Genomic DNA, 56624 nt, shown 5'->3' with positions numbered 1-56624 from the left:
TCATAGGCGTCTTTCAACGCGCCGCAGGACACAGTCATGTGCAGGCCGCCATCGTTAAACAGCGATATCAGTCCGTCAGGGTGCGTGAAGTCGGACGCAATCTGCGCCATGAGGACGAGCTTGCTCTCCAGCTTCGCACGCAAGCTGCCTGGCGCCATCAGCCGCCAACAATCCAGAAGGTCTGCCAGGACCTGACAATGATAGGCGGGCGAAAGCTCGAAATGGAACCCATCGGGCAGGATCTGCCGGTCCAGCTCGCGCGCAAGCAGCCTGTTCGCCGTGCGGGTGGCCTTGCAGCCGGTCTCGCCGGCAAAGAACCGGCCGCACCAGTAGAGCGCGCGGATGTTCTTGATGAGGTGATTGCCGCCAATGTCTTCTTCGAGATTGGCCTGGAGAAAGCGGGCCTGCTCGGCGATCGAGGCGATCATCCGTTCGGCAAATGCGTAGCCCAGATGTGCCTGCCTCCGCTGATACTCGCCCATCCACGCGACCAGCCTGATCGACATGGCGTAGCTGTTCCAGCTATCGAGCCAGTATCCCGGTTTGAAGGGGCGGTTTTGCGCAATCCAGTCTGAAACCAGCGCCTCAAAGTCCGCATTCTCGAGCTGATGCAGATAGTCGAAATAGTGGAGATTGAGCTTCCACAGCCGGGTGCCTGTGTTGAGGTCTTCGCGATGCCAGTCGACGGGCAGGGTGAACCGCCGGGGTGAATTGAGGAAATTGAATGTGTACTGCCCGTTCTTGACGCTGACCGTGCCGTGCGCGCCTGACAGGAAGGGGGCCGGCAGGTCGCCAGCGAGGGGCGGTGCTTTCTTGTGAGGCGGCGTTTTGAGGGCGGGGATGTTCCTGGCAAGCGCGCTGAGCGCGCGCCTCTTTGTCATTAGCATGGCGCGGTGCGCCAGCTGTCTTGCCGGCGTATACCGGATCGTTCGCGGGAAGCGGCCGGAGATCATGCCTGTTGCGCCATCTTTTGCTGTCTTGTGATCAGCGCTGGCAGGCGTTGTTCCAGAAGCTCGCGCAAGGCCGGGGCCATCACGAAGCACTGACGGCCAGACGGTCCGGGCCTGGAGTATGGCGTTGCAGCTGCGCCGGTGGCGGCAGCATGGAGATGGCGGACCATGGCATCAATGCCCGCCACGACGCAGCGCTCCCTCAATGCGTCGACTGTGTCGCCGGTCCGCGCCTCAACGGCGATGCGCTCCAGTTCAGGGCCGGTATCAATACCTTCATCGATATGGTGAAGTGTGACCGAGACCGGTTGTTCGAGGAGGAGACTCCATTCGCAGGCATTCATGCCGCGAATTGCGGGCAGCGGGCCGGAGTGCGCATTCAGGACGTAGTGTCCGGCAGCGTCCAGAAAGCGGCGCCGGAGAATGCCGCCGCCGGTGTACCCCGTTATGCAGGGGCCCAGCCGCGAAACGATCCTCGCCGCAGCGTGAGAATTGATGTCGCCCACGCTGGTACAGCGCACATTCCATTGCGTGGCCCAGCGTTTCAGCGAGCTTTGCTCCGCCAGCCCTGTACCGGTGAGATATTCGCGCAAAGGGGAAGAGTGCGGGTCCTTGCCTGGGCTTTTCGCGCCTTTCCCGCTTGTGTAATTCAAAACCGTGCCAAGTCCCCGGCTGCGGATGATCGCGCGTATCCGCGTCAGCGAAAACGGATAGGCGATAAGTATCAGGTCTGGCGGCGTGCCTAGCCGGCGCAGCCCCTCTGCGATGGCCACAGAGTGCGGAGCCCTGTCATAGCCGGCTGTCAGGACGATGGGTTTCACCGGTCTGCCTCGCCTTGCAGCCGCGCTGCGAGCATCATCAGGGCGTCGGCATGGTACTTGGCGGCCCAGTTCGGATACCGCATGAACATGTAGCGGCCCCATGGCGGCGATGACCCGGCGACCGCGCCGCGCGTTGCGGCCGGCCTGGAACCTGTTTGCTGATGCGAGCAGACATGATCAACCAACCGGGCAGCGCTGTTGACCAGCCTGAGATCGCGTTCACGCTGTTCCACCCTCAGAAGGCAAAGTGCTGTCTGCACATTGCCTGTCAGGCAGGAGTACCAGGAGACAGCGCTCCAGTCCTCCCGGTACGCGCCCGGCAGTCTTCCATCAGCGATCTGGCTCTTACGGCTCAGCTTTTCCAGCGCTGCCATGCATGGCTCCCCATAAGTGTCCCATCTGTCCAGCAGCAGGGCGCTTTCGATCAAGCCGCGCAGGGTATAGGCGATAGTATGGGTGGGTGCGGGCCTGTCTTCGTCAAAGCCCCAGCCTGCGATCACGCCGTTTGATACACGCCGGGCGATGATCCGGTCCAGAACCCGGATTGCAGCTTCGTGTACAAGGTCATCGCCGGAGAGTTGCCATACCTGCAGCATGGGCCAGGCAACCTGCGCATAATAGCTGGGGTTTACGCCTTCGCGGTAATTGCCGATCTGCCAGCACCCGTCGGCGCCGAGGTTTCGGGCCAGCCAGCTCGCCCCGCGTGCGGCAGCATCCCGCCAGCGTGCCTCGCCTGTATTGCGCGCCAGCGCGGTCATCCCGTCCAGTATCTGCGCAGTGTTGAATACGCTGGGTTGCCGTGCGCTGCCCGGCTTCAGCAGCCCGCCCGGCCACCAGCCGGCTGCATCCTGGAGGTCCAGCAGCCATTCGCCCAGCGTGATGGCGCTGGTGTGCAGGGACGGGTCGTCCAGTGGCGCCGAGGCGTCGATAAGGGTGGGAATGATGTAGCCGGTTGTTTCCGGGTAGGGCGCAGACCATCCGCGAAGATGGGAGTAATGCGCCGAAGAACCGCCCTTTCCATGCTGTATGGACTGCAAGAGCCAGTCTGCGGTGATCCGCAAATGGGCGTTGTAACGCGCGATGCTGGGCAGTGTTTCAGGCATGATGATCAAGGACTTTCAGGCTGAACCGGGAGCGTTGTCTTTAACGTGAGGATGCCCCTTAGCCTCAGGAGACCCGGCGGGTTGCTGCTGTGGTGTTTTCCAGAACCGTCACAGATTAGCCCGGCTGCGCTTTTAAAAGGGTGGCAATTAGAAGAATTCGAAATCGCGAGAACAATGCCGTGGCATTGACCAGACGTTCATACAGGGTGCCAGCCGCATAGGTCAGCGGGAACATTCGCAGATATTCAGGCCTGCCTTCGACAAGTTCTATACGTTCAACCCGAAATCCAGTGGCCTGCGCCAGACGCTGGATTTGCGCGCGCGAATTTGCCCGGTAGCGGGTCGGGAAGGTGTCCTCCTCTGCGCGGCCCCGCCTTCGATTGACCCACTGATGAAAGGCGTGAGGCGTCGCGCGGGCGATTAACGGCATGTAGTGATTGCGGTTAGGAGTCTTGAACAGCAATTGTCCGCCCGGCTTGAGGACACGGCAAATCTCCCGGAACACCTCCTCCGGGTGTTCCAAGTGTTCCATGACATTGTCGGCGAACACCAGGTCAAAGCGGTTCTCGGGGTAGGGGATGTTACCGGCGTCCGCTTGACGCCCCTCATCAAGGTAAGGATTCTGCTCGACACGGGGGTCGAGATCCACACCGCATACGTGTCTGGCGATGCCCTTGAAATTCATCATCTCGACGATCCCGGCCCCCGCGCCGACGTCGAGAATTTCAGCGCTTTCAGGCATGGCGGCCAGGATACGTTCTCGAAACAGAGCGTCATCCCAGTTGCGGGCATAGCCGGGATAAAAGGTCCGGTCCATCCACGCCACGACGCTCATTCCGGCAAGCTCCCCGCGAGTTCGATCGAGACGCGGCTGCTCTCAAACAGTTCGGCAGCGGGAATGGCGGCTGCCGAGTCATGTGATATCTGCCGCAGGAATGTTTCGATAGCGCCCGAGACGCCCTTGTCCTGCCGCGTGCTGCCCAGCCTGGAGAAGCCGTTCCAGCCCCAGCCTCTGAGTGTCCGGAAATTGTCGAGCTGCAGGACGCGCCCGGCGGCGAAGGCTTCGATACGCTCCTTGGGGAAGCTCTTGTGGCCGTTGGCCAGATAGTGGATCGCGGCAACCGAACCGTCGGCAAATTGAAGCGTGATGCTGGTCTTGTCGCTACTGACCGGCTGGCCGGGGTGGGCGCCAAGGCTGATCGCACTGGACGAGACGATCGGGTGGCCGGCGAGGTGGCGTGCCAGATCGATGAAGTGGCAGGCCTCGCCGAGAATGCGTCCGCCGCCCACAGCGGGATCCTGGATCCAGTGATCTGGCGGGATGTCGCCCGCATTCACCGTGATGATGAAGCTTTTCGGCTCGGTGATCGTGTCCAGAAGCGCCTTCATCTTTACCGTATGCGGCGCAAACCGGCGGTTGAAGCCGACCATGAAGTGCTGGCCGGGCCGGGCGGCGGCCTCCGCCTCGATCTCTGCCAGTTCGTCCAGCGTCAGACAGAGCGGCTTCTCGCAGAAGACATGCTTGCCCGCGCGCAAGGCGGCCAGCACCTGCCGGGCGTGAGCGTCATGGCGTGTGGCGATCACGACCGTACCGATCTGCGGGTCGCCGAATATCTCGTCCGCGTCCGTGACCGCATTGCGGAAGCCGAACTTGCGGCCGAAATGCACGGCGCTGACGCCGCCGGCGCTGGCGAGCGAGTGGAGCTCTGCGCCGGCCGCCTTGAAGGCAGGGATCAGGACGCGGCTGGCATAATTGCCCGCACCCAGCACGCCGATGCGTCCGCCCGATCCGGGGCGCGGTCCGGCAGGCATTGCCGGGGACAGTTCTACCCGGCGCGCAGCGCGCGCATCGGCCTTGTCCGCCGGAACCGGATAGTGAAGCAAAATGCCCAGCGACGGCTCATCAGAGGTCAGAAGGCTCATCGCCTTCGCGCCGTCATCAATATCAAAGCGGTGCGAGATTAGCGGAGCCGTATCGATGCTGCCTGCGGCCATCATGTCCAGAACGGCTTCGAAATTGCGTTGCTCGGTCCAGCGCACGAAGCCGACAGGATAATCCTGGCCGCCTTCCTCATAGGCCGGATCGTAGCGGCCGGGCCCATAGGAGCAGGAGACCTGGAAGCTCAGTTCCTTCTCGTAGAAATCGGCCCGGCTGAGCTCCAGCCCGGTCACGCCGACAAGCACGATCCGTCCGCGCTTGCGGCACATGCGGGCGGCCTGGGATACCGGCTCATTGCTTTTGGTGGACGCGGTGATCAGAACTGCATCGACGCCGCGCCCGCGCGAAAAGGCTGCCGCGCGCGCCAGCACGTCTTCGCCGGCTCCCGGGTTGACGGTCTCCGCACCGAACTGGCGGGCGAGTTCAAGACGGGCCGGATCGAAATCAATGCCCATGACACGGCAGCCCTGGGCGCGAAGCATTTGCACCGTGAGAAGGCCGATCAGGCCGAGGCCTGTGACCACCACGCATTCGCCCAGCGTCGGCGCAGCCAGGCGTATGCCCTGCAGGCCGATTGCGGCCAGCACGGTGAAGGCGGCACTGTCGTCGGTGACACTGGCGGGGATGCGCGCGCACAGATTCTGCGGTACGGCGACGATGCCGGCGTGCTGACCGTTGGAGACTACCCGGTCGCCGGTCGCAAAACCCTCAGCCCGGCTTTCCATCACCCTGCCGACATTGCAGTAGCCCAGCGCCAGAGGCTGATCGAGCTTGGAGCGAACGGCGTCGAGCGTGGCCGCGAGGCCGTCCGTGCGCACCTTCTCCAGCACCATTTTCACCTTGTCCGGCTGCTGGCGGGCCTTGTCGATCAGATTGCTCTTGCCGAATTCGACCAGCATGCGTTCGGTCCCGGCGGAGACCAGCGTGCGCGAGGTTTCCACCAGCACCTGGCCCTGTCCGGGACGTGGTGCAGGCACGTCGGCAACCTCGGTGGCGCCGGTTTTCAGGGACTGGAGTAGCTGCTTCACGGGGGTGTCCTGACGGGGGCTGTCTCGGCGCGGATCGGGATATGAACAGGGGCGTTCGAGGGCATGAACAGGGGTGATTTGTGGTAAGCGAAGGGCCAATTGTTAGCATTCGGGCCTGAATGACGCCGTATCCGGTGCGAAACCGGCCCCTTGCCAGCGTTCTTGCGGACAGAATGCCACCTGTCCAGTGTCTGGAGGGCGAAAATCGCCCGCAGATTCAAAAAATCCGCCAAATCAATCCGGCAGGGGCGCATTTGCGGCGAAAATGACGGCTTGTCGAACCACAGACAGGGACCGCCCCGCCCGTGACCTCCACTTCCAATCTGAGCCTGCCCTTCATCATGCCTGCCCAGGCGCAAAAGCATGTGACGCACAATGACGCGCTTCTGGTGCTCGATGCGCTGGTGCAGCTGAGTGTCGCCAGCCGCCAGCTTTCAGTGCCCCCGGATGACCCGCAGCCCGGAGAGCGCCATATCGTGGCAGAGGGCGCAGGTGGACTGTGGACCGGCGTGCCCGCCGGCCATGTGGCCGCGTTCCAGGACGGGGCGTGGAGGATTTTCGCCCCGCAGGCAGGCTGGATTGCCTGGATCGCTGATGAAGGCGCGGCGCTGGTCTTTGACGGCGAAGGCTGGAGCCCTTTTACCGGCACCGCCATCAATCCGGCCGCAATGGTAGGGGTGAATACCAGCGCCGACGGGACCAACCGGCTGGCGGTGAAATCCGATGCCGTGCTGCTGAGCCATGACGATGTGACACCGGGCAATGGCGGCATCCAGCTGAAGCTGAACAAGAGCGCGCCGGGCGATACCGCGAGCGTGCTCTACCAGACCGAATGGTCGGGACGGGCCGAGTTTGGCACCACGGGCGATGATGATTTCCATATCAAGGTGAGTGCCGACGGTGCAGACTGGCATGAGGCGCTGGTGATCGAGGCGGGCAGCGGCGCGGTATCGTTGCCGAACACCCCGCCGCTGGCCAACAGCTTCAACCTGCTGAAAGATGCCGGCCGGTTTGCCGGCAGCCCGGAGCCGCAAAGCGCGCTTGCGACCAGTTTCGAGACGCCTGACTATATCGTGCCCACCAACGGGGCGGGCATCGCGGCTGCGGCGAAATTCATCTATAATAACAGCACCTATGGCGGCCCGGGCGATCCGCTCCATGCGGATATGGATGCTCTGGTCTCGCGCATGCGCGAAGAGGGGTTCCGGCGCTATGGCGTGGAATTCTTTGCCATGGAGATCACCGCAGGCAGCGGCACGAATACCGCCCGCACGATTGGCGGCGTTTTGCACTATCTGCCCTTTGCCACGCCGCAACTGCCCCTGCCGCCGGAGCTGACGCTGAATTTCCACGTTCTGGTCAAGTCCGGCAGCCTGGGATGCGGCATTCCCGGCGGCCATAACACGCTGTATCTGGACGGGGTGCGCCATGGCACTCCGGCGCAGATCCTGCCGGCCGATGGCTGGCGGCAGGTGACGCGCCATTACCGCGTCAGCCCGAGCCGCTATCTCGGCTATGACAATATCGTGCACCAGATATTCGTTACGCCCGGCACCGTGTTCTGGCTCGCGGCATTCACGGTCACACCCGGCCTCCTGCCCATCACGCCAGAGCGCTATTACGGCGTGATCCCTAGCCTTGAGGCCTGGCGGTAGGGGGAGCGTGAAGATCCAAAAGCTTCTGTTCGAATGCGTCCCATGAATATTGATCCAATAGCGACGGATTCATTTCGAATTTGCCCTTATAAGACTTCAGAAGTTTTCCAAATTCCTTATAGTTTAAATCTCCCGGCGAGCCCACCAGAAGGCCAAGATTATTTTCTCGGACGAACTCAGAAAGCTTTATGTGGTCCGAGCATATTAACGGTGTTCTTGTATGTATTGCATCAAAAATCTTATTTGGACTAGCAAACCTATTATTATAATTATCAGACGGATAGATGGCCAAGATGTAATCCGCCTCCTTCGCGATAATTCTATTTGCCTCACGCTGAGGAATCACACCGAGCCAGCGAACCCGCGGATGACGTTGAAGTTCTTGGGACGGTTCATCGACTGACCAGCCTGCGCAGAGGGCAGTGATATCAGGGTGATGCTCAAGAAGTTCTCTGATTACGGACGTGCCCCTATGCTCCAAGAGGGTGCCAAAATAAGCAATTGTGACGCCATCATTAGAAAACGTCTTGGCTGGCATATGCTTATCTTTAAATGGGGCGTTGGGTATTACATGGGTCTTCGAAATAGAGAATGCCGGCATCAACTGGCGACGAAGCTCATCAGTTATGATAATATATGTGGATGCCCCATATAAAAGCCTTTTAAGCAACCATAGCTTTTCTCCGATTGCATTAATTTTAAGAAATAGCGAATCAAATAAATCTAAGACAACTCGACTTCCAACAATTGATGGGAGTATAGCTAAAAGAACTTGCTCATTTACGACATGTATGCTTGAGATATTTTTTTTGAAGCGTAATTTAACAACATTGAAAGCGAGTTGGAGCAACGCCAGCATCGAGCGATGCGATCCTGCAATAAGAACAAAGGTAGCTACGAGATCCCGTGCAAACGAATTGTCGCCGCTTCCGATCCCTAGAAAATGTACATCATAACATCGGGAAAGTGAGGTCACTTCTTTAACAACTCTGGTGTCCGATCCATCATTGTTGCAGACGTATATGATATTCGGGCGCATACCGTCTTCCTTTGACTCTTGCATTTAGTGCCTGCGCTTTGTGATGAGCGAAATGGACAGGGCGATAACTATCCCGACCACTAATGCTGAAAACGAATTGTAAAAACTTCCGCGAGCGAAAAACAAGCAATACGGCCCGAAAAAGCCGATCACGTAGGGGGCATACCGAGGCGAACGTAATGCCCGGAAGGCTGTATGTAATGCTGCGAGCGAAGCTGCAAATATCATGCCTCCTATTAGCCCAAAATCACCATAGGCAATCCCGTAGAAGGTCGGGTGTATTGAGCCTCCTATCCCTTGAATGTTGTACTGATCAAACAGATAGTATTCCAAGCGTGCCTGATCGAGCCTAGTTAATCCAAGTATTTCAAAAACACGCATCGATGTGGTGGCATTAAAACAATTTATATGCGCTCCGCAATCTCGTACGATATATAAAAAGTACTTATACGACGATAGGTCTCCTGTTTCGAAAGTATCAGAGATTATTTTTGCGAAAGTTTGCGTGAGATTTCCATTGGACACTACGTTGTCCAAACGGCCCTGAAACCGAATTGCTCTGACCATGCTGGCGCTTAAAAACAGGGCGAAGGCGAAAGTAACTATTGAAAGAAAATGATTTCTACGGCTTTCTATCAAAATCATGAGCAGTGGAAACAAGGCAATAATTAGTATTGCTCTTGTTCTAAAGAATATCAGTATAATGATAAATGTTATTAAGGCGCTTAAGAATAATAAATATTCTTTATGTTTGAGTGCAGCCGCCATTGGGCCGGACAGAAGACTAAGGCTCCACAAGATTATTACGGCTCCAAATCCAAGCTGAGTTTGATCGCGCCATGTGGAGATAAATATGGTGTTAAATCCTATGTTGTTGATTGCCAGTATAATAAAAACAACAGCAATGCATATATATGGAATTGGTTTATATATATTAGATATATTCAATTTGTTTGTGCGGGGTGTTCTCAGATTTTGATAGTTCAGAAGAAAGAATGTAATTGAGTAGGGGGTGGTGATGCATATCGCAATTAATACGGCGTTACTTAGTATGTGCGCGTCCACGATATCAATTATATGCATGGATGCAAGAAGTAGCGGTATTATAGTGTATATAGCTATAAATGGCCAAATTAGTAATGTAAATGTTCGCAGCTTCCATTCCATCGCAAATGTAAAACCTGCGATTATTGATAGGGCTATTGTTAGCATTATATTGGTCATTGGTATTCCGGGATCTAGAGATGCTTATTTTGTTGTTCCGTCTGCAAACGGCCCGAAAGCTAACCTGGTGACTCGCGAAAGAAGTATTTTGGTGCCCACTGTCCACAAAATGCATGCCGTGGACGCTGCGATAGCGATGCCTGCGCTTCCAAGCTGTCCGCCCAGAACCGAGCCCAGTACGACCAGTATAACAACGCTTCCCCCCTGCATAAGGGCCAGCAATGTCGTGCGTCCGGTGAGGTTGGCAATGTTCGTGACCGAGCCGAACCAGGCATTGACGAACCTGCCGGCACACAGGATCAGCGCCAGCCCCCATGCCTCGCGGCCTACCGCGCCAAAGGCAAGTTCGAACAGGAACGGGCCTGTCAGCAGCGGCGCGAAGGCAATCGCGTAAAACCCCAGCGCCAGCCGCGAGGAGGACCGGGCCAGGCGCTGCAGAGCGGGCAGGTCGCCTTGTGCGTGGGCTATCGCAATCTGCGGGCCGTAGATCAGATTGGCGAATATCACACCGGTAGTCAGCAGCATCGCATACTGGATGGCGGCCTTGTAGGCGGGTACGGCTTCGATCGACACGGCGCCGGAGACGATGAGTATGTCAAACGTGGTCAGCGCGGTTGATACCAGCCCGTAGGCCGCCAGCGGCCCGTAGGCGCGCAAGTAGGGCCGGTATTTGTCAAAGCCCCCACGCGGAAGGCCCGCCGCCCGCCAGGGCGCCATCAGCGCGAGCACAGCGCCGACCGCAAGCAGCACAATGCAATACGCTGCGCTGAGTGCCGGAAATGTCGCCGCGCCTGCTACCCATAACAGGGTAGCGGCTAGTGCCAGCGCTGCGGGCCGTAGCACATTGTCCGGCAGTACCGCGCCGATGACCTTGTCATTCACGCGCGCCAGTGCGCCGAGAAAAATCACGGCGCCGCCCAACCCCGCCACGGCGGCGAAGACCCATGCCTCGCCGGGAACAAGCGCGCCATTTTGCGTCACCAGCGGGTGGGCCAGAAATACGAGGCCGGTCACGAGGACAATCGCACCGCCGCCAAACAGGATGAGCCGACCCAGCGCCTCGCGGTCGCCATCGGCCTTGTGAACTGCTCCGAACCGGATCGATAGCATCAGAAGCGGGCCTAGGGTGGCTCCGGCCACGAATTGCGCAGCTGTCAGGAAAACGAAGAACTCGCCTGCCGCGTCCGCCGGGAACAGACGCACAATCGCCATGACCGAGATCAGGCTGGCCAGCGCTGCCAGGACGCGCAGCATTGTCAGGCCGGCGACCTTTGCGGTTTTTGGCCCCGAAGCCAGCCGCGTCACGCGGGCGCGCAGGCTCGTCCGGTGCGGGGTTTGCGGGCCGGGCATGTTGTCAGAACTGTCCATCACTCCCCGCGTGGCCGCAATGCCTGCCAGCCATGCCGATGCACGCTGTGTGCCAGACGCTGCCCGGGCCGGACCGTTTGTCCGGAACGGCGCAATGTCAAGGCATTAGTCGCCCGCTTTTAGCGTTTTTCCGGCCGGTGGCGCGTGCGTGCTGCGCGCGGGCGTGCCGGCCGGCCGGGCGCGTTGCGGTGACAGGCTGTGCGGCCTATACATCCGCTCATGTTTGACCGGCTCAAATCCCTGTTCACGCCGCGTCCGCGTGCCACAGCCCGGCCGGGCCTTGCGCCGGGCGTGCGGCTCTATGCCGTTGGCGATGTTCACGGGCAGGACGATCTTCTCGACACGATGCTGGCGCGGATCCGAGATGATGCGCTCACTGCCGGCGATGGCACGCAATGTACCCTGATCATGCTGGGTGATTATATCGACCGCGGGCTTGGCTCGGCGCGGGTCATCGAGCGGCTGTCCACCCTGGCGGACATGCCGTTCGCGGTACGCTTCCTGAAAGGCAACCATGAAGAGGCCATGCTGGATTTCCTGGCTGACCCGGCGGCCGGGCCGGTCTGGGCGCAGTATGGCGGCGGCGAGACGATGGCCGGCTACGGGGTGAAGCTGCCGTCCGCGCAGGCCGGGGGCCAGGCCTGGCAGGAGGCGCAGCAGGCGCTGATTGCGGCAATGCCGCCCCATCACCGGGCCTTTCTGGACGGGCTGGAACCGTATGTTGTCGAGGCGCCCTACATTTTCGTCCATGCCGGCGTGGATCCGGCCAAGCCGCTGTCAGAGCAGAGCGAGCAGGATTTCTACTGGATCCGGGAGAAATTCATCAATTCGCCGCGGCATTTTGAATACCAGGTTGTCCACGGACACACGCCTGAGCAGGATTATCATCATGATGCGCGGCGCATCGGGATCGACACCGGAGCCTATCTCACAGGTGTTCTGACGGCGGTCCGGCTGGAAGGCGGTAGCGTAACTTTCTTGCAATCGCGGCGTGGGGAACGCTAAATCAGCGGGCTAGCTGTTGGCATGGCCACCAAAACGGTCATGCTGGACACTTCGGACGTATCGAGGGGATACCTGATGTACCGCCTTCTGCTTGTGCTCGTTCTCGCCTTCTCCAACGTTGCCTGTGCGACATCGGGGTCATCGGCGGAGTTTGTCGACGCCGCTACGGGGGCCGGGGTCGTTCTTGCCGACCCGTCCGAGGAGCAGCGCGAGCAGAGCGAGTACCGTCTGGGATCGGGTGACCGCCTGCGTGTAATCGTTTTCGGCGAGGACACGCTGTCCGGCGAGTATACCGTGGATGGCAGCGGCGCGGTCTCGCTTCCGCTTATCGGCGAGGTAACAGCAGGCGGCCTGACCCTGCGGGAGTTTCAGCGCGCGGTCGAAGCCTCTCTCAGCGACGGCTATCTCAATGATCCGCGTGTCAGCGCCGAGGTCATGAATTTCCGCCCCTTCTACATCATGGGCGAGGTGCGCGAGCCGGGCGAATACCCGTTTACCTCCGGCCTGACCGTCGTCAATGCGGTGGCCACGGCGGGCGGTTTTACCTACCGCGCCAATACGCGGCGTGTCTTCATCAAGCGGGCCGGCTCGGCTCTGGAGGTCGAGTACCCGCTGACCGTGAACACACCGGTGCAGCCGGGTGACACGATCCGGGTGGCCGAACGCTTCTTCTAAATCGACCGGCCCGGGCGCGAGAATGCCAGAATCCCTTTCGGCATATGCGCGGCTGGCCTTTCCTGCCGGTCTTTGTCTGTCATTACTGGCTGGCGCAGCGGTGTATTTCGGCGCGGACATCCCCGCGGCGAAGGCCATTTTCTCTAGTGCAGTGATCGCGCTTGCCGCGCTGGCAGCCCTTATCAGCCACACCTTCCGGCCCGTCATGGCGGTGTGGGTCGGGCTGACTGCACTGTGCGCCTTTGCGATTTTTCAGGCCTCCATGGGCTGGATGGATACCGCCGCCCCGGAATTTGCCGCCCTGGCCGCGGCCGGCTGCATCTGGCTGATCGCCTTTCGCAGCGCCAGCCAGCCAGATGCCGGTGCACGCCTGTGGCGCGCCAGCCTGACCGCCGGCGTGCTGATCGGCATCTGGGCGTTTGCCGATTTCACGCTCGGTCCGCGCACCGGCAGCATGCCGCGCCTGTCTGCCGGCTTCCTGTCGGCCAACACGGCGGCAACCTTCTTTGGCGTGATCGCTCTCATGGGGCTTTGCGAGTTGCTGGGCCAGATCAGGCGCAGTGTTGGAAGCTGGGCGGCCTTCAATCGTCACGTGACCGGTCTGGCCCTGTCACTGGTCGCGGTACTGGTGCCGGTAACCTGTCTGGTGCTGACGGCTTCCAGGGGCGGGATACTGTTCGGCGCGCTGAGCGCGTTCGCGCTGGCAGGCTGGCATGTTCTGGCGTGGACCCGTCAGGGCGGTGTCAGCCAGCGCAGTGCGGGGCTGGGCGTTGCCGGGCTTGTCGCGGTTCTGGTCATTGCCGGCCTGGTATGGACCGTGTCGGGGGAGCTTGCCGCCACGCGCTTCGGCCAGAGTATCGACAACAACGCCAGAGCCGAGATGTTTGCTGTCTACTGGAACGCCGTGGCGCTTGCCCCGCTGGCCGGTCACGGTCTTGGCAGTTTTGCCTTTACCAATGACCTCCTCACGACCAGCCAGACGGTCCGCTCGCTTGGCACAACCAATGCCGCTCACAATGTCTTCCTGCAATGGCTGCTGCAGGCTGGCTGGACAGGTGCGCTGGTCATGTGGGCGGCGGTGGTATGGCTGATATCGCGTGTCGCTCAGGGCTTCAGCGTGCGGCGGCGCCAACGTGGCTATCTGCGGGCAGTCATCTGTATATCGGCGTTCGTGATCCTGCATGGGCTGACGGACTTCGCCCTGGAAGTGCCCGGTGTGATGTGGTGGTGGGCATGGGTTCTCGGCATTGGTGCCGGGGTCGCCGCCGCCGGGCGCAGCAGACACGCGCCCTCTCAAACGGCCGGCGGCGCCGGGCCAGTATTTTCCAGATTTGCTTTCGTGCTGGCCGCGGCCTGTGTGGCCGGACTTGCCGGCTGGCAGGGCCAGATGCGTGTTGAAGCCAATCTCGCCCACACGCTGACGCCGGAAGCGATGCATGCGGTTGCACAGCAGGGCAGCCTGCCGCCATCGGCCTATCTGCGGGACGCCTATGCGGCGCGTGCCATTGAGCCGGACATCGCCGATCTGGAGTTTGCCGGGCGTGCCACGCGAGCCGCCATCGAGCGCGAGCCGCGGCTGGTGGCGGCCTGGAACAGGCTGGTCTGGCTCGATCTGGCAGAACATGGCCAGCTGACCGATGCCGGGCAGGCCGCACTGGCCCAAAGTTTCTACCTTGCGCCCTATGGCGAGCGGAACATGCTGCGATGGCGCCTGCAGATTGCCGCTTCAGCGTGGGATCAGCTTACCGAACTCAACCGCCGCGGCATCCGGCTGCAGCTGGGTGCCCAGGCCATCAGGGACAGGCGCTGGCTGCACCGCTTCTCATCAGAGACCTCTGGCGGACTGCGCACCGAGATCGAGACTGTGCTGGCGCGCGGCTCCTGAGGCAGCGGCTTGCGTGAGGGCGCTTCCCCGAAGGTTCCGCGTCCCGGCGGAGGCATGGCCGCGCCAGACGGGGAGCCGGATCCGGCAGAAATCATGGTAAACAAAATTTCAACAATGCTTACAGATGTAAATCCAGCATTATTGTTAATCGCAGTTAACTATAAAAAATGCTACAATAAATAATATCTTAACTATAATAAATAGCGTGACCTTAAATCCCATTATTCAAGATCACTCTCCGATAACAGGACGGAGGGGTGGTCATGATCGGGTTGGATCCCAAATCACTGACGCGCATCGTGCGCGGCCTTGCGGTTTCATGTCTTGCCGGATTGGCTGTGACCGCGTGCGCAACCACGCCGCAGGCCTCATCGCACATGCCGGTAGCGGGCGTGGCCATGCCCCCGGCAGGCCTGATCGATCTGTGCCGGCGCGCGCCGGAGATATGCGGGCTGGCGCAGGCTGCAACTCCCCATGGGGAGCCGGCGCTGGCACTTGCCAGTGCGGACACCAGCGAGGCCGACGCTACAGGTGCCACGCTGCCAACAGTATCCGGGGACGGGGCCAAGGTGCGCCGCGCGGCGCCCGATATCACCCTTCTGGAAGCCGGCAGTGTCACCCGCGACGAAGAGTGGGACGATGCGGATACGGGCGCGGTTGAGGAAGCGCAAAAGCACACCGGACAACAGCCGGAGCAGGCCCAGGAAGACGGCGCTGGCGTGGATGCCGAAGGACGGCTGGTGATGGCGCCGGAGCTATTCGGGCTTCTGAACCGCGTCAACCAGAGCGTAAACATGCAGATCCGGCCCCGTGACGACCAGGAGATCTACGGGGTTGGCGAATACTGGACCTTGCCACTGACGCTGGAAGGTACAGGGGAAGGGGATTGCGAGGATTATGCGCTGGAGAAGCGCCAGGCCCTCATCGCCGCTGGCGTGCCGGAGAGCGCCCTGTTTCTGGCAGTTGGTTACTCGCTGGCGACAGGCCGCCACGCCGTGCTGGTCGTGAGCACCGATGAGGGGGATTATGTGCTCGACAACATGACCCCCTATATCCTGCCGTGGAGCGAGACGCCCTATCAGTGGACTGTCCGCCAGATGCCCGGTGACTTGCTGTCATGGCGGCACATGGCTGCACTGTCATCGTGATAATCTTGGTGTCTTCCGCCTGATCTTTGCTGTCAGATTGGCAAAAAAATCAAAGTCCCGGCGTATTTTAGCTTTACCATGTCATGACCTCATTATAGCGTCTGCTTCGCAAGAGGGACGCATCATGGCCGGGGCGGAGAGCCGAGCCGGTCGCATTTGGAGATCACGACCATGCTTCGTACTGTCGCAACCGCCGCTATCGGCGTCGCAATGCTCGCTGCCGCGGGCATGGCGCAGGATTATCGCCTCAATCCGATTTACGGCACCGTGTCGCTGCGCGGCGGCTTTACGCCTGATCCGTATGTCATCAACCTGCAATCGGGCGGTCAGAACAATGCTTCGCAAACGCTGGGCGGCAGCTGCCGCGGCTATGTTGCCACCGCGCCGGACGTCCGCCTCAACTTCCAGGCCGGCAGCCTGCCGCTGATCATCTCGGTGAATTCCGGCACGGATACCACGCTGGTCATCAACGGCCCGGACGGGCGCTGGTACTGCAATGACGATGGTGGCAACGGCCTGAACCCGTCACTGCGCTGGAACAGCCCTATGTCCGGCCAGTACGATATCTGGGTGGGCACCTATGCTTCAGCGCGTAATGCGAACGCGCAGCTCCACATCTCCGAGCTTTACAGCCAGTAGGCCGGAACCGGAGAGTGCATGTGAAGGCCCGGCGGGAAACCGCCGGGCTTTTTTACAAGTACAGGCCCTATATCAGCGCGTGGATCAGCAGGAACTGCACGGGACGGTAAATCACAAGGTGGATTACCAGAACCGCCAGCAGCAACACCGCCGTCGCCACGACCCTCACCGGCAGATACCTCCTGGCTACATCCCCTTGCCGGGATTGGGCAGGGCGTATTTGCACAGCTCGTCCACGATATAGTCGAAGGCATCGTCCACACTGTCGGTGCGGTAGATCAGGTCCAGGTCTTCCTGGTTGATCGAGCCGAAATCGGCCAGTGCCTGCAGGTTCAACACCTTGTCCCAGTATTCCGATCCGAAGAGCACCACCGGCAGGCGCTTTTTCATCTTGCGCGTCTGCAGGAGGGTGAGGGTTTCAAACAGCTCATCGAGCGTGCCGAACCCGCCCGGCATCAGGACGAGCGCCTTGGCCGGGTAGAGAAACCAGAACTTACGCGTGAAGAAGTAGTGGAACTCGAAATTGAGCTCCGGAGAGACATAAGGGTTGTTGGTTTCTTCCTTGGGCAGGGTGATGCCAAGGCCGATCGTCTCGCCGCCCGCTTCGCTGGCGCCGCGATTGGCCGCTTCCATGATGCCGGGGCCGGCGCCGGTACAGACCACGAAGCGGCGCTCCTGGCAGTCCTCCAGATTGAGGGACCATTCGGTCAGCCGCCGGGCCAACTCGCGCGTTGCCTCGTAATATTGCGACATGAACACCGCGCGCTCTGCGGCCTTGAGGTCCGCGCTGGTCTTGCGCGCGGTTTCCAGCGCCGCCTCGGCATCCTGCCGGCAAGGGATGCGGGCTGATCCGAAGAACAGGATCGTGTCGTCCACCTTGTGGGTTTCGAACTGTTTCTTCGGGTAAAGATACTCGGCCAGAATGCGCAATGGGCGCGCATCCGGTGACCCCATGAAATCGGGGTTCACATAGGCCTCTACCGGGTCGCCGGGCAGGGTTTCACTGACAAATTCGGTCTTTTTCATCGCTATCTCACTGCTTATGGAGTGAGATACCAGCACAGGCCGCGAGGGTCGCAAACCGCTTTGTCAGCCCTTCACGCGCTCCAGCGATGCCATGATGAGTTCCTGCGCGCGTTTTGAATCCGCCCAGCCGATGATCTTCACCCATTTATTGGGCTCGAGATCCTTGTAGTGCTCGAAGAAGTGGGTGATGCGCATGATCTGCGCCTTGGTGACATCGGTGTATTCCACGATGTCGTCATAGAGCGGGGTCAGCTTGGGGTGCGGGCAGGCGAGGATTTTCTCGTCCATGCCGCTTTCGTCTTCCATCATCAGCACGCCGATGGGCCGCGCGCGCACCACGCAGCCCGGAACCAGCGTGGTCTGGCCCAGCACCATGACGTCAATCGGATCGCCGTCCTCTGACAGCGTGTGCGGCATGAAGCCGTAATTGCACGGATAGCGCATGGGCGTGTGCAGGAAGCGGTCGACAAAAACCGTGCCGGAGGCCTTGTCCATTTCGTATTTCACCGGTTCGCCGCCTACCGGCACCTCGATGATGACATTGATGTCCTCTGGGGGATTAACACCGGCGGAGATCTGGTCGATGCGCATGACGGGGAGCCTTCCTGGATCGTTTTTGCCCGGCCGGCCGGGCCGGTTTTGCCGGTGTGATAACGGCTTGAGCGCGTGAGGCAAGCCGCATTTTGCACTGCACAATGGCCGCAAGGCCGGCTGCAAGAGCGATTGCGCGAGGCCACCGGCTTGGCTAGCGTGCGCTCATGACAATACAGCGCTTCATCCTCTCCGCCGCCGCGCCGTTCCTGGCGCTTGTCCTGTTCGCTGCGGCTCATGCCCAGACCGATCCAACCGCGCCGGACGCGGTGGTGGAGTATGGCGGGCCGGACCCGGTCATCGTTGAAACAGCCGAAGGCCCGGTGGAGTTCGTTGCCGAGATTGCGGCAACCGACGCCGCCCGCGCGCGTGGCATGATGTACCGCGAGTCCATGGGCCCCAACGAGGCGATGCTGTTCGACTTTGAAGTCGTGCAGCCGGTCGCCATCTGGATGGCCAACACGCTGATCCCGCTGGACATCATTTTCATCCGCGAGGACGGCACCATTGCCAAGATCGTCGCCAATGCGCAGCCGCTCTCGCGCCGCTCCCTGCCGTCGGACTTCCCGGTTCTGGCCGTGCTGGAAATCGCTGGCGGGCGCTCTGCCGAGACCGGTATTGCGCCCGGTGATCTGGTGCGTCACGCCCTTTTCGGCACCGATATGGCCGATGAGCCGATGGTGGACGCCGACGACGCGGATGCTGGCGAGCAAGCCGCAGAGGACGCCGTTGAACCGGACGCAGAAGACGCTGACGGCGGCACGGAAGAGGCCGCTGAGGAGTAGGGCGCGTCCCGGCCTTGCGCGTGCGCACGGCTTTGCCTAAACGATGCACACGAAATTCGGGGCGTAGCGCAGCCTGGTAGCGCATCTGCTTTGGGAGCAGAGGGTCGCAAGTTCGAATCTTGCCGCCCCGACCAGCATTGTTGACGGCCGGGCCTTTGGCCCGGACGAGCGAGGAAAGAGGCAGGGATGTTCGCACGTATCTATCAGCCTTCGCGAAATGCCATGCAATCGGGCCGCGCCCGGACCAAAGCCTGGGTGCTGGAGTTTGAACCCGCGCAGGCCAAGCGCCCTGATCCGCTGATGGGCTGGGCGGGCTCGGGCGATACCCGCCGTCAGGTGCATCTCTCCTTTGATACGCGCGACGAGGCGGTGGCCTATGCCAAGCGCTATGGCATACCTTTCCAGATCCGCGAGGCGCGCGAGACCACGCGGCGCATCAAATCCTACGCGTCCAACTTTGCTGCCGACCGTAAAGAGCCCTGGTCGCACTGACCTTGGCTTTGCTGGCGGTCCGGCAGGCGTGATTGACCCCGTAGCTCAGCTGGATAGAGCGCTCGCCTTCTAAGCGAATGGTCGCAGGTTCGAATCCTGCCGGGGTCGCCATTTTCAGCCCGCCACTTGCCCCACACCCCGCTCTCTCAAATCGCGCGCCATGACGCCCGACGCCAGCATCAGGCTGAGCGCGCTGGCGGCGAAGAACCACAGGCCCGGCTGGCTGGCGGCGGTGGAGAGCGCCTCGTTCGACCAGATCACGATAGCTAGCGCCACAACCACCACATCGGTGAAGGACCATTTGCCCAATAGCTCTATCCAGCGCATGGCCACCGGGCTGACGCGCGAAGGGGGCAGGCGGTGGATGGCGATCAGCATGGACACTTTCAAAAGCGGCGTGCCGAGCGAGAAGGTCGCAATGAGCAGGGCCAGCACCGGCTCGCGCGCGCCGATGAGAGCGGCGATGGTGTCCAGAATGGAATAGCTGACCTTGAAGACGATCAGGCTCTGCGCCTCGAACAGGGGTAGCATCACGCCCGGCGGAAACAGGATAATACCCAGGATCAGCAGGGCGCGGGCCATCGCCCCGCCCGTGCCGTGTGGGTTGTCTTTGGTGTCAGCTTGCTCCCGCCCGTCCATGGTTAACACCGTCCGGCGCGATTGTGGCGGAACGGGGGCGGGAGCCCTCCCAGGCGTTTCCCCGACGCAAGTCGGGGCCCAGAAAGCTGGACACCGGCGTTCGCCGGTGAAACGCGGAGAAGACGGCGGTGCCGGAAGAAAAAAAGCTGGACCCCGGGTTCCCCGTTTCCACGGGGACAGGCAAGCCCGGGAACCCGGTTGAGAGGTGAGTGGCATAAACCACCGGGGTCCCTGCCCCCGAGCGGGGACCCAGAAATCATAAGGGTTCCAGGTTCCAGATAAGCCGTGACGCGCTTTCTGGAATGACGAAAAGGAGGAAGGGCCGTCGTCTAATACCCCGAAAGCTTCGCCACCTGGCCTGCGCCCCAGGCATCATCGCCGAGGAATTCACCAGCGGCCTGTGCGCGCTTGTAGTAGAGGCCGATATCGTACTCGTCGGTCATGCCGACACCGCCGAACATCTGGATGCCTTCAGACGTCGCAAGACGCGACACGGCGGTTGCCTTGGCCTTGGCCGCCGCCGCCCAGATCGGCGCCTGCGAGGGCGTTTCGTCGAGCGTGCGCAGCGCCTTCATGACGATGGAGCGGGCCATCTCGATTTCCGAGAGCAGGTGTGCGGCGCGGTGTTGCAAGCCTTGGAAGCTCGCAATCGGCACGCCGAACTGCTCGCGGTTCTTGATGTAGTCGATCGTGACATCGAAGGCCTGTTCGGCAACGCCGAGGCTTTCGGCGGCCACGCAGGCCCGGCCCACATCGAGAATGTGTTTCAGCGCGCCTTCAGTGTCCTCTGCGCCGTCCAGCAGGGCATCACCGTCGAGCGCGACGTCCTCGAAGGTGAAGTCTGCGGGAAGATGGCTGTCGACCGTGCGGCGGGCCTTGCGGGTCACGCCTTTCTGGTTGCAGTCGACGAGCACGAGGCAGGGCGCGCCGTCCTCATTGCGGGCCACGACGATGACGGCATCGGCCGCCGCGCCATTGGCGACAAAGCGCTTGGTGCCGTTCAGCACCAGCCCATTGCCCTGTTTCTTGGCGGTGGTGTTGATGTGTTCGGGGTTGTGCCGGGCGCGCTCATCCACCGCAAAGCCGATCACGGTGCCGCCGGAGACGATTTTCGGCAACCACTTGGCCTTTTGCGCATCGCTGCCCGCCACGCGCAGCGCCGTTGCCGCCAGCACGGCGGTGGAGAGGAAGGGGGAGGGGGTGAGCGTGCGGCCCATCTCCTGCAGCAGGAGGCCGGCGGCAAATACGCCAAGTTCCACTCCGCCATGGCCTTCCTCGACCAGAATGCCGGTCCAGCCCATCTCGGCCATGGATGACCACAGATCACGCGAGAAGCCGTCCGGATTATTGTCGTCGCGCAGCTTGCGGAACGCGGTAACCGGCGCGGTTTCGGAAAGGAAGCTGCGCGCGCTGTCACGCAGCATCTGCTCTTCGTCGTTCAATACAAAACTCATGGGATCAATGCCTTATTGGAAAATCAGCTGCCGGGAAGCTCGAGGACGCGCTTGGCGACGATATTGAGCTGGATCTCGCTGGTGCCGCCCTCGATGGAGTTGGCGCGGCTGCGCAGCCAGGAGCGGGCAGCCTCGCCATCCTCTTCTTTCTCGCCTTCCCACAAGAGGCCGTCAGAGCCGAGCGCGGACATGTTGAGCTCGTGGCGGCGCTTGTTCAGCTCGGTACCGACATATTTCAGGATGGAGGCCTTGGCGCCCACGCCTTCGCCCTTGTCGGCCTCATCCTTCACCCGGCGCAGCGTGGATTCAAAGGCCAGCGCATCAATGGTCAGGCGCGCGACATCGCCGCGCAGGATCGGGTCGGCAATCTGGCCGTTTTCGTCCACCTCGCCGGCCAGATGGGCTGCGCCCACCGGATTGAGCCCGCCGGAGACGGCGTCGGACACGATACCGGCGCGCTCATGGCTGAGGAGGTATTTGGCGATGTCCCAGCCCTGACCCGGCTTGCCGACGACGTTCGACACGGGCGCGCGCGCATCATCAAAAAAGGTCTCGCAGAAGGGCGATTTGCCGGAGATCAGCTTGATCGGCTTGGTGGAGACGCCGGGCGTTTCCATGTCGATCAGGATGAAGGAAATGCCCAGATGCTTGGGCGCGTCGGCCTCGGTGCGCACCAGCGCGAAAATCCAGTCCGACTTGTCGGCGTAGGAGGTCCACACCTTCTGCCCGTTGATGACGTACTCATCGCCGTCCAGCACGCCCTTGGTGCGAAGGCTGGCAAGGTCGGAGCCCGCGCCGGGCTCCGAATAGCCCTGACACCAGCGGATCTCGCCGCGTGCGATTTTCGGCAGGTGCTCGCGTTTTTGTTCCTCGCTGCCGTATTTGAGAAGGGCCGGGCCGAGCATCCAGATACCGAAACTGTCCAGCGGGGAACGGGCCTTCATGGCCTTCATCTCTTCCTTCAGGACGAAGGCTTCTTCCTTGCTGAGGCCGCCTCCGCCGTATTCCTTGGGCCAGGTCGGCACGGTCCAGCCGCGTTCCGCCATGCGCTCCAGCCAGATGCGCTGGTCATCGCTGGCGAAGGTCCAGTTGCGCCCGCCCCAGCAGATGTCGGCTTCGCCCTTGGCGGGCACGCGCATGCCGGGCGGGCAATTCGCCTCCAGCCAGTCGCGGGTCTCTTTGCGGAATGTTTCAAGGGACATGCGAGGTCTCCTCCCGTTTACGTTTACGTCAAGGTTAGGCGGAGGCTGCGCGCGACGCCAGCCCCGATTTGCGTCTCGTTCTGTGCCGGCGGCGCGGCGAAAGCGCGCGCATCGCTTGCACGGCGTGGTCAAAGCGATAAGTAGCTGCGCAATGCTGACCGACCAGAGGCTGCCCATGTCCGCTCAAACCGCCTTGCCCCGCCCCTTCACGCAGGACGGCACCAGCCGCGCCATGTTCTGGTGGCTGGTGGTGATTGCGGTTCTGGTCATCGCGATGATCGTGGTCGGCGGGGCCACGCGCCTGACAGGCTCCGGCCTCTCCATCACCGAATGGCGCCCTGTTACAGGCGCCATCCCGCCGATGACGCAGGCTGGCTGGGAAGCCGAACTGGAGAAATACCGCCAGATCCCGCAATACCAGCTGCAAAACCGCGGGATGAGCATGGAAGAGTTCCAGTTCATCTATTGGTGGGAGTGGGGCCATCGCCAGCTTGGCCGCTTCCTCGGGTTTGCCTTCGCGCTGCCTTTCGCCTTCTTCCTGTTCACGCGGCGCGTGCCAAAACGGCTGCAGACCCGCCTGTGGGTGCTGTTTGCGCTGGGCGGGCTGCAGGGCGCCATTGGCTGGTGGATGGTCGCCTCCGGGCTGACAGAGCGCGTCTCGGTCAGCCAGTACCGGCTCGCCACCCATCTCATCATGGCGTTCGCCATTCTGGGGCTGACGCTATGGACGGCGCTGGAGCTGCGTTACGGCAAGACGCCTGTCCTCCAGCGCGGAAAGCTGTTCACGCTCGCGGGCGTGTTCTGGGGCGCGGTGCTGTTCCAGATTGCGCTTGGCGCGCTGGTGGCAGGTACCGGGGCAGGGCGGATCTTCACGACCTGGCCGGGCTTTGAGGGACAAGTGGTGCCGGAAGGTTATCTCTCTGGCCTGCCGGTCTGGCGGGCCGTGTTCGAAAGCCTGCCAGCGGTGCAGTTCCAGCATCGCTGGGTGGGTTATGCGCTTGCCGCGCTCGGCGGCGCGCTGGCCTTCCGGCTCTGGCAGTCAGGGCAGACGGACCTGAAGCGGGCAGGAGTGGTCCTGCCCGTGCTGATCGCCGGGCAAGTGGTGCTTGGCATCTGGACGCTGGTCTCCGCCTCGCCGCTCAACCTGTCGCTCGCGCACCAGGGCGGCGCGATAGCGCTCTTTCTGATGGCGGGCTTCACGGCCTGGCTGGCGGCAAGAACGGCGACGGCCGCTATTCCGGCGCGGTAACCGCCCGCCCGAGCACGTCGCGCGTTACCAGCTTGATGCGTCCGTCTTCGCCGTCGTGGATTGCTGCCAGGCCATTGGAAAAGCCCATGCCGCTGAAGGGCAGGTCCGTGACCGTAATGGCGCCTGGACGTTCCAGACCGGCAATCGACATCTCGCTTTGCACCTCGATCGCGGAGATTTCCTCCAGCGTGCGGGCATCGAACACGCCGATCACACCTTCTGCTGCCAGCGGTACCAGCACGACCGGGCGGCCATAAAGCTCGGCATAAGCCAGGTGCGAGACCGATATGCCTTGCGCATCAGCGCGGACCGACCCGCTGGCCTCGACCCGGGCAAGCCCGCCGGTCGAACTGCCGATCACGATATCGCCATCCGCTCCGGCACACCGTTCTGCGGTGAAGGGCAGGGCGATCTCGGCGGTGCGGCTAAGGGACAGACGTTCGCCTCCGGTATCCATCATCCGCCAGACTGTGGCGCGCCGGTTGGCATGCAGCAGGGCGAGCTCGATAAAGCCGGTGCCCTGCCGGTAGAGGCACACCCCCTCCACCGGATCGCTGACGCTCGCGACGTCGAGTGGCAGCGGCTCGATAGCCTGCATGCCCGGCAGCACGATGAAGCCCCGGACCAGCCGGTCGGCATCACTGCCGAACAGCAGGGAAAGCGTAGTGCCACGCATGTCGAATGTCGGCACGGCGACCATGCTGGTGAGGACAGGGCCGGCGGTCTGGAAAATGCGTTCGCCGAAGTCATTGAAGGCGTCGAAACCGCCGCCGCGTATCGCGGTGATGATCAGGCCGGCATCGCGGGCCTCACCATTGGGAAGCAGCGCGATGTGTTCTGCCGCGCTGGCCTCGCGCGTCATGCCGGTGACCGGCACGGTGCGTACATTGGACGGGCTTTCGGCGCGTTCAGTGTCTTCGCTTGCCGGTGGTTCCCCGCACCCCGTCAGGGCGGCGGCTAGACAGATGCCAGCGAGCGCCGCTCCCAGGGTCCGCGTACGGCGAAACTTCGCCCCGGCCCGTTCTGCACGTTGAAGAAAAGCGTCGTTCCGTCGGGTGAAAAGCATGGGCCTGTTATCTCGCTATATTCGCCATCTGCATCGGGAGCCGCATTGCGGCCGATCGTGTAGAGCTGTCCGGCGGGTGTCACCCCGCGGATGAATTGTTCGCCGTCGCCGTCCTCGACAACTATCAGGTCGCCCCAGGGCGCGATGGTGATGTTGTCGCACTTCTCGAGCAGGCGCGCATCGGTGGATTCCACAAAGAGGGTCAGCTGGCCCGGCGCTTCGCGTTCACGCGGTGTACCTTCATATGGGCTGGGCCGGTAGCGCCAGATCTGTCCGATCTGGGCCGGGCCGCCATCCGTGCAACAAAAGTAAAGCTCGCCATCGCCGAACCAAGCGCCTTCGCCACGCGTGAAATTGGCGGCGCCCGCCGCAATCGAGCGCGCCGCGAGATCATTTTCAGGGTTGTGAATGGCTTCGAGGTCGACCCAGATCACATCGAGTGTCTCGCCGACCGGGATCGGATCGGCGCTGCCTTCCCAGTTGCGGGTGTCTGCGCCGGGGCGGCCGCGAATGGCCAGTGCCTGCAGCCTGCCGCCGCGCCAGAACTCGCCCCTGCGGTCGGGGATGAAGCGGGTGAACAGGCCAGGCTGAGCATCTTCGGTCTGGTAGGCGATGCCGGTGGCCGGGTCGACCGCCACCGCTTCATGGCGGAACCGGCCCATGGCGCGCAGCGCAACCGGTTCGACCAGACCGGTGGCAGCCGCGGGAACTTCAAAATTCCAGCCATGATCGAGCCGGGCCGTACTGCCCTGCTGCAGCAGCGTTTCCTCGCAGCTGATCCAGCTGCCCCACGGTGTTGGTCCGCCCGCGCAATTATTCACGGTGCCGGCCAGAGACAGGAATTCGCGCTCCACCCGGCGGCGGCGCAGATTGTAGTGAATGGTTGTCGTGCCGCCGAGATGCGGCTCGCCACCGGGCAGGGTGTCGTAGAGAAAAGACGGGTCGATGCGGTCCAGCAGGGCGTGGTCGGCACCGAAGGCAGATTTCTCTACCTCGCCAGGATTGAGTTCGTGATTGCGCACCAGGATAACAGTGTCGCTGCCAGCGCCGCCAAAACAGGCCATGCCGTCGTGTTCGCCAGGCACCAGCAGGCCGTCACTCATCTCCTGCCCGGTTTCAGAAAAGCTGGTGTAGGAAAAGCCCGATGGAAGGTCGAACAGGCCGCGCCCGTCGCGGCGCAACGGCCCGAAGCCACGCACCTGGCTGAGATAGCTGGGTGGCGGAGCTCCGTTGCACCCGGTGAGTGCCGCCAGTCCGGAAAAGGCCGTTGCCGTGGCAGCAGCGGTACCCAGAAACCGGCGGCGGGAAAGTGGCATGTCATATCTCCAGGCTGGCCAGGGTGAGACTGCGTTCGCCATCATCTATAGGTGATTTGACAGGGCTGCGACAGTGCGCGGCTTCCAAATGCTGCGCTTGCTCAATAAAATGCGGTATCTAAATACCGCATTGCTATCATGCTGAATTACAGTGTTTTTCATGGGCAGTGTTGACAGTAACGGCCAGCAGGCGTAACAGCCCGCATCCCATGAGAGGCCGGGCGGTTCCGGCTTCGCTGTCCAGTTTCAAGGCCCAAGCGATGAAGACCTTCTCCGCCAAGCCCGCAGATGTTGAACACAAATGGGTTGTGATCGATGCCGAAGGCGCCGTTGTCGGCCGTCTCGCGGCCTATATCGCGACCCGTCTGCGCGGCAAGCACCGTCCTGATTTCACCCCGCACACCGATTGCGGCGACCATGTCGTGGTCATCAATGCCGACAAGGTAATTTTCACGGGTAACAAGTTCGAGGACAAGCGCTATTACCGTCACACGGGCCATCCGGGCGGTATCAAGGAAACGAGCCCGCGCAAGCTGATCGAGGGCAAGTTCCCCGAGCGTGTGCTGGAAAACGCCGTGAAGCGCATGCTGCCGAAAGAAAGCCCGCTGGCACGCACCCAGTTCTCAAAGCTGCGCGTCTATGCCGGTGCAGAGCACAAGCATGAGGCCCAGCAGCCGGAAGTCGTCGACTTCAAGTCCCTCAACACCAAAAACGTGCGGAGCGCATAATGGCCGAACAAGCACGCTCTCTTGAAGACCTGAAATCGGCGATGAAGCAGGCCGATGCTCCGGTTGTAACCGCAACCGAAGACAAGGTTATTGCTGAACCGAAAATCGACGAGCATGGCCGCGCCTATGCCACTGGCAAGCGCAAGAATGCCATTGCCCGCGTCTGGATCAAGCCGGGTGCCGGCAAGATCGTGGTCAATGGCCGCGAACAGGAAGTGTATTTCGCGCGTCCGGTGCTGCGCATGATGCTGGCCCAGCCGTTCGAGACGGCTGAACGCATGGACCAGTACGATGTGTATGCCACGGTGACGGGCGGTGGCCTGTCCGGTCAGGCCGGTGCGGTGCGTCATGGCATTTCCAAGGCCCTGACCTATTACGAACCGGCCCTGCGCGGCGTGCTGAAAGCCGGTGGCTTCCTCACCCGTGACAGCCGCGTCGTCGAACGCAAGAAGTACGGCAAGAAGAAAGCCCGCCGCAGCTTCCAGTTCTCGAAGCGCTAAGGCTTATTCTGCGCACTTGCGCGCAGCCATGCCGATTATACGAAACGGGCGGTGCCGGATGGTGCCGCCCGTTTTGGTTGCTAGGGTGACGGGCGGCATATCGTGCCTCCCCATGCCGGAGGGGTCATGCTATTGACCGTCGCCAGGGCGGAAGGACAATTTCCGCGTAATTACCGGGACTGCTTGCGCTGATGACTGTTTCTGCTGACCGCCCCCGCCTGACGACCCTCATCCCGGCCCTGAACGAGGCGGAGAGTATCGAGTCGGTAGTACGCGAAGCGCGCGATGTCATTACGGCCGCAATTCCCGAAACAGAATTTCTTGTGATTGACGATGGCAGCACGGACGGTACTGCCGAGGCGCTGGCTGGCCTGATGGCGGAGGACAGCCGTATCCGCCTGATCCGTCATCCGAAGCGCTCGGGCAAGAGCGCGGCCCTGCGCACCGGTATGATCGCCGCCCGCTCGATCTGGGTCGCCACGATGGACGGGGACGGGCAGGACGATCCACGTTCCATCCTCGACATGGTGGCCGAGATTGACCTGGACGTGACGGGCGAACGCGCGCTGGTGGCGGGCTGGCGCCAGAACCGCACTGACGGAAACAGCCGCAAGTTCGCCTCGCGCTTTGCCAATGGCCTGCGGTCCAGCCTGCTGAACGATTCCTGCCCCGATACCGCCTGCGGGCTGAAGCTGGTGGTGCGCGACCTGTTCCTTGCCATGCCGTTCTTTGACGCGCTGCACCGCTATATTCCGGCCTTCACGGTGCATCTGGGGTTCAGCTATGTCAGCGTGCCGGTGGTGAACCGCGCGCGGTCGGCAGGCCAGTCCAAATACACCAATATCGGGCGTGCGGCGGCGGGCCTGTTCGATCTGATGGGCGTGGTCTGGCTGATGCGGCGCACCCATGTGCCCGCGTCCGAACTGCTGCTGGGCCGCAAGGGCGGAGATGGCGCATAGCATGAATGACTGGCTTGAAACGCTCCAGAAACCGGGCGCGCGCGGCGGGCTGAACCGCTATGCCTATCTGCTTCTGGTGCTGGTAGCGCTGGCGGCGATGCTGCCCGGCTTTTTCACCATTCCGGCCATGGACCGTGACGAGTCCCGCTACATGCAGGCCAGCCGGCAGATGATGGAAACCGGCGACTTCATCGATATCCGCTTTCAGGACGAAGCGCGCCACAAGCAGCCTGTCGGCACTTACTGGGCGCAGGTGATCACCACGACGCCGTTCGGTGGGGCGGAGGCTCCGGTCTGGGCGCACCGTCTGACCAGCCTGTTCGGGATTCTGGCCGCGATCATCATGACAGGCTGGCTGGGCAGCCGGCTTTTCTCTCCGCAAGTGGGTATCGCCGCAGGGCTGGTGCTCGCCATCGCGCTGTCGCTGCAGGTGGAGGCGCGCACCGCCAAGACCGACGCGCTTCTGCTCGGCTTTGGCATGCTTGCGCAGATTTCGCTGGCCATGCTGGCCCTGAAAATCACCGAAAAGCGCCCCGCCTTTATCGGCTGGCCACTCGCGCTGTGGGCGGCGACGGCGGTGTGCATCCTTATCAAGGGCCCGATCTTCACCATGGTGACGGGCCTGACGCTGGTGGGCTTCATCGCGCTGACACGCGATTTTGACCTGCTCAGGCGCATCCGGCCCGGCTTTGGCCTGCTGGTCGTCATCGCTATTGCCGCGCCCTGGCTGGTGGCCGTGACGATTGTGACCGATGGCGCCTTCCTGGCCGAAGCCGTTGGCTGGTCTATGCTGCGCAAGGTGTCCGAAGCGGCCGAGAACCATACGGGCCCGCTCGGCTTCCATCTCATGCTCTCGCCGGTCACGCTGTGGCCTGCGGCCGCTCTGCTGGCGCTGGCGGTGCTGGCGGCGTGGAAGAACCGCTCCGACCGGACGATCCGCTTCCTCGTGGCGTGGATCGTGCCGACCTGGATCGTCTTCGAACTCATCACGACCAAGCTGCCGCACTATGTGGTGCCGACCTTTCCGGCCATTGCCATCCTGATGGGGCTGGCGCTCAAAGACGTGCCAGGGGTGCTCTCCGGCCTGAAACAGCGCATTTTCCACTGGGTGGTGGCAGCGGCGGTGATCGTCGTTTCCGGCGTGCTCATCGCGCTGCCGATTGCGGCCCATATCGAGTTCAATGGCGAAATCGGGCTGGATGCGTGGATTGCCGCGATTGCCGGTGTGATTGGCCTGATCACCGTCGCGGCGCTGGCCTATGCGCCGTCCCTGCGCACGCTGGGCGTGGCGGGCGTCGGCGCGATTTCCGTCTATGGCGCGATGTTTGGTGTGGTCATCCCCAATATTGACGCCATGTGGCCCTCAGAGCGGGTAGGGCGTGTGGTCGACCGGCTGGAAGGGTGCGAGACCCTCTCCATTGCCACGCTCGGTTATCGCGAGCCCTCCAACGCCTTCTATCTCGGCACCGATGCCCTGTTGGCGGACAATGCCGATGCCGCCGCCGATGTGCTAGTGAGCGACCCTGCCTGCGGCCTCGCCATCGTGGATGTGGCCGAGCGCGAGGGCTTTGATGCCGCGCTCGCGGCGCGCGGGATCAGTGTCCGCCCGCTGGCGACGGTCTCCGGCTACAACCTCGTCAAAGGCGATGCGCTGGAGCTGGCCCTGCTGGTGACGGAGGGGTCTGAGGTGCGGCTGGGGGAGTAGGGCTTGGCTCTAATTCCAAACTCGCGTTTCCCCGGCGGACGCCGGGGTCCAGTTTTGAAGCTTCCCGTGATGTCATGGGTCCCCGCTCGGGGGGCGGGAACGCGGAAGTGGAGCCACCTGAAATTCTGCCAGCATTTAGGCTGACCCTTCCACCGGGTTCCCGGGCTTGCCTGTCTCCGTGAAAACGGGGAACCCGGGATCCAGAAAGACTGGGCACCGGCTTTCGCCGGTGAAACGCACTCAGGCGGAAGCGCTCTCAACTCCTCACCTTCACATACTCTCCCGGTGCCGGGCACAAAGGCTTGAGCTTGCCGCCGCCGGGTTTGCGGGCTGGCACTTGCGCGTCGTTCATTGAGAGCAGCCAGGCCTTCCAGTGCGGCCACCAGGAGCCGGGATGCTCCTTGGCACCTTTCAGCCATTCCTCGCGGCTTTCGGGCAGGGCCTCATTGATCCAGTGCTGGTATTTGTTGGCGTCCGGGTGATTGACCACGCCGGCGATATGACCTGACCCGGCCATCATGTATTGCGTCTTGCCGCCGAACAGGCGCGCGGAGCGGTAGACGGAGTCCGCCGGGGCGATGTGGTCTTCCTTGCTGGCCTGCATGAAGACCGGGATTTTCACCTTCTTCAGGTCGAGCCTGTGGCCGCCCAGCTCCATCTCGCCCTTGGACAATGCATTGTTCTTGTAGAACTTCTCCAGATAATAGAGGTGGAGCGTCTTGGGCATGCGCGTCTGGTCGGCATTCCAGTAGAGCAGGTCAAAGGCCTGCGGCGTCTTGCCGAGCAGATAGTTGTTGATGACAAACGACCAGACCAGATCGTTGGCGCGCAGCATGTTGAACGTGTCGGCCATGGTGCGCCCGTCCAGCACGCCGCCTTGCGCATCCATCAGCCGGCCGATTTCCTTGAACCATTCCTCGTCGATGAAGACGAGAAGCTCACCCGCCAGCGAAAAATCGAGCTGGGCGGCGAAGAAGGTGGCCGAGGCGATGCGGTCATCGTTTTCTGCCGCCATCAGGGCCAGCGCACTGCCGAGCATGGTGCCGCCAATGCAATAGCCGATGGCGTCCACCTGCCGCTCGCCAGTGGCTTGCTCCACGCATTCCAGCGCCTCAAACAGGCCCTGGCGGATATAGTCCTCGAACGTTGCGTCCTTCATGGACTGGTCGGGATTGACCCAGGAGATCAGGAAGACGGTGAAGCCCTGCTGTGTCAGCCAGCGGATCAGCGAGCCCTGCGGGCGCATGTCCATGATGTAGAATTTGTTGATCCAGGGCGGGGCGATGAGGATCGGGCGCTGGCGCACCGTGTCCGTCGCGGGCGCATACTGGATCAGCTCCATCACCGCATTGCGGTAGATGACATCGCCGGGCGTGGCGGCAAGGTCCTTGCCTACCTCGAAGCCTTCCATGTCGGTCTGGGTGAGGGCGAGGCGGCCATTGCCGCGTTCGAGATCGTTGACGAGATTCATCAGCCCGCGTGACAAATTCTCGCCCTTGCTCTCGAAGGTGGCTTTCAGCACGTCCGGGTTGGTCAGCGCGAAATTGGTCGGCGACATGGCGTCGATCATCTGGCGGGTGACGAAGTTCACCTTGCGCCGCGTCTCCTCGTCTATGCCCTTGGCATTGTTGACGAGATTCAGCAGGAAGCGCTGATTGAGCAGGTAGGACTGGCGCATGGCGTCGAACATCGGGTGCTCGGTCCATTCGGCCGAACGCCAGCGCTTGTCGCCTTTTTCCGGCTCGATGACGGGCGGCGCGTCCTCGCCCATCATCTTCTTGGTCGCGCCCGCCCACAGATCGAGATAGCCGCGATAGAGATCGGACTGCGCCTGCAGCAGCAATTCGGGATCGCCCAGCACGTTTTCCCATGTCTTGGCCAGCTCCGGCGAGGCGTGCAGCGGGTCCGCCTGCGGCGACAGAGTCGGATCACCCTCCAGAGAGCGGCGCATCATGTCGGCCATCAGCTTCTGACTTTTCAGCGCAGACTGCATGACATTGCGCGAGATGGTCTCCAGCGTTTCCAGATCGGCTGCGGGCAGGGCGGGAAAGGGGGCCTCCGGTGCAGGCGCTCCGCCCATCGGCGCGGCCTTTTCCGTTTCCTTGCCTGGCTTGGGCACGCGCTTGGCCGCAGCGGCTTTCGCCGCCGGTTTCTTGCCTGATGACGCGGGTTTCTTGCGTTTGGAGGGTGTTTTCTTCTCGGCCATGACAGACAGCACTTCCGGTAGGGCGTGACACTTGGGAAGCGAAGCGTATAGAAAGCGTGTGATCCGTCCAATCCCTTCCGGAGGATGACTGCCTTGCGCAAACTTATGGCCTTGCTGACCAGCATGGCGCTTGCCGGCCCGCTGCTCGCCGGTTGTGCCCTGGTGACCGTACCGGAAGCGGAATCCGGCTGGACGCAGGAGCGCATGGCTGGCGATCCGGCCCGCGAAGCGCCGGCGTTTGTGCCGGAGATACCGCGCCCGGAACTGGAAAGCTGGCGCATGGCGACCGCCGCGCGGGAGCTTGCCGATACCCGCGACCTGGTGGTGTCGCAGGCACAGCTGATCCAGCTTCCTCCGATCGACCCTCTGGTATACGGCCAGCAGGCACGAGAACGCGCTACGCCGCCGCCTTCGCCTGCCCGCCGCGACTGAGCGCTACTGCTCGACTGGTTCTGCCTTTGATAAAAGGAATGTCTGTCCTATGACCTCGCCGTCCCTATCCAATCTCGCCCTCGGTGCTGTTGAGGCTGCGGAGCGCGCGGCGATTGCCGCGGCACGCCTTGCCGGTCATGGCGACAAGATTGCCGCCGACCAGGCGGCGGTTGATGCCATGCGCAAGGCCTTCAACGACATGCCGATGCGCGGGCGTATCGTGATCGGAGAGGGTGAGCGCGACGAGGCGCCGATGCTCTATATCGGCGAGGAGGTCGGTACTGGCGAAGGCCCGGAAATCGACATTGCGCTGGATCCGCTGGAAGGCACATCGCTGACCGCCGGCGGCAAGCCGGAAGCGCTGACGCTGCTGGCGCTGGCGCCGCGTGGCGGGCTCCTGCATGCGCCCGACACCTATATGGACAAGATCGCCGTCGGTCCCGGCCTGCCGCAAGGCGTAATCAATCTCGACAAGCCCGTCGGCGAGAACGTGGCGGCGGTGGCGAAGGCCAAGGGCGTGCCGGTTTCCGACATCACTGTCTGCGTGCTGGAGCGTGAGCGTCACCAGTCGGTCATTGACGGTATCCGCGCTGCCGGCGCGCGCGTCGTGCTCATTCCCGATGGCGATGTGGCGGCCGTTATCGCGGCGGCTGATCCCAAGCGGCCGATCGACATGTATGTCGGTCAGGGCGGCGCGCCGGAGGGCGTTCTGTCCGCGGCGGCCCTGCGCTGCCTCGGCGGACAGATCGAATGCCGGCTGTTCTTCCGCAATGATGATGAGCGCGCACGCGCCGCCAAGACCGGGATCAAGGATCTGGACCGGAAGTATTCCGGCGCGGAGCTGGCCTCGAAAGATTGCCTGTTCGTCGCCAGCGGTGTGACAGGCGGACAGTTGCTTGAGGCGGTTACGCACGGGCCGGGCACGGTGACGACGCAGACGCTTCTATTGTCGTCCGCCCCGCGTTCGCGCCGCATCATCACCACCCAGCGCTTTGTGGAGGGCAGCTGACCGCCGTGACCGCCAGCCGCGAAGCGCTTTTTGGTGTCACGGCTTCGGTAACCGGCCGGGCATGGGCATTGAGCGAGGCGCCGGACGATCTCGTGGCCGCCATTGTGCGCGCGACCGGCTGCAATGATGCACTGGCCCGCCTGATGGCTGCGCGCGGCATCGGCGTTGAGGAGGCCTCCGGCTTCCTGTCTCCGCGCCTGCGTGACAGCTTTCCGGATCCGTCCAGCTTCAAGGGTATGGACGACGCGGCCCGCGCCGTGTGGGACGCCGTGGAGGCGGGTACACGCATCGCCGTGTTTGCCGATTACGATGTAGACGGGGCGAGCTCGGGCGCGCAGCTGGTGCGCTGGCTGCGCGCGGTGAGCCAGGAGCCCCTGACCTACGTGCCGGACCGGATAGAGGAGGGGTATGGCCCGTCCGCCGAGGCCTTTGCCAGTCTTCAGGCGGCCGGCGCCGGACTGGTCGTGACGGTGGATTGCGGTGCGGCGGCACACAGCGCGCTGGAAAGCGCGGCGGGCATGGGCCTGCCGGTCGTGGTGATCGATCACCATCTCATGGACGGCGCTCCACCGCCTGCGCTGGCGCTGGTCAACCCCAACCAGCCGGGCGACACATCGGGCTGCGGGCATATGGCGGCGGCAGGCGTTACGCTGGTGTTTCTGGCTGCGCTGAACCGCGAGGGCAGGGCGCGGGGCGCTTTCAAGTCCGGGGAGCCGGATATCCTCGCCATGACCGATCTGGCGGCGCTTGGCACGGTCTGCGACGTGGTGCCGCTGACCGGGCCTAATCGGGCGATTGTCACACAAGGCCTCAAAGTGATGAGTGGCTGGCAGAAGGCCGGTCTGGCGGCGCTGGCGGAGGTCTCCGGCCTGTCGGGACCGGCAAGCCCCTATCATGCCGGCTTCCTTCTGGGGCCGCGTATAAATGCCGGCGGGCGCGTCGGCGTGGCGGGCCTCGGGCTGGAATTGCTGAGCAGCGATGATCCGGTGCGCGTCCGCGAGATCGCGCTTGAGCTTGACCGGCTGAATGCCGAACGCAAGGCGATAGAGGACGCGGTTCTGACAGCCGCGCTCGAGGATATTGAGTCGGGCCGCATCGATGTCAGCGGGCCTGTTATCGTGCTGGCGGGCGAAGGCTGGCATCCCGGCGTCATCGGTATTGCGGCCGGGCGCATCAAGGACCAGTTCAACCGGCCCACTATCGTGATCGGCGTGGAGAACGGCGTGGGCAAGGGATCGGGCCGGTCATGCCCGGGCGTCCATCTGGGCAATGCGATACTCGCCGCGCGCGAATCAGGCCTGCTGGAGAAGGGCGGCGGGCACGCCATGGCGGCGGGGCTGACCGTGGATGCAGACCGGATTGACGCCTTGCGGCAATTCCTCACCGAACGCCTCGCGCCGGAATGGGCCGCCGCCGATGAGGCCCGGACCTTGCGGCTGGACGGGATTGTTCATCCGGCAGCGGTGGATTTCGATTTCGGGGAATCCCTGAAGCAGGCCGCTCCATTTGGCATGGGTAACCCCGAGCCGCGCTTTGCCCTGTCTGACCTGCACATACGCTTCGTCAAAGAGGTCGGCACAGGCCATCTGCGCTTCACGTTCGAAGCCGGTACGGGCGCGCAGCTCTCCGGGATCGCCTTCCGGGCGCTGGGAAAGCCGCTCGGCGATGCCCTCATGGCCGGGCGGGACCGCAAATGGCATGTGGCCGGGCGGATCAAGGCCGAAGATAATCGCTTCGGACGCAAGGCCGAGCTGCATCTGGAAGACATGGCAGCAGCAGGTTGAACGCGGCCGCACTGCGCAATCTTGTACAAGAAGCTACCTGCAGGGCTTGCGTGAGGGATTCCGCTTGGATATAGAACCGCTCTCGCGTTGATGCGGGCCCTTCGTCTATCGGTTAGGACGCCAGGTTTTCAACCTGGAAAGAGGGGTTCGATTCCCCTAGGGCCTGCCACCGCGAGACTATTCCAGCAATCATGGTTGCGCGTGGGGCTACTCGCGGCTGGCCAGGTCAGCGTATCAGCGCGGCAACCGCCCAGACCAGAGCGGTCCAGGCGACGCCATTGATGGCGACGACCAGTGCGAGCGTGCGCCGGGTTGACCATTTGGGCTTTTCACCGGGCAGGCCGGTGTCGGTGATCTGGACATTGAACCCGGCTAGCTGCGCGTCAAGATGATGCTGGAGCGAGCGCGCCGGTGAGAGGGCGGGGCTGACCGGACATGTCGGCGTATCCAGAAAGCGAGCCGGCGGGTTGCTCATTGCGGGTATGGCAATGTCATCGGACAATGTGCCGGAAACTGTGCTGTCGGCGTTTTCAGACCGTGCATTGACAGCCATCAGACTGGCCCCCGGATATTTGACAGTTCAGCAAGTAATGCGATTCCAGCACTTAAAGAATGTATAATCGGTCTGTACACGGCACGCTGCTCGGCGGCTGGAAGGGTGCAGGTGGATGGCAGCGTGTCATTTTTGCATCTAGAAGCGAATATTGCTGCGCCAGTAGCGCGAACACCCGGTTCGCATGTGATTTGGCTGGCGCGGCAAGCAGGGTTTTGATAGTGGTAAACCGAAAGTAAATTCGGAGGGGTTCATAATGAAATCCGCTATCAAGTTTTCAAAAGCTGTTTTGGGCGCCGCGATATTTGGTCTTGTTCCGGCCGGAGCCGTGAGCATGCCGGCGCATGCGATCGCCGCTGTTCAGGAAGCCCCGACCGTTCAGGAAGTCGCCGACGCAATTGTCGCCGCCGTTGCGGCGCTCGGTCCGGATGCATCTGCGGAAGAAGTCGAGGCGGCCATCGTTGCCGCCATTCTGGCATCTGGCGCGGACAGCCAGACTGCGGCCGCGGCCCTCACAGTCGCTTCTGCCAACCCGGTCATGCAGACCGCAGCAGCCCAGTCCGCAACGCAAAGCGTTTCGGCCCAGCTGTCCAGCTCCGGTGTTGCGGGTGTGCCTGGTGGCCCCGCCGGCAGCACACCCACGCCGCCCCCGCCTCCGCCTCCTGGCGGCCGTGGTGGCTCTGACTACTAAGACTGAACAGACCCTGCGGCGGATCGGCTGATATGGCCATCCGCCGTCAGAACCGGGCATCGGGTGCGTGACGCATTGAAGGTGGGGACGAGATGGTTGGCCTTAAGAACAAGCTGTTTTCGGGTGCAGGCACGGTAGCATTGACGCTGACCGCCAGCGGGGCAGCTGGCGTTGGAGCTGTCGGCACCGCCGACGCGCAATGGCTCTGGGATCGTGACCGCAATGTCAGTGTCACGCAGCGTCCCCGCCCTGAGTATGACGCCCTCGGCATTCGGTCCGGCGCCTTCATCTGGCGCCCCCAGCTGGAGCTGGGTGTCGAGTTCAACGACAATATCTTCGCGACAGCGACGAACGAAGAGTCCGATACCATTTTCGTGATCAACCCGTCGGTGACGGTTGATACGACCTGGTCACGTCACGCCTTCAATGCGTTCGCCGATGTCCGCCACAACGAGTACGCCGATTTCGGCTCCGAGAGCACCACCGATTACTCGCTGGGTGCGGGTGGCCGGCTGGATATCTATCGTGGCAGCTCGGTGGGTGCCTCGGCGTCTCACAGCCGTGGCACGGAGCCGCGCACCTCTGCCGGTGCTGCCGGGTTCGCCGCCGAGCCGATACGCTTTGACACGACCACTTTTGCCATCGGTGCCGAGCATACCTTCAACCGGCTGCGCCTCCGGGGCGGATATGATTTCGCGAAATCGGACTATGACGATGCGCTGCTGATCGGCGGCGGTGTCGCGAGCCAGGATTTCCGCGATCAGGACATGCACCGTTTCACCCTGCGCGGTGATCTGGCAATCAGCCCGGACACGGCTGTCTTCGCGCGCTACCGGCACAATCAGCGCGATTTCCGCCTGTCGCCTCCGGCCGTGGCCACCAACCGCGATTCTGACGGCTACACGTTTGATGTGGGTGTCGAGTTCGATCTTGGCGGGCTGGCGCGCGGGGAGATCGGCGTCGGTTACATGAAGCAGGAATATGACAGCCCCGTTTTCGGTTCGGTGGACGGTGTGAGTGTTGACGGCCTGCTCGAATGGTTCCCGACCCAGCTGACCACCTTCACGTTCACCGCCCGCCGCGGCATCGAGGATTCCGGCATTGCCGCCTCGGCCGGCTATATTGGCACCTCGGTGTCGGCCCAGGCCGACCATGAGCTGCTGCGCAATGTCATTCTGACGGCGCGGGTCGATTACGCCAATGACGAGTATCAGGGCATTGACCGAGAGGATGAGCGCTGGGGCGCAACCGTCCAGGCGACCTATCTGATGAACCGCAATGTGGGCCTGACGGCGAGCTACAGCCATCTCGACCAGAGTTCGTCCGGCACTGCTGGGCCGCGCGATTTCAGCACCAATCGCTTCATGCTCGGTGTCGTGCTGCAATACTGAGGCAAGCACCGCAATGCGGCCAGCACTGGCCCCGAAATTGCTTTCCTGTTTACAGTTCTGGCGGCTGATGACACTCGCGCTAACGCGTGAGTGCCTGCGAGGCCGCCTAGTCGAATATCCGGGGTAGTCATGGCGTATAATCGAGGCGAGCAGCCGCTGCATGCCGATCAGGCCGCCGGGGACGAGCTGGTCGATCTGCGTCAGTTGTGGCGGATATTCCGCCGGCGTCTGCCGGTTTTCGCCGCAGTGGCCTTCGCGGTGTTCGCGCTGACGGTCATCGTGACCATGCAAATGACGCCGCAATACACGGCGACAGCCAGTGTCATCATCGATTCCCGCCAGTCCCAGGTTGTCGATATCGAGGCCGTGCTGACCGGCGTGGGCTCCGATGCACAGGCGCTGGACACCGAGGTGCAGCTTATCCAGAGCCGCTCGCTGGCGCTCGCCGTGATCGAGAGGCTGGATCTGACGGCCGACCCGGAATTCAACAGCCAGCTGCGCGAGCCATCGGGCCTTGGGGCTATTACGAGCGCCGTGCGCAACTTTCTGTCCGCACTCGTGCCCTCCCAGGCCGCCAGTCCGGGCGTCGATGACGGCCAGCGTACGCTGGAGTCGGTAACCTCGGCGGTGCTGGACCGGCTTTCTGCGCGCCGTTCGGGGATGACCTATGTCATATCGATCGCATTTCGCTCGGAAGATCCCGCCAAGGCCGCGCGTATCGCCAATGCCTTCGCCGATCTCTATCTGCTGTCCCAGCTGGAAGCGAAATTCGACGCGACCGAGCGTGCCAATACCTGGCTGAATCAGCGTCTGGATGTGCTGCGCGAGGAAGTGCGCACGGCAGAGCAAGCTGTAGAGCTTTACCGGGCAGAGAACGGCCTGCTGGATGCGGGCGGCAGCAGCCTGACCGAACAGCAGATTTCGGATCTCAATGCACAGCTTGCCATTCAGCGGGCCGAACTGTCGGCTGCCGAATCGTCCCTGCGCAGCGTTCAGACGCAGCTGGATCGCGGTGCGTCGCTCGACACGATCGGCGAGGTGCTGCGCTCGGAAACCATCCGGGCCTTGCGAGCCCAGCAGACCGAGACCAGCCGCCGCCGCAGTGATCTGGCATCGCGCTATGGCCCGCGTCACCCGGAGTTTCTGGCCGTTGAACGCGAGGTGGCCGATCTGGAAGAGCAGATCAGCCGTGAAATACAACGCATTGTCGCCGGGCTGGAGACCGAGGTGAATGTCGCCCGTCAGCGGGTGGCATCATTGCAAAACACGCTGGCGGGTTTCCGCGACGAGCTGGTCACGAATAACCGGGCGCTGGTGCGTCTGCGTGAACTCGAGCGGGAGGCGGAGGCCTCGCGCACACTGTTCGAATCCTTCCTGAACCGCTTCCGTCAGACGAGCGAACAGGACGACCTAACGACGGCTGATGCGCGTATCGTTGCGCGCGCGCCGGTGCCGCTGGAACCCAGCGCGCCCAACTGGATGCTCAATCTGGCCATGGGCCTTATTCTGGCCGGCATGGCGGGGGCGGGTACCATCGTTCTGCTGGAGGTATTTGATAACGGGGTGCGCACCGAAGCCGATGTCGAGCGCGAGCTGGGCGTGGCGCATATCGCATCCGTGCCGCTGCTGGGGCAGGGGCGGTTCGGCCGGAAGAGATCCGGCAAAAGCGATCAGCCTTACGACTATATCCGCGAGAACCCGCTTTCCGGCATTGCAGAAGCCTTCCGCGTGATCCGTTCGGCGATCCTGCTTTCCAACATTGATGCCGCACACAAGACGGTGGCGATAACGTCTGCGCTGCCGGGCGAGGGCAAGACAACCACGACCTATTCGCTCGGGCGCATATCCGCGATGTCGGGGTCGCGCACGCTGATCATGGATTGTGATCTGCGCCGCCGCCTGCTGACCAAGGCTGCCGCTCCGCAGGCGGCGAAGGGCTTGCTGGAAGTGCTGTCTGGCGACTGCACGCTGGATGAGGTGCTGGTGGCGGATGCCGAGCAGGGGCTTCACATCCTGCCTGTTGTCGAATCCCAGTTTACCCCGCGTGACGTGTTCAATTCCGACGCCTTCAAATCCCTCATGGCCGTTCTGCGCCAGCGTTATGATCTGGTGTTGATTGATACAGCGCCCGTTCTGGCCGTGACCGATACACGGGTTATCGCCGCGAGGGCCGATGCGGTGGTGATGAATGTGAAATGGAAGACGACGCCGCGCGAGGCCGCTGCCAGCGCACTGGAAACCTTGCACGATGTGAGGGCGAATGTGCTCGGCGTTGCCCTTGCGCAGGTCGATATGAACGCGCAGGCCCGCTACGGGTATGAGGGCTCGTCCTATTATTACAAGAACTATCGCAGCTATTATTCGGGGTAGGGTCAGGAGGCTGTGTATTTCGTCGCAGCGGTCTGACCGAACCGGCTTGACCGGCCAGAACACGCCGATTAAGTAACGCGTCTCGTTCGGGGCCAGCCCCGATGAAGAAGTGCCAAGCGGGTGTAGCTCAGTTGGTTAGAGTGCCGGCCTGTCACGCCGGAGGTCGCGGGTTCGAGCCCCGTCACTCGCGCCACTTCTTCCAGAGAAAAACGAAAAAGGCCGCTCCTGTCCGGAGCGGCCTTTTTCGTTTGGTGAAGCGGCAGGCGCCTACTCGTAGCGCAGCGCGTCGATCGGGTTCAGCCGGCTGGCACGATGCGCGGGATAGAAGCCGAACAATATGCCGACGCCGGCTGCTGCGCCGATGGCGACAAAAGCGATCATGGGCTCGATCGAAACGGGAAACTGCCCCATCGATTCCACGACCAGGGCACCAATGGCGCCGCACGCCATGCCGACGAGCCCGCCCGCCACGCACAACACCACCGCCTCGATCAGGAACTGGTTTCGAATATCGGCCTGCTTTGCCCCGATGGCCAGGCGCAGGCCGATCTCTCGTGTGCGTTCGGTCACCGACACCAGCATGATGTTCATGATGCCAATCCCGCCAACGACGAGCGAGATCACCGCTGTGGCGGCCAGCAGCAGCCCCAGCTGGCTCTCCGTCTCGTTGCGGGCGCGCAGGAATTCGGCAAAATTGACGACGGCAAAATCGTCCGTGCCGCCAATGCGTATGTTCCGCCGCACGCGCATCAGATCGGTAATCTCCTCTGTGGCGGCCTCCATGTTGCGGGCACGGTCGATGCCCAGCCATATCGACTGGACCGGGTTGCGGACCCCAGCCGTGGAAAGCCCGCCCAGACGGTTGCGCATGGTTGTTGCGGGCACGAAAATCACATCGTCCTGGTCCTGGCCCCAGCTGGACTGCCCGCGCTCGGCCAGTATGCCGGCTACTTCAAGCGGAACCCCGCTTATGCGCAAGCTTGCCCCGATTGCGCCGCCCGCGGGAAACAGTTCGTTGGCGACGGTCCGGCCAATCACGGCAACCCGCGCGGCGCCGTCGAGCTCGGGCACGGTGAAAGCCCGTCCTTCAACAATGTCCCAGTCCCGGACGATGAAATAGTCCGGATGTGTGCCGGCCACTTCGGTGGACCAGTTGACGCCATCGACCACGGCCGTCAGTCCGCGTTGCTGGATGATGCCGGCTGCCGCGATAACGTAGGGCACAGTTTCACGCAGCGCCTCGACATCCTCATCGCTCAGCGGTGTTGCCGAACCGGAGCCGCCGCGCACCCCGCCCCGGAAAGATGAGCCGGGACGCAATTGCAGCGAGTTTGCACCCAGGGCGCTGATCTGTGCGTCTACGGCGGCTTTGGCGCCCTGGGATATCGAGATCATCACGATCACCGAGCCGACGCCGATAATCACGCCCAGCATGGCCAGAAAGCTGCGCAGCGCGTTCACGCGCAGCGCGTTGAGGGCGACGCTGACAGCAGCAGCAAAATTCATTGGATGTCCTCCACGATCCGGCCGTCCCGGAACACGATGCGCCGTCTGGCCCGTGCGCCCACCTCAGCCTCGTGCGTGACGAGTATGAGCGTGATGCCGGATGCGTTCAGCTGGTCAAAAATGTCCATCACATCTTCAGACGTGCGTGAGTCGAGGGCGCCCGTGGGCTCGTCGGCCAGCAGGATACGCGGCTCATTGGAGAGGGCGCGGGCGATCGCGACGCGCTGCTGCTGGCCGCCCGAAAGCTGCGAGGGGTGGTGATCCATACGGTCGCCCAGGCCTACCATCTCCAGACAGGCTGCTGCCCGTTCGCGCCTCTGAGCGGCCGGCATGCCGCGATAGAGCAGGGGCAGGGCGACATTGTCGATTGCAGGGGTGCGCGGCAGCAGGTTGAATTGCTGGAAGACGAAGCCGACAGTCTGGTTGCGGAACGCTGCCAGCTCATCGGGTGTGCGGTTCAGCAGCGACTGTCCGGCAATGGTCAGTTCCCCGCCGCTGGGCGTATCGAGTGCGCCGAGCATGTTCATGAAGGTCGACTTGCCCGAGCCGGACGCGCCCATCACGGCGACATAACCGCCCTCGGCAATATCGCAATCGATACCGCGCAGGGCATGAACATCGCCTCCGCCCAGCTTGTAAACGCGCGAGAGCTGGCGCGCCCTAATCAGTGTTGCAGGGGCAGCCATCAGCGCACCTCACGCACGCGCACCACAACGTTCTCCCCTTCGCTTATGCTTTCGCCCATGACCTCGGTATATTGACCGTCCGACAGCCCGACGCGCACAGGGCGCGATTCCAGCCGCCCGTCGGCGCGCTGGACCCAGATGGTACCCCGCTGGATTTCGGCGCCTGCAGTGCCGCGGCGGCCCTGGCCGCTGCGGGCCTCCGCCATCATCGCCGTCAGGCGGTTCATCTCTTCAAGGGTCAGTACATCGCCAAGCGCGCGTTGCAACATGGCCTGCATGTTCCCGCCGCCGCCCGCGCCTGGCGGGCCGCTGCGGCGCATGGTCTCAAAAGCCGACCGGAGGGCCTGTTCGGCTTGTGCGCGCCGGTCGGCGGGCAGCTCCAGCGGATCCAGCAGGCGGGCCATCATTGCATTGCCGCGCTCGCTCTGCCCGCCGCTATTGCCCGCGCTGCCGGGGGCAACCAGGCTTTCTGCGGCTCCGCGCGGCTGGAAACGCAGAGCCGTGGCCGGAACGGTCAGTGCGCCCTCAACATCGCCGGTAATGATGTTCACATTGGCCGTCATGCCCGGCAGCAGGCGCTGACCGGGATTGTCCGCCTCGATTACGACCGTGTAGGTGACAACATTCTGTTCGGCGATCGCGGCAAGGCGGACCTGACGCACTTCACCGGAGAATTCACGTTCCCGGAAAGCATCAACTTCGAAAGTGACAAGCTGGCCTACCGCGATCTGGCCGATATCGGATTCGTCTACCCGGGCCTCGATCTGGATGCGCGAAAGGTCGCGCGCGATGATGAAGAGAACCGGCGCGTTGAGGCTGGCGGCCACCGTCTGGCCAACATCGACCTGCCGGTCGATTACAACCCCGTCAATGGGGGAGCGGATGGTGGCGCGCTCCAGATCAACCTGCGCGCTTTCCAGGCTGGCCTGGCGCTGGTCGAGCGTGGCGCGGGCATTTCGCAGATTGGCTTCGGCCACCTGGACAGAGGCCTGTGCGGTGTCACGCGCCGTCTCGGCGGCGTCGAACTGCACCTGTGAATAGGTGCCGCGCTCGGTCAGCTCGCGAGCACGTTCGAATGCGCGCTGCGCTTCGCGCGCCTCGGCGCGCGCCCGGGTCAGATTGGCCTGGCTGACCGAAACCTGGGACTGCGCCACCTCCAGGCTCGCCTGGGCCTCGCGGACGCGGGTCTCGAAGGTCTGCGGGTCCAGCCGGGCAATCACCTGTCCGGCTTCCACCTCGTCGTTGAAGTCTGCCATCAGCTCCAGTATCTGGCCGGAAAGCTGCGAGCCCACCTCCACGGTGATGAGGGGCGCTATCGAGCCGGTCGAGGCAACCTGACGCGACAGGTCGCGCGCTTCGATCCTGCCGGTCTCGACCTGAAGCCTGCCTTCGCCGGACGGCGCAAATGACTGCCACGCCCAGAACCCGGCCAATGCAACAAGGACGATGGCCAGGGCGGGGAGGAGGAATTTTTTCATATCTGCTTCTGCTCGCAAGAATGTTGAAGGGTCCGCTTTAGCCGGAACCGGTTCATCACGTCCAACGCGATGAAGGCCTATTTTCCGTCGCTTAGATGAACCGGAACTGAGTTTGGCCCAGCTAGATGAGAATGGCTCGCAAAAACAGGTGCTTGCAGCGGCAATATGCGCTTCAATTGATGTCTCATACGGCTTGCGGGCGCGGGCGGTGCGCACTAGCTTCCGCCCAAATTGACAGAAGGCCCGTTCTTCTGTCAGGGGCTTTTGTAACGGTCGGGCGCGGCAGGGCTGCGTTGCGGCTTCCGGGGCTGATCAGCTACGCCAGGGCGGACCATGGACGCGGTACTTCTGGAATACCTTCCCGTTCTGATCTTCTTTGCCATCGCACTGGCAATGGGGATCGGCTTCATCGTGGCAGCGGCGGTGCTGGCGCCGTCCGATCCTGATCCGGAGAAGGTCTCGACCTACGAGTGTGGCTTCAACGCCTTCGAGGACGCGCGCATGAAGTTCGATGTGCGCTTCTATCTGGTGGCGATCCTCTTCATCATTTTCGACCTGGAAGTGGCGTTCCTCTTCCCTTGGATATTCCCGATGTTCGAAGGCAATATCTTCGCCTTCTGGTCGATGATGGTATTTCTCGGCGTGCTGACCGTCGGGTTCCTCTATGAGTGGCGCAAGGGCGCCCTGGACTGGGAGTAAGCGATCATGGCAAATCCCACTGTTCCGGCACTCGGCGCGGCGCGCACCGGCGTTCCCGCCTATGACCCGAAAAAACATGACCCGTTCTTCGACGGCCTGTCAGACCAGCTGGCTGACAAGGGCTTTCTGGTGGCGCGTGCCGACGATCTCATCACCTGGGCGCGCACCGGCTCGCTGATGTGGATGACGTTTGGTCTGGCGTGCTGCGCGGTCGAGATGATGCAGGCGGCCATGCCGCGCTACGATCTCGAACGCTTCGGAGCCGCGCCGCGCGGTTCACCCCGCCAGTCCGACGTGATGATCGTGGCCGGCACGCTGACCAACAAGATGGCTCCGGCCCTGCGCAAGGTCTATGACCAGATGCCCGAGCCCCGCTACGTGATTTCCATGGGCAGCTGCGCCAATGGCGGAGGCTATTACCACTATTCCTATTCGGTGGTGCGTGGCTGTGACCGGATCGTGCCGGTCGATATCTACGTTCCGGGCTGTCCGCCGACCGCCGAGGCGCTGGTCTATGGCATTCTCCAGCTGCAGAAGAAAATCCGCCGTGAAGGCACGATCGAGCGCTAGTTGAAACCGTCAGAGCAAGCGAGCCCCTCCGTTGAGCAAGCCCGATACCCTCTCAGAACTGGCAGCCCATCTCGATGATGCGCTGAACGAGGATGTGCGCGAGCACGCCATTGCCCATGGCGAGCTGACGCTGACCATTCACCGGGACCGGGTGAAGAAGGTGCTGCGCTTCCTGCGTGATGACCCGGCCTGCCGTTTCACCACGCTTATCGATATTTGCGGTGTCGACTGGCCCTCGCGGTCTGACCGTTTCGATGTCGTCTACCACCTCCTGTCCATGCACAATAATACGCGGATCCGGGTGCTGCTGACGGTGGCGGAGGACGCGAACGTCGACAGCGTGGTGGACATTTATCCGGCAGCCAACTGGTTCGAACGTGAAGCGTTCGACATGTATGGCGTAGTGTTTGATGGCCACCCGGATCTGCGCCGCATCCTCACCGATTACGGTTTTGAGGGTTTCCCGCTGCGCAAGGATTTCCCGCTGACCGGCTTTGTCGAGGTTCGCTATGACGAGTCGCAAAAGCGCGTTGTCTATGAGCCGGTGAATCTCGTCCAGGAATACCGCGACTTCGATTTCCTCTCGCCGTGGGAAGGCGCCAGGCTCGTCATTCCCGGTGATGAGAAAGCGCAGTGAGTGGGTAGAAAAGACATGAGCATCGCCGCCGCACGCCACCTTGAAGACCGGACGTCAGAGTGCGCCCGTTATTCGCTACTCACTACTCGCTACCCGCTCTTGCACGGAGGTGCGCCGCTGTGACCGATACGCCCGCCGAACAGGAAGTCCGCAATTTCACGATCAATTTCGGCCCGGTGCACCCGGCCGCGCACGGCGTGCTGCGCATGGTGCTGGAGCTGGATGGCGAGGTGGTCGAACGCGTTGATCCGCATATCGGCCTGTTGCACCGCGGCACCGAGAAGCTGCTGGAGCACAAGACCTATCTGCAGGGCATCGGTTATTTCGACCGGCTGGATTATGTCGCGCCGATGAACCAGGAGCATGCCTTTTGTCTGGCGGTGGAGCGGCTCGCCGGCATTCCTGTCCCGAAGCGCGGCCAGTATGTGCGCGTGCTCTATTGTGAGATCGGCCGTATCCTCAATCACCTGCTGAATGTCACCACGCAGGCGATGGACGTTGGCGCGCTGACCCCTCCGCTCTGGGGCTTTGAAGAGCGCGAAAAGCTGATGATCTTTTACGAGCGTGCGTCGGGCGCGCGCCTGCACGCGCACTATTTCCGTCCCGGTGGCGTCCATCAGGACCTGCCGCAGACGCTGATCGACGATATCGCGAAATGGTGTGAGGAATTCCCCAAGGCGCTCGACGATATTGACGCGCTTCTGACCGATAACCGCATCTTCAAGCAGCGCAATGCCGATATCGGCGTCGTTTCAAAGGAAGATGCGCTGGCCTGGGGCTTTTCCGGCGTGATGGTGCGCGGCTCGGGCATGGCCTGGGATTTGCGCCGCGCGCAGCCCTACGAGGTCTATGACGAGCTCGATTTCAAGGTCGCGATTGGCAAGAACGGCGATTGCTATGACCGCTATCTCGTCCGCATGGAGGAGATGCGCGAGTCCTGCAAGATCATGCAGCAATGCTGTGAATGGCTTTCCAAGCCTGAAAATCAGGGCGAGGTTCTGCCGACCGACACCAAGTTCGCACCGCCGCGCCGCGCCGAGATGAAGCGCTCCATGGAAGCGCTCATTCACCACTTCAAGCTCTACACCGAGGGCGTCCATGTGCCCGAAGGCCATTGCTATGCCGCTGTGGAAGCGCCCAAGGGTGAGTTTGGTGTCTATCTGGTCGCTGATGGTTCCAACAAGCCCTACCGTGTGAAAATCCGCGCGCCGGGCTTTGCCCACCTTGCTGCCATGGACCATCTCAACAAGGGCCACATGCTGGCTGATGTCTCGGCCATTCTCGGCTCGCTCGACATCGTGTTCGGTGAGGTGGACCGGTAATGCTCGCCGCCCACGCCATCGCTGAAGCTGCGAAAGGTCCGGCGCTGGTCGCGCAGGCCCAGCTCGCTGCGTACAATGCGCGCGATCTGGACGCCTTCTGTGCCTGCTTTGCCGATGATGTGGAAGTCTATGATTTTCCGGGCGTCTTGAGCCTCAAGGGGCAGGAGGCATTTCGGGCGCGCTATGCCGAGCGGTTCAGGAGCGAAGGGCTAGAGGCCATCGCCGTGCACCGCGCGGTCATCGGGTCTCGCGTGATCGATCATGAGCGGGTCTGGCTGGAAGGCCGGGGCAAATCCGCGCCAGTCGATCTCGTTGTCATTTACACCGTGCGCGATGATGTGATCGCGCGCGTCGACTTTATAAGGGAAGGGTAGCCGGGATGAGCGTCCGCCGTCTTGCCGCCGCCGAAGTGCAACCGGAAAGCTTCACGTTTTCAAAGGAAAGCGAGAAGAAGATTGCGTTCTGGATGAACAAATATCCGGAAGACCGGAAGGCGTCCGCCGTCATTCCGCTGCTCTGGCTGGCCCAGAAGCAGGAGGGGTGGGTGTCCGAGCCGGCCCTGCGTGAGATCGCGGCGCGTTGCGAGATGCCCTATATCCGCGTCTACGAAGTCGCGACTTTCTACACGATGTTCAATCTGGAGCCGGTGGGCCAGCACCTGATCCAGGTGTGCGGCACTACGCCTTGCTGGCTGCGCGGGGCCGATGATCTCAAAGCGGTGTGCGAGAAGCGCATCGGCAAGAAAGGGCGCGGCAGTGTGAGCGCCGATGGCAAGTTCTCCTGGGAAGAGGTGGAGTGCCTTGGCGCGTGCTCGAACGCGCCCATGGTGCAGATCGCCAACAAGGACGGCGATTTCTATTACGAGGATCTGACGGCTGAGGCGCTGGAACGGATTCTCGATGACCTGGCCGCCGGCAAGCCGGTGGAGATGGGTCCGGTTACGGGGCGTAAATGCTCCGAACCGACGGAGGCTGACGTGGCCGTTCTGGCCGCGGCCGAACTTTATGATGGCAGCCGTGCGCGGCCCTTGCCCTACCTGCCCAACACGCCGGAGGCCAAGGCGGCCGAGCAGTCTGAAGACCCGGCGCCCGTCAAGAAGGGGCGTCCGGCCCGCAAAGCGGCCGACGCGGACGAGGCTGGCGGCGCGGTAAAAAGCGCGCCGCGCAAGGCGGCAAAGGCCGCCGACGCCGCCAAAATTGGAACGTCCGGTCCGAAGAAGGTGACCGCCAAAGCGGTTGAGAAAAAGACCGGGGCGAAAAAGGCGCCGGCCGCCAAGACTGCCGCGAAAAAGCCCGTGGCCAAAAAGCCTGCGGCGAAGAAACCTGCTCCGAAGAAGGATGCTGAATAATGCTTCTTCACGATAAAGACCGGATTTTCACCAATCTCTATGGCCGCCATGACTGGCGCCTTGAGGGCGCGAAGAAGCGTGGGTGCTGGAACGGCACGGCCGAAATCCTGCAGCAGGGCCGTGACTGGATCATCGACGAGATGAAGGGTTCCGGCCTGCGCGGACGCGGCGGGGCAGGCTTCCCGACGGGTCTCAAATGGTCGTTCATGCCCAAGGAAGTGGGCGCGCGCCCGCATTATCTGGTGGTCAATGCGGATGAATCCGAGCCGGGCACCTGCAAGGACCGGGAGATCATGCGCAATGATCCCCACCACCTCATTGAAGGCTGCCTTGTCGCCAGCTTCGCGATGCAGGCTCATGCCTGCTACATCTATATCCGCGGCGAATACGTGCATGAGCGCGAGCGCCTGGAAGCGGCCATTGCCGAGGCCTATGAGGCCAAGCTGATCGGCAAGGACAATGTGAACGGCTGGGATTTCGACCTCTACATCCATCATGGCGCAGGGGCCTATATCTGCGGCGAGGAAACGGCGCTGCTGGAAAGTCTGGAGGGCAAGAAGGGCCAGCCGCGCATGAAGCCGCCATTCCCGGCCGGTGCGGGCCTTTATGGCTGCCCGACGACCGTGAACAATGTGGAATCGATCGCCGTTGCGCCGACCATTTTGCGCCGGGGCAAGGAGTGGTTCCTCCAGTTTGGCCGTCCGAACAATTCCGGCACCAAGATTTTCTCCATTTCCGGCCATGTGAACGCGCCGTGCAATGTGGAAGAGGCGATGTCGATCCCGCTCAAAAAGCTGATCGAGACCTATGCCGGCGGCGTGCGCGGCGGCTGGGACAATCTCAAAGCCGTCATTCCGGGCGGGTCTTCCGTCCCGCTAATCCCCAAAGACATCTGCGATGACGTGCTGATGGATTTCGATGCGCTGCGCGATGTGAAATCGGGCCTTGGCACCGCTGCCGTAATTGTGATGGACAACTCCACAGACGTGGTGAAGGCGATTGCCCGCATCAGCTATTTCTACAAGCACGAAAGCTGTGGCCAGTGCACGCCGTGCCGTGAGGGTACGGGCTGGATGTGGCGTGTGCTGGAGCGCATGGCGCGCGGCGAAGCGGAGATCGGCGAGATTGATGATCTGCTCGACGTGGCGGGCCAGGTGGAAGGCCACACGATCTGCGCGCTCGGCGATGCGGCGGCCTGGCCGGTGCAGGGCCTGATCCGCCATTTCCGCCACGAGATCGAGGACCGGATCAATAATTACCGCGCCGGCAAGCCGGTGTTTGTCCCGGTCGCAGCGGAGTAGGGGATTTATGTCGCTGTTCGGTAGATATGCTCTGGCCATCTTCGCCGCCGCGCTCGCAATGAGCGTGGTGAGCGCGTTGGTTCTTGAGGTATCTTTGAACGTGGGCCATTCAGAGCCTGCGGTTGGCGGGCATTGGTTTGATGATCCCCACTTTCACCGGACTGGTTTTTTCTTCGCCTTGTCAGCCGTGGTCTATTTGGCGCTCATCGCGGCGATTTGCGTTCCGGTATGGACCGTAGTGCGAAATTTCTGGCCTTCGGCGGCTTTGTCGCGGCGCGCTGTCCGAGGCGCTGTGACGTTTCTGGTTCTTCCGTGCTGCGTATTCGTGCTGTTCGTTCTGGATAACGCTATCAGGTTTGATGCTGCGGCAGTCTCGATGGAGACGGCGTGGCTTGCGTTGGACGTTCTGGTCCAGCTTGGTGTACCGGCAGCCGTAGCGGGCGCGCTTTTCGGCATTCTTGTCGGCACTTCGGAAGGGGAGGTCAAACCGGCATGACCGAGAAACACTTCATCCTCTTCTACGAGACCGCTTCTGACTACATGGAGCGCCGGGGCGAGTTTCGCTCCGCGCACCTGGGTCTCGCGCGCGAGTTTCAGGCGCGCGGCGAGCTGGTGCTGGCCGGTGCGCTGGCCGACCCCGCCGATGGCGCGGTTCTGGTATTCAAGGGTGAAGACAAGAGCGTCGCCGAGCGGTTTGCGAACGAAGACCCGTATGTGAAGAACGGGCTGATCGCGAACTGGCACGTGCGCGAGTGGACGACTGTAGTGGGCGAAGGCGCCCTGACAAAGGTTTGAAGCCCGAAGGGGCCGTGGAGCAGGTTTGATGAGCGAGAATACGCGCACCATCATCATTGACGGCGAAGAGATCACCGTCCCGCAGGATTATAACCTGCTGCAGGCTGCCGAGGCGGCGGGCCGCGAGATTCCGCGCTTCTGCTATCATGAGCGCCTGTCGGTGGCCGGTAATTGCCGGATGTGCCTTGTGGAGCTGGTGGGTGCGCCCAAGCCCGTGGCGTCGTGCGCCTTCCTCGTGCGTGACATGCGCGGCGGGCCCAATGGCGAACCGCCTGCCATGCGCACGCTCTCTCCGCTGGTGAAGAAAGCGCGCGAAGGGGTGATGGAGTTCCTCCTCATCAACCACCCGCTCGACTGCCCGATCTGCGACCAGGGCGGCGAGTGCGATCTGCAGGACCAGTCGCTCATGTATGGCCGCGCAGGCTCGCGCTATGGCGAGAACAAGCGCGCGGTCGAAGACAAGTATATGGGGCCGCTCATCAAGACCGTGATGACGCGCTGCATCCAGTGTACCCGCTGCGTGCGCTTTGCCACCGAGATTGCCGGTGTGCCGGAAGTTGGCGCCATCGGGCGCGGCGAGGACATGGAGATCACGACCTATCTGGAACAGTCCATGACGTCGGAGCTCTCCGGCAATGTCATCGATCTGTGCCCCGTCGGCGCGCTCACCTCGCGTCCCTATGCCTTTAACGCCCGCCCCTGGGAGCTGACCAAGACAGAGACCATCGACGTGATGGACGCGATTGGCTCCAATATCCGCGTGGACAGCCGTTCTGGCGCTGTGCTGCGCATCCTGCCGCGCATCCATGAGGGCGTGAACGAGGAGTGGATTTCCGACAAGACCCGCTTTGTGTGGGACGGCCTCGGCCGTCAGCGCCTCGACAAGCCCTATGTGCGCAAGGGCGGCAAACTCACCGCCATTGGCTGGGATGAAGCGCTGACTGTTGCGGCGGAGAAACTCTCCGGCGACGCATCGAAAATCGGCGTGATCGCCGGTGACCTCAACGACACCGAGGGCCTGAAAGCCGCCAAGGACCTGTTCGACGCGCTGGGCGTGAAATCGCTCGATTGCCGTCAGGATGGCTCGAAACTCGGCGGCGGCCCGCGTGAAGGCTATCTCTTCAACACGACGATTGCCGGTATCGACAAGGCCGACGCGATCCTGCTCATCGGCACCAATCCGCGCGTCGACGCACCGGTGCTCAATGCCCGCATCCGCCAGCGCTGGCTGAATGGCAAGCTGGACGTGGCGATGATCGGCGAGGCGGTAGACCTTACCTATCCCTATGAACATCTGGGCAGCGGACCCGACGCGATCGGCGCGCTTGCCAAGAAGCGTTCCGGCTTCATCAAGACGCTCAAAGACGCGAAAAATCCGATCATCATTCTGGGCAGCGGCGCCACTGCGCGCGCCGATGGTGCGCAGGTGCTGCGCGCCGCCGGAGAGCTGGCCAAGGCCGCCGGCGTGGTGCGCGAGGGCTGGAACGGATTCAGCGTCCTGCACACGGCTGCCAGCCGCGTAGGCGCTCTCGATCTCGGCTTCCTGCCCGGTGAGGGCGGGCGTGATACCCAGGCTATCCTGGATGGTGCGGGAAAGGGCGAAGTGGATACGGTCGTGCTGCTGGGCGCTGACGAGATCGACACGGCCAAGCTCGGCAAGGCCTTCGTCATTTATGCCGGTCATCACGGTGATGCCGGCGCCATGCGCGCTGATCTGATATTGCCATCAGCGGCTTACACCGAAAAGCCGGGGCTTTACGTGAACACCGAAGGCCGCGCGCAACTCGCCGACCGGGCCGTGTTCCCGAAAGGCGAAGCCAAAGAAGACTGGGCGATCTTCCGGGCGCTGTCGGCGCGTCTGAACAGGACGCTGCCCTATGACAGCCTGAACGCGCTGCGGGCAAAGCTCATCGAGGAGATCGAGAGCTTCGGCCAGATCGATCACGCGCCGGGCGCAGAAGGCACGGGCAGTTTTGATCCGTCCACGCTGGGCGAGGCAGGCGAGGTTTCCTCTGAGCCCTTCGTCAGCCCGGTGAAGGATTTCTACCTGACGAACGCCATCGCGCGGGCGTCGAAAACGATGGCGGAGTGCTCGGCTGCGGCGAAGGCCGCGCGCGCCACGCTGCAGGCAGCGGAGTAGGGGCTGATGAACGATTTCGTCACCGAATTCGGTCCGGTCTGGGGCACGGCGCTGGCGGTGGGCCAGATCCTCGCCTTCATGGTTGTGCTGCTGCTGTCACTGGCCTTCCTCTTGCTGATGGACCGCAAGGTCTGGGCGGCGGTGCAGATGCGCAAGGGCCCCAACGTGGTCGGCGCGTTCGGCCTGTTGCAGTCCTTCGCTGACTTCCTGAAATTCGTGCTGAAGGAAATCGTCATTCCGGCAGGGGCGGACCGCCCGCTCTTCATCCTCGCTCCGCTGATCACCTTCACGCTCGCCTTCATCGCCTGGGCGGTGATCCCGGTCGCGCCGGGCTGGGTGATTTCCGACATCAATGTCGGCATTCTCTTCCTGTTCGCGATTTCTTCGCTGGGTGTCTACGGCATCATCATTGGCGGCTGGGCCTCGAACTCGAAATATCCGTTTCTGGGCGCGCTGCGCTCTGCTGCGCAGATGGTCTCCTATGAGGTTTCCATCGGTTTCGTGATTGTCACCATTCTTTTGATGGCCGGCACGATGAACCTTTCCGAGATCGTGATGGCGCAGGGTGGCGGCTTCTGGAACTGGCATGTTCTGTCGTTCGACCTTCTGCCCTGGCCGGTGTTCGCGATCACCATTCCGATGTTCGTGATCTTCTTCATCTCGGCGCTGGCAGAGACCAACCGCCCCCCGTTTGACCTGCCGGAAGCGGAATCCGAACTGGTGGCGGGCTATCAGGTGGAATACTCCTCCACACCCTATTTGCTCTTCATGATCGGCGAGTATCTGAACATCGTGCTGATGTGCTCGCTGATGACGGTGCTGTTCCTGGGCGGCTGGCACGCGCCCTTTGATGTCGCGCCGTTTACCTGGATACCGCCGGTCTTCTGGTTCGCGCTGAAAGTGCTGTTCCTGTTCTTCATGTTCGCCATGGTGAAGGCGCTCGTGCCCCGCTACCGCTATGACCAGCTGATGCGCCTTGGCTGGAAAATCTTCCTGCCGACCTCGCTTGTCGCGGTCGCGGTGATGGGCGCTGTCGTTGTCTACTCGAATGCAAGCTAGGACCTCCTCATGAGCCGTATCGCCCAAACCCTGCGCGGAGCCGCCCTGATGGATTTCTGGGGCGCTTTCGGCCTCGGCATGCGCCAGCTTTTCCGGCCCAAGCCGACTGTGAACTATCCGTTCGAGAAGGGGCGTCTGAGCCCCCGCTTCCGCGGCCAGCATGCCCTGCGCCGCTACGCCAATGGCGAGGAGCGCTGCATCGCCTGCAAGCTGTGCGAGGCGGTGTGCCCGGCCCAGGCCATCACCATCGAGGCCGAACCGCGCGAGGACGGCTCACGCCGGACGACGCGCTACGATATCGACATGGTCAAATGCATCTATTGCGGCTTCTGCCAGGAAGCCTGCCCGGTTGATGCCATCGTGGAAGGCCCGAATTTCGAGTACGCGACCGAGACGCGCGAAGAGCTCTACTACGACAAGGAAAAACTTCTCGAGAACGGGGACCGCTGGGAACGTGAGATTGCCCGGAACCTCGAACTCGACGCCCGCTACCGGTAACGCTAGAAGGGCGCCCGACTCATATTAACCCGGCCCGGAAAGCCTTTCCGGCGCTGTAATTGACCAGACAGCCCACGGCCGGTTCCGGCCCAAGGGGGGACCATGCTGCAGGCAGCGGCGTTTTACATTCTGGCAGGGACGGCGGTGATCTCCGCCTTCATGGTGGTGGCCGCACGCAACCCGGTGCGTGCCGTGTTGTTCCTGATCCTGACCTTCTTCTCCGCAGCTGGCCTGTTTGTGATGCTGGGGGCCGAGTTCCTCGCCATGCTGCTGGTCATTGTCTATGTGGGCGCGGTGGCGGTGCTCTTCCTCTTCGTCGTGATGATGCTGGATGTGGACTTTGCCGCGCTGAAAGAGGGCTTTTTAAGCTATCTGCCGCTTGGCGGCGCGGTTGCGCTTGCACTCGTGGGCATTCTCTCCCTCACGGGCATCAGCTGGGTGGTGTCGGACACGGCCGGCGCAGCGCTGCAGACGCCGGTGCCGCCGGATATGAGCAATGCCGAGGCGCTGGGCTCCATCCTCTATGACCGCTACGTCTTCTTCTTCCAGCTGGCGGGCCTGGTGCTGCTGGTGGCGATGATCGGGGCCATCGTGCTCACCCTGCGCCATCGCGAGGGCGTACGCCGCCAGAATATCGCGCGCCAGGTGCAGCGCCGCCGCGAGGAAGGCGTCGAGCTGGTCGAAGTCAAATCGGGCGAGGGGATCGGCTAATGTTCGAGATTGGTCTGGGGCACTATCTGACGCTGGCCGCGATCCTGTTCACGATCGGCGTGTTCGGCATTTTCGTGAACCGCAAGAACGTCATCATCCTTTTGATGTCGATCGAGCTGATCCTGCTGGCGGTGAACGTGAACATGGTGGCGTTCTCCTCCCATCTGGGCGACATGACCGGGCAGGTCTTCGCGATGCTGATCCTCACGGTCGCGGCGGCTGAAGCCGCGGTGGGCCTCGCCATCCTCGTCGTCTTCTTCCGCAACCGCGGTGATATCGCGGTTGAGGGCGTCAACCTGATGAAGGGCTAGAGCGGCTATCATGGCTTTTATCGTCGTTTTCGGACCCCTTCTGGCAGCCATCATTGCCGGCCTGTTCCACAAGCAGATCGGCACGCGCGCCAGCCAGCTCATCACGACCGGGGCCACCATTGCAGCCGCGCTGGCGTCTGCCTGGCTGTTTGTTGACGTCGCAATCCTCGGCAATGCGCGCACCTACGAGCTGGCGCAGTGGATGGCCGTAGGCAATTTCGACATCAGCTGGGATATCAGGCTGGATTCGCTTTCTGCCGTGATGCTGGTCGTGGTGACGAGCGTGTCGGCGCTCGTTCACGTCTATTCCTGGGGCTATATGGCCGACGACCCGCACCGGTCGCGCTTCTTTGCCTATCTGTCGCTCTTCACTTTCGCCATGCTGTCGCTGGTGACGGCGGACAACTTCCTGCAAATGTTCTTCGGCTGGGAAGGCGTGGGTCTCGCCTCCTACCTGCTGATCGGCTTCTGGTACAAGAAGAAGTCGGCCAATGACGCGGCGATCAAGGCCTTCGTGACGAACCGGGTGGGCGATTTCGGCCTCGCGCTCGGCGTGATGGCGGTGTTTGCCGTATTCGGCACGCTGGATTTCGATACCGTCTTTGGTCAGGTCGATGACGGCACCGTGCAGACGCTGACCCTGTTCGGCCTTGAGTTCATGGCGCTGGAGCTGATCGCCTTCCTGCTCTTCATCGGGGCGATGGGCAAATCGGCGCAGTTCTTTCTGCATGTCTGGCTGCCGGACGCGATGGAAGGCCCGACGCCGGTCTCCGCCCTCATCCACGCCGCTACCATGGTGACGGCGGGCGTGTTCCTGGTCTGCCGCTGCTATCCTATCTACGAGCTGGCGCCGAACACCTCGGCCATCATCACCTTTATCGGTGCCACCACGGCCCTGTTTGCGGCCACTGTCGGCCTTGCGCAGAACGATATCAA

Annotated in this window: 52 protein-coding genes, 4 tRNA genes and 2 pseudogenes (2 of these 58 cut by a window edge); 38 read left to right on the top strand and 20 right to left on the bottom strand. The window is 62.4% G+C overall.

The genetic code is table 11. The features are described 5' to 3' along the window. The 5 genes from IEV75_RS03660 to IEV75_RS03640 form a co-directional block, all read right to left on the bottom strand. Nucleotides 1-881: the 5' portion of a heparinase II/III family protein gene (locus IEV75_RS03660; RefSeq protein WP_188451187.1), read on the bottom strand. The gene continues 760 nt to the left of window position 1, outside the view; the window shows 881 of its 1641 coding nt (coding positions 1-881); the start codon lies at nt 879-881; the stop codon falls past the left edge of the window. Between the two features lie 68 nt (nt 882-949). After that, entirely contained in the window at nt 950-1771 is an 822-nt protein-coding gene (locus IEV75_RS03655) for a formyltransferase family protein (RefSeq protein ID WP_188451186.1), read from the bottom strand. Beyond that, nucleotides 1768-2874 carry a prenyltransferase/squalene oxidase repeat-containing protein gene (locus tag IEV75_RS03650; protein WP_188451185.1) on the bottom strand — a complete coding sequence of 369 codons (1107 nt, stop codon included), beginning with the start codon at nt 2872-2874 and terminating at the stop codon, nt 1768-1770. Before IEV75_RS03650 ends, IEV75_RS03655 begins: the two co-directional genes overlap by 4 nt. A gap of 115 nt (nt 2875-2989) precedes the next feature. After that, a complete protein-coding gene (locus IEV75_RS03645; protein ID WP_188451184.1) occupies nt 2990-3709 on the bottom strand; it encodes a class I SAM-dependent methyltransferase in 720 nt (239 codons plus the stop codon). Next, nucleotides 3706-5841, bottom strand: a complete 2136-nt coding sequence (locus IEV75_RS03640) for a bi-domain-containing oxidoreductase (RefSeq protein WP_188451183.1) — start codon at nt 5839-5841, stop codon at nt 3706-3708. Before IEV75_RS03640 ends, IEV75_RS03645 begins: the two co-directional genes overlap by 4 nt. A 305-nt stretch (nt 5842-6146) precedes the next feature. Here IEV75_RS03640 and IEV75_RS03635 point away from each other — a divergent pair, with 305 nt between their 5' ends. Further along, nucleotides 6147-7496 carry a DUF2793 domain-containing protein gene (locus IEV75_RS03635; RefSeq protein WP_188451182.1) on the top strand — a complete coding sequence of 450 codons (1350 nt, stop codon included), beginning with the start codon at nt 6147-6149 and terminating at the stop codon, nt 7494-7496. Here IEV75_RS03635 and IEV75_RS03630 read toward each other — a convergent pair. Genes IEV75_RS03630 through IEV75_RS03620 form a run of 3 tightly spaced genes read right to left on the bottom strand, consistent with a single transcriptional unit; the run spans nt 7474 to nt 11127 of the window. Continuing rightward, on the bottom strand, nt 7474-8535 hold the full coding sequence (locus IEV75_RS03630) for a glycosyltransferase family protein (protein WP_188451181.1): 1062 nt from the start codon (nt 8533-8535) through the stop codon (nt 7474-7476). The genes IEV75_RS03635 and IEV75_RS03630 overlap by 23 nt on opposite strands. Before the next feature lie 24 nt (nt 8536-8559). After that, nucleotides 8560-9759, bottom strand: a complete 1200-nt coding sequence (locus tag IEV75_RS03625; protein WP_188451180.1) for an O-antigen polymerase — start codon at nt 9757-9759, stop codon at nt 8560-8562. Nucleotides 9760-9783: 24 nt separating this feature from the next. After that, the gene (locus tag IEV75_RS03620) at nt 9784-11127 is read right to left on the bottom strand and encodes a lipopolysaccharide biosynthesis protein (RefSeq protein ID WP_188451179.1); all 1344 of its coding nucleotides are present in this window, start codon (nt 11125-11127) and stop codon (nt 9784-9786) included. A 219-nt stretch (nt 11128-11346) separates the two neighbouring features. On the opposite strand from IEV75_RS03620, the gene IEV75_RS03615 reads away from it, so the two are divergent. The 5 genes from IEV75_RS03615 (at nt 11347) to IEV75_RS03595 (ending at nt 16479) form a co-directional block, all read left to right on the top strand. Then, nucleotides 11347-12132, top strand: a complete 786-nt coding sequence (locus IEV75_RS03615; RefSeq protein ID WP_188451178.1) for a metallophosphoesterase family protein — start codon at nt 11347-11349, stop codon at nt 12130-12132. A gap of 21 nt (nt 12133-12153) precedes the next feature. Next, the gene (locus IEV75_RS03610) at nt 12154-12807 is read left to right on the top strand and encodes a polysaccharide biosynthesis/export family protein (RefSeq protein WP_217982970.1); all 654 of its coding nucleotides are present in this window, start codon (nt 12154-12156) and stop codon (nt 12805-12807) included. Nucleotides 12808-12829: 22 nt separating this feature from the next. Continuing rightward, nucleotides 12830-14692: an O-antigen ligase family protein gene (locus IEV75_RS03605; protein WP_188451177.1), complete on the top strand. Its 1863-nt coding sequence runs from the start codon at nt 12830-12832 to the stop codon at nt 14690-14692. Nucleotides 14693-14955: 263 nt separating this feature from the next. Next, nucleotides 14956-15840 carry a transglutaminase-like cysteine peptidase gene (locus tag IEV75_RS03600; RefSeq protein WP_188451176.1) on the top strand — a complete coding sequence of 295 codons (885 nt, stop codon included), beginning with the start codon at nt 14956-14958 and terminating at the stop codon, nt 15838-15840. 171 nt (nt 15841-16011) lie between these two features. After that, complete coding sequence (locus IEV75_RS03595) at nt 16012-16479, top strand: peptidase S1 (protein WP_188451175.1); 468 nt, start codon at nt 16012-16014, stop codon at nt 16477-16479. A 186-nt stretch (nt 16480-16665) separates the two neighbouring features. Here IEV75_RS03595 and IEV75_RS03590 read toward each other — a convergent pair whose 3' ends face one another. Continuing rightward, nucleotides 16666-17505, bottom strand: a complete 840-nt coding sequence (locus IEV75_RS03590) for an LOG family protein (protein WP_188451174.1) — start codon at nt 17503-17505, stop codon at nt 16666-16668. Nucleotides 17506-17568: 63 nt separating this feature from the next. Beyond that, nucleotides 17569-18096: an inorganic diphosphatase gene (gene ppa, locus IEV75_RS03585; RefSeq protein ID WP_188451173.1), complete on the bottom strand. Its 528-nt coding sequence runs from the start codon at nt 18094-18096 to the stop codon at nt 17569-17571. A 167-nt stretch (nt 18097-18263) separates the two neighbouring features. On the opposite strand from ppa, the gene IEV75_RS03580 reads away from it, so the two are divergent. The 4 genes from IEV75_RS03580 (at nt 18264) to IEV75_RS03565 (ending at nt 19484) form a co-directional block, all read left to right on the top strand. Next, nucleotides 18264-18881, top strand: a complete 618-nt coding sequence (locus tag IEV75_RS03580) for a DUF192 domain-containing protein (RefSeq protein ID WP_188451172.1) — start codon at nt 18264-18266, stop codon at nt 18879-18881. Nucleotides 18882-18938: 57 nt separating this feature from the next. After that, nucleotides 18939-19015: transfer RNA gene (locus IEV75_RS03575), tRNA-Pro, on the top strand. Between the two features lie 52 nt (nt 19016-19067). Continuing rightward, nucleotides 19068-19373 carry an ETC complex I subunit gene (locus IEV75_RS03570; RefSeq protein WP_188451171.1) on the top strand — a complete coding sequence of 102 codons (306 nt, stop codon included), beginning with the start codon at nt 19068-19070 and terminating at the stop codon, nt 19371-19373. 34 nt (nt 19374-19407) lie between these two features. After that, nucleotides 19408-19484, top strand: a tRNA-Arg gene (locus IEV75_RS03565). A 3-nt stretch (nt 19485-19487) separates the two neighbouring features. Here IEV75_RS03565 and IEV75_RS03560 read toward each other — a convergent pair. From IEV75_RS03560 to IEV75_RS03550, 3 genes are all read right to left on the bottom strand, one after another. Beyond that, on the bottom strand, nt 19488-20012 hold the full coding sequence (locus IEV75_RS03560; RefSeq protein WP_188451170.1) for a paraquat-inducible protein A: 525 nt from the start codon (nt 20010-20012) through the stop codon (nt 19488-19490). A gap of 329 nt (nt 20013-20341) precedes the next feature. After that, nucleotides 20342-21466 (bottom strand): acyl-CoA dehydrogenase family protein, encoded by a 1125-nt coding sequence (locus IEV75_RS03555; RefSeq protein ID WP_188451169.1) that lies wholly within the window; start codon nt 21464-21466, stop codon nt 20342-20344. Between the two features lie 23 nt (nt 21467-21489). Next, nucleotides 21490-22668 (bottom strand): acyl-CoA dehydrogenase family protein, encoded by a 1179-nt coding sequence (locus IEV75_RS03550; RefSeq protein ID WP_188451168.1) that lies wholly within the window; start codon nt 22666-22668, stop codon nt 21490-21492. Between the two features lie 175 nt (nt 22669-22843). On the opposite strand from IEV75_RS03550, the gene IEV75_RS03545 reads away from it, so the two are divergent. Beyond that, on the top strand, nt 22844-23917 hold the full coding sequence (locus IEV75_RS03545) for a COX15/CtaA family protein (RefSeq protein ID WP_188451167.1): 1074 nt from the start codon (nt 22844-22846) through the stop codon (nt 23915-23917). Here IEV75_RS03545 and IEV75_RS03540 read toward each other — a convergent pair. Together IEV75_RS03540 and IEV75_RS03535 are read right to left on the bottom strand one after the other, a co-directional pair. Beyond that, nucleotides 23901-24779, bottom strand: coding sequence for a hypothetical protein (locus tag IEV75_RS03540; RefSeq protein WP_188451166.1), 879 nt, complete (start codon nt 24777-24779; stop codon nt 23901-23903). The genes IEV75_RS03545 and IEV75_RS03540 overlap by 17 nt on opposite strands. 95 nt (nt 24780-24874) lie before the next feature. Then, nucleotides 24875-26299, bottom strand: coding sequence for an alkaline phosphatase PhoX (locus tag IEV75_RS03535; RefSeq protein ID WP_188451165.1), 1425 nt, complete (start codon nt 26297-26299; stop codon nt 24875-24877). Between the two features lie 260 nt (nt 26300-26559). Here IEV75_RS03535 and rplM point away from each other — a divergent pair, with 260 nt between their 5' ends. The 4 genes from rplM to IEV75_RS03515 all read left to right on the top strand — a co-directional run bounded on the left by rplM (nt 26560) and on the right by IEV75_RS03515 (nt 30191). Continuing rightward, entirely contained in the window at nt 26560-27027 is a 468-nt protein-coding gene (gene rplM / locus IEV75_RS03530; RefSeq protein WP_188451164.1) for a 50S ribosomal protein L13, read from the top strand. After that, entirely contained in the window at nt 27027-27527 is a 501-nt protein-coding gene (rpsI, locus tag IEV75_RS03525; RefSeq protein WP_188451163.1) for a 30S ribosomal protein S9, read from the top strand. The genes rplM and rpsI overlap by 1 nt, the downstream gene beginning before the upstream one ends. Before the next feature lie 191 nt (nt 27528-27718). Further along, the gene (locus IEV75_RS03520; RefSeq protein WP_188451162.1) at nt 27719-28486 is read left to right on the top strand and encodes a glycosyltransferase family 2 protein; all 768 of its coding nucleotides are present in this window, start codon (nt 27719-27721) and stop codon (nt 28484-28486) included. A 1-nt stretch (nt 28487) separates the two neighbouring features. Next, on the top strand, nt 28488-30191 hold the full coding sequence (locus IEV75_RS03515) for an ArnT family glycosyltransferase (protein WP_188451161.1): 1704 nt from the start codon (nt 28488-28490) through the stop codon (nt 30189-30191). Nucleotides 30192-30447: 256 nt separating this feature from the next. Here IEV75_RS03515 and phaC read toward each other — a convergent pair whose 3' ends face one another. Further along, complete coding sequence (phaC, locus tag IEV75_RS03510) at nt 30448-32397, bottom strand: class I poly(R)-hydroxyalkanoic acid synthase (protein ID WP_188451160.1); 1950 nt, start codon at nt 32395-32397, stop codon at nt 30448-30450. 93 nt (nt 32398-32490) lie between these two features. Here phaC and IEV75_RS03505 point away from each other — a divergent pair, with 93 nt between their 5' ends. The 4 genes from IEV75_RS03505 to IEV75_RS03490 all read left to right on the top strand — a co-directional run bounded on the left by IEV75_RS03505 (nt 32491) and on the right by IEV75_RS03490 (nt 35791). Next, a complete protein-coding gene (locus IEV75_RS03505; protein WP_188451159.1) occupies nt 32491-32829 on the top strand; it encodes a hypothetical protein in 339 nt (112 codons plus the stop codon). Between the two features lie 49 nt (nt 32830-32878). Further along, on the top strand, nt 32879-33838 hold the full coding sequence (glpX, locus tag IEV75_RS03500) for a class II fructose-bisphosphatase (RefSeq protein ID WP_188451158.1): 960 nt from the start codon (nt 32879-32881) through the stop codon (nt 33836-33838). Between the two features lie 5 nt (nt 33839-33843). Continuing rightward, nucleotides 33844-35622 (top strand): single-stranded-DNA-specific exonuclease RecJ, encoded by a 1779-nt coding sequence (gene recJ / locus IEV75_RS03495; RefSeq protein WP_188451157.1) that lies wholly within the window; start codon nt 33844-33846, stop codon nt 35620-35622. A gap of 94 nt (nt 35623-35716) precedes the next feature. Beyond that, nucleotides 35717-35791: transfer RNA gene (locus tag IEV75_RS03490), tRNA-Glu, on the top strand. Nucleotides 35792-35848: 57 nt separating this feature from the next. On the opposite strand, the gene IEV75_RS03485 is transcribed toward IEV75_RS03490, so the two are convergent. After that, complete coding sequence (locus IEV75_RS03485; protein ID WP_188451156.1) at nt 35849-36175, bottom strand: hypothetical protein; 327 nt, start codon at nt 36173-36175, stop codon at nt 35849-35851. Between the two features lie 334 nt (nt 36176-36509). Here IEV75_RS03485 and IEV75_RS03480 point away from each other — a divergent pair, with 334 nt between their 5' ends. The 4 genes from IEV75_RS03480 (at nt 36510) to IEV75_RS03465 (ending at nt 40820) form a co-directional block, all read left to right on the top strand. After that, complete coding sequence (locus tag IEV75_RS03480; protein WP_188451155.1) at nt 36510-36866, top strand: hypothetical protein; 357 nt, start codon at nt 36510-36512, stop codon at nt 36864-36866. Nucleotides 36867-36958: 92 nt separating this feature from the next. Beyond that, the gene (locus IEV75_RS03475; RefSeq protein ID WP_188451154.1) at nt 36959-38257 is read left to right on the top strand and encodes an outer membrane beta-barrel protein; all 1299 of its coding nucleotides are present in this window, start codon (nt 36959-36961) and stop codon (nt 38255-38257) included. A 129-nt stretch (nt 38258-38386) separates the two neighbouring features. After that, nucleotides 38387-40627, top strand: a complete 2241-nt coding sequence (locus tag IEV75_RS03470) for a GumC family protein (protein ID WP_188451153.1) — start codon at nt 38387-38389, stop codon at nt 40625-40627. Nucleotides 40628-40743: 116 nt separating this feature from the next. Beyond that, a tRNA-Asp gene (locus tag IEV75_RS03465) sits at nt 40744-40820 on the top strand. 74 nt (nt 40821-40894) lie between these two features. On the opposite strand, the gene IEV75_RS03460 is transcribed toward IEV75_RS03465, so the two are convergent. From IEV75_RS03460 to IEV75_RS03450, 3 genes are read right to left on the bottom strand one after another with little or no spacing between them, the layout of a single operon-like run. Then, complete coding sequence (locus tag IEV75_RS03460; protein WP_188451152.1) at nt 40895-42133, bottom strand: ABC transporter permease; 1239 nt, start codon at nt 42131-42133, stop codon at nt 40895-40897. Further along, nucleotides 42130-42819 carry an ABC transporter ATP-binding protein gene (locus IEV75_RS03455; protein ID WP_188451151.1) on the bottom strand — a complete coding sequence of 230 codons (690 nt, stop codon included), beginning with the start codon at nt 42817-42819 and terminating at the stop codon, nt 42130-42132. The genes IEV75_RS03460 and IEV75_RS03455 overlap by 4 nt, the downstream gene beginning before the upstream one ends. Further along, the gene (locus IEV75_RS03450) at nt 42819-44297 is read right to left on the bottom strand and encodes an efflux RND transporter periplasmic adaptor subunit (RefSeq protein ID WP_188451150.1); all 1479 of its coding nucleotides are present in this window, start codon (nt 44295-44297) and stop codon (nt 42819-42821) included. Before IEV75_RS03450 ends, IEV75_RS03455 begins: the two co-directional genes overlap by 1 nt. Nucleotides 44298-44630: 333 nt before the next feature. Here IEV75_RS03450 and IEV75_RS03445 point away from each other — a divergent pair, with 333 nt between their 5' ends. The 15 genes and pseudogenes from IEV75_RS03445 to nuoL form a co-directional block, all read left to right on the top strand. Further along, entirely contained in the window at nt 44631-44996 is a 366-nt protein-coding gene (locus IEV75_RS03445) for an NADH-quinone oxidoreductase subunit A (RefSeq protein WP_188451149.1), read from the top strand. Continuing rightward, nucleotides 44966-45566, top strand: a pseudogene (locus IEV75_RS03440) (NuoB/complex I 20 kDa subunit family protein). Before IEV75_RS03445 ends, IEV75_RS03440 begins: the two are co-directional and overlap by 31 nt. 31 nt (nt 45567-45597) lie before the next feature. Continuing rightward, nucleotides 45598-46203 carry an NADH-quinone oxidoreductase subunit C gene (locus IEV75_RS03435; protein ID WP_188451147.1) on the top strand — a complete coding sequence of 202 codons (606 nt, stop codon included), beginning with the start codon at nt 45598-45600 and terminating at the stop codon, nt 46201-46203. Between the two features lie 119 nt (nt 46204-46322). Then, complete coding sequence (locus IEV75_RS03430; RefSeq protein ID WP_188451146.1) at nt 46323-47525, top strand: NADH-quinone oxidoreductase subunit D; 1203 nt, start codon at nt 46323-46325, stop codon at nt 47523-47525. Continuing rightward, nucleotides 47525-47899 carry a nuclear transport factor 2 family protein gene (locus IEV75_RS03425; protein ID WP_188451145.1) on the top strand — a complete coding sequence of 125 codons (375 nt, stop codon included), beginning with the start codon at nt 47525-47527 and terminating at the stop codon, nt 47897-47899. The genes IEV75_RS03430 and IEV75_RS03425 overlap by 1 nt, the downstream gene beginning before the upstream one ends. A 5-nt stretch (nt 47900-47904) precedes the next feature. Further along, nucleotides 47905-48612: pseudogene (nuoE, locus tag IEV75_RS03420) on the top strand (NADH-quinone oxidoreductase subunit NuoE); the annotation flags it as partial. A gap of 260 nt (nt 48613-48872) precedes the next feature. Beyond that, nucleotides 48873-50174, top strand: a complete 1302-nt coding sequence (gene nuoF / locus IEV75_RS03415; protein WP_188451144.1) for an NADH-quinone oxidoreductase subunit NuoF — start codon at nt 48873-48875, stop codon at nt 50172-50174. Between the two features lie 7 nt (nt 50175-50181). After that, nucleotides 50182-50670: a hypothetical protein gene (locus tag IEV75_RS03410; RefSeq protein ID WP_188451143.1), complete on the top strand. Its 489-nt coding sequence runs from the start codon at nt 50182-50184 to the stop codon at nt 50668-50670. Further along, the gene (locus IEV75_RS03405; RefSeq protein ID WP_188451142.1) at nt 50667-50969 is read left to right on the top strand and encodes a YciI-like protein; all 303 of its coding nucleotides are present in this window, start codon (nt 50667-50669) and stop codon (nt 50967-50969) included. The genes IEV75_RS03410 and IEV75_RS03405 overlap by 4 nt, the downstream gene beginning before the upstream one ends. A gap of 28 nt (nt 50970-50997) precedes the next feature. Next, nucleotides 50998-53109 carry an NADH-quinone oxidoreductase subunit NuoG gene (gene nuoG / locus IEV75_RS03400; RefSeq protein ID WP_188451141.1) on the top strand — a complete coding sequence of 704 codons (2112 nt, stop codon included), beginning with the start codon at nt 50998-51000 and terminating at the stop codon, nt 53107-53109. A 6-nt stretch (nt 53110-53115) separates the two neighbouring features. Beyond that, nucleotides 53116-54168: an NADH-quinone oxidoreductase subunit NuoH gene (gene nuoH / locus IEV75_RS03395; RefSeq protein ID WP_188451140.1), complete on the top strand. Its 1053-nt coding sequence runs from the start codon at nt 53116-53118 to the stop codon at nt 54166-54168. A 9-nt stretch (nt 54169-54177) separates the two neighbouring features. Further along, a complete protein-coding gene (gene nuoI / locus IEV75_RS03390; RefSeq protein ID WP_188451139.1) occupies nt 54178-54666 on the top strand; it encodes an NADH-quinone oxidoreductase subunit NuoI in 489 nt (162 codons plus the stop codon). 102 nt (nt 54667-54768) lie between these two features. After that, nucleotides 54769-55377, top strand: coding sequence for an NADH-quinone oxidoreductase subunit J (locus IEV75_RS03385; RefSeq protein WP_188451138.1), 609 nt, complete (start codon nt 54769-54771; stop codon nt 55375-55377). Further along, nucleotides 55377-55688: an NADH-quinone oxidoreductase subunit NuoK gene (nuoK, locus tag IEV75_RS03380; protein WP_188451137.1), complete on the top strand. Its 312-nt coding sequence runs from the start codon at nt 55377-55379 to the stop codon at nt 55686-55688. The genes IEV75_RS03385 and nuoK overlap by 1 nt, the downstream gene beginning before the upstream one ends. 10 nt (nt 55689-55698) lie before the next feature. Further along, nucleotides 55699-56624 carry the 5' end (the start) of an NADH-quinone oxidoreductase subunit L gene (gene nuoL, locus IEV75_RS03375; RefSeq protein ID WP_188451136.1) on the top strand. Its footprint extends 1048 nt past the window's final position, so only the first 926 of its 1974 coding nucleotides appear in the window; the start codon lies at nt 55699-55701; its stop codon lies beyond the right edge, outside the window.

This window comes from Glycocaulis albus (genome assembly GCF_014639075.1).
Classification (GTDB): domain Bacteria; phylum Pseudomonadota; class Alphaproteobacteria; order Caulobacterales; family Maricaulaceae; genus Glycocaulis; species Glycocaulis albus.
Note: the sequence above shows the minus strand (reverse complement) of the source record. Positions and strands in the feature narration are given on the sequence as shown.

Coding starts and splice junctions, on each gene's coding strand:
- IEV75_RS03630 (WP_188451181.1), bottom strand. CDS start 8,535: ATGCGCCCGAATATCATATACGTCTGCAACAATGATGGATCGGACACC.
- IEV75_RS03560 (WP_188451170.1), bottom strand. CDS start 20,012: ATGGACGGGCGGGAGCAAGCTGACACCAAAGACAACCCACACGGCACG.
- IEV75_RS03595 (WP_188451175.1), top strand. CDS start 16,012: ATGCTTCGTACTGTCGCAACCGCCGCTATCGGCGTCGCAATGCTCGCT.
- IEV75_RS03460 (WP_188451152.1), bottom strand. CDS start 42,133: ATGAATTTTGCTGCTGCTGTCAGCGTCGCCCTCAACGCGCTGCGCGTG.
- IEV75_RS03600 (WP_188451176.1), top strand. CDS start 14,956: ATGATCGGGTTGGATCCCAAATCACTGACGCGCATCGTGCGCGGCCTT.
- IEV75_RS03540 (WP_188451166.1), bottom strand. CDS start 24,779: ATGACGCGCGAGGCCAGCGCGGCAGAACACATCGCGCTGCTTCCCAAT.
- IEV75_RS03520 (WP_188451162.1), top strand. CDS start 27,719: ATGACTGTTTCTGCTGACCGCCCCCGCCTGACGACCCTCATCCCGGCC.
- IEV75_RS03455 (WP_188451151.1), bottom strand. CDS start 42,819: ATGGCTGCCCCTGCAACACTGATTAGGGCGCGCCAGCTCTCGCGCGTT.
- IEV75_RS03555 (WP_188451169.1), bottom strand. CDS start 21,466: ATGAGTTTTGTATTGAACGACGAAGAGCAGATGCTGCGTGACAGCGCG.
- rpsI (WP_188451163.1), top strand. CDS start 27,027: ATGGCCGAACAAGCACGCTCTCTTGAAGACCTGAAATCGGCGATGAAG.
- IEV75_RS03570 (WP_188451171.1), top strand. CDS start 19,068: ATGTTCGCACGTATCTATCAGCCTTCGCGAAATGCCATGCAATCGGGC.
- IEV75_RS03485 (WP_188451156.1), bottom strand. CDS start 36,175: ATGGCTGTCAATGCACGGTCTGAAAACGCCGACAGCACAGTTTCCGGC.
- IEV75_RS03535 (WP_188451165.1), bottom strand. CDS start 26,299: ATGCCACTTTCCCGCCGCCGGTTTCTGGGTACCGCTGCTGCCACGGCA.
- IEV75_RS03405 (WP_188451142.1), top strand. CDS start 50,667: ATGACCGAGAAACACTTCATCCTCTTCTACGAGACCGCTTCTGACTAC.
- nuoH (WP_188451140.1), top strand. CDS start 53,116: ATGAACGATTTCGTCACCGAATTCGGTCCGGTCTGGGGCACGGCGCTG.
- IEV75_RS03445 (WP_188451149.1), top strand. CDS start 44,631: ATGGACGCGGTACTTCTGGAATACCTTCCCGTTCTGATCTTCTTTGCC.
- IEV75_RS03480 (WP_188451155.1), top strand. CDS start 36,510: ATGCCGGCGCATGCGATCGCCGCTGTTCAGGAAGCCCCGACCGTTCAG.
- IEV75_RS03645 (WP_188451184.1), bottom strand. CDS start 3,709: ATGAGCGTCGTGGCGTGGATGGACCGGACCTTTTATCCCGGCTATGCC.
- IEV75_RS03590 (WP_188451174.1), bottom strand. CDS start 17,505: ATGAAAAAGACCGAATTTGTCAGTGAAACCCTGCCCGGCGACCCGGTA.
- IEV75_RS03550 (WP_188451168.1), bottom strand. CDS start 22,668: ATGTCCCTTGAAACATTCCGCAAAGAGACCCGCGACTGGCTGGAGGCG.
- IEV75_RS03625 (WP_188451180.1), bottom strand. CDS start 9,759: ATGACCAATATAATGCTAACAATAGCCCTATCAATAATCGCAGGTTTT.
- nuoG (WP_188451141.1), top strand. CDS start 50,998: ATGAGCGAGAATACGCGCACCATCATCATTGACGGCGAAGAGATCACC.
- IEV75_RS03410 (WP_188451143.1), top strand. CDS start 50,182: ATGTCGCTGTTCGGTAGATATGCTCTGGCCATCTTCGCCGCCGCGCTC.
- IEV75_RS03615 (WP_188451178.1), top strand. CDS start 11,347: ATGTTTGACCGGCTCAAATCCCTGTTCACGCCGCGTCCGCGTGCCACA.
- phaC (WP_188451160.1), bottom strand. CDS start 32,397: ATGGCCGAGAAGAAAACACCCTCCAAACGCAAGAAACCCGCGTCATCA.
- nuoI (WP_188451139.1), top strand. CDS start 54,178: ATGAGCCGTATCGCCCAAACCCTGCGCGGAGCCGCCCTGATGGATTTC.
- IEV75_RS03425 (WP_188451145.1), top strand. CDS start 47,525: ATGCTCGCCGCCCACGCCATCGCTGAAGCTGCGAAAGGTCCGGCGCTG.
- rplM (WP_188451164.1), top strand. CDS start 26,560: ATGAAGACCTTCTCCGCCAAGCCCGCAGATGTTGAACACAAATGGGTT.
- IEV75_RS03545 (WP_188451167.1), top strand. CDS start 22,844: ATGTCCGCTCAAACCGCCTTGCCCCGCCCCTTCACGCAGGACGGCACC.
- IEV75_RS03580 (WP_188451172.1), top strand. CDS start 18,264: ATGACAATACAGCGCTTCATCCTCTCCGCCGCCGCGCCGTTCCTGGCG.
- IEV75_RS03470 (WP_188451153.1), top strand. CDS start 38,387: ATGGCGTATAATCGAGGCGAGCAGCCGCTGCATGCCGATCAGGCCGCC.
- IEV75_RS03515 (WP_188451161.1), top strand. CDS start 28,488: ATGAATGACTGGCTTGAAACGCTCCAGAAACCGGGCGCGCGCGGCGGG.
- IEV75_RS03650 (WP_188451185.1), bottom strand. CDS start 2,874: ATGCCTGAAACACTGCCCAGCATCGCGCGTTACAACGCCCATTTGCGG.
- IEV75_RS03475 (WP_188451154.1), top strand. CDS start 36,959: ATGGTTGGCCTTAAGAACAAGCTGTTTTCGGGTGCAGGCACGGTAGCA.
- ppa (WP_188451173.1), bottom strand. CDS start 18,096: ATGCGCATCGACCAGATCTCCGCCGGTGTTAATCCCCCAGAGGACATC.
- IEV75_RS03620 (WP_188451179.1), bottom strand. CDS start 11,127: ATGGACAGTTCTGACAACATGCCCGGCCCGCAAACCCCGCACCGGACG.
- nuoK (WP_188451137.1), top strand. CDS start 55,377: ATGTTCGAGATTGGTCTGGGGCACTATCTGACGCTGGCCGCGATCCTG.
- IEV75_RS03610 (WP_217982970.1), top strand. CDS start 12,154: ATGGCCACCAAAACGGTCATGCTGGACACTTCGGACGTATCGAGGGGA.
- IEV75_RS03450 (WP_188451150.1), bottom strand. CDS start 44,297: ATGAAAAAATTCCTCCTCCCCGCCCTGGCCATCGTCCTTGTTGCATTG.
- glpX (WP_188451158.1), top strand. CDS start 32,879: ATGACCTCGCCGTCCCTATCCAATCTCGCCCTCGGTGCTGTTGAGGCT.
- IEV75_RS03385 (WP_188451138.1), top strand. CDS start 54,769: ATGCTGCAGGCAGCGGCGTTTTACATTCTGGCAGGGACGGCGGTGATC.
- nuoF (WP_188451144.1), top strand. CDS start 48,873: ATGCTTCTTCACGATAAAGACCGGATTTTCACCAATCTCTATGGCCGC.
- IEV75_RS03605 (WP_188451177.1), top strand. CDS start 12,830: ATGCCAGAATCCCTTTCGGCATATGCGCGGCTGGCCTTTCCTGCCGGT.